Source organism: Lacticaseibacillus sharpeae JCM 1186 = DSM 20505, from assembly GCF_001436225.1.
GTDB classification, from domain to species: domain Bacteria; phylum Bacillota; class Bacilli; order Lactobacillales; family Lactobacillaceae; genus Lacticaseibacillus; species Lacticaseibacillus sharpeae.
The window spans coordinates 1-57,671 of record NZ_AYYO01000024.1 but is presented as its reverse complement, the minus strand read 5'-3'; the positions used below and the strand labels follow the sequence as shown (position 1 = coordinate 57,671).

Annotated in this window: 57 protein-coding genes and 1 riboswitch (1 of these 58 running past the window's edge); of the genes, 41 read left to right on the top strand and 16 right to left on the bottom strand. The window is 54.4% G+C overall.

Annotated features, from left to right (window positions below):
- From FC18_RS06325 to FC18_RS06295, 7 genes are all read left to right on the top strand, one after another.
- A protein-coding gene (locus FC18_RS06325; protein WP_054678442.1) for a type II toxin-antitoxin system RelE/ParE family toxin crosses the window boundary here: on the top strand, positions 1-345 show its 3' portion. Its footprint begins 18 nt before the window's first position; the window shows 345 of its 363 coding nt (coding positions 19-363); the start codon falls outside the window, past its left edge; the stop codon is at positions 343-345.
- A 3-nt stretch (positions 346-348) separates the two neighbouring features.
- On the top strand, positions 349-651 hold the full coding sequence (locus FC18_RS06320; protein ID WP_056975772.1) for a helix-turn-helix domain-containing protein: 303 nt from the start codon (positions 349-351) through the stop codon (positions 649-651).
- Between the two features lie 195 nt (positions 652-846).
- Positions 847-1,524 (top strand): deoxyribose-phosphate aldolase, encoded by a 678-nt coding sequence (gene deoC / locus FC18_RS06315; RefSeq protein WP_056975770.1) that lies wholly within the window; start codon positions 847-849, stop codon positions 1,522-1,524.
- Positions 1,525-1,545: 21 nt separating this feature from the next.
- Positions 1,546-2,745, top strand: coding sequence for a phosphopentomutase (locus FC18_RS06310; protein ID WP_056975767.1), 1,200 nt, complete (start codon positions 1,546-1,548; stop codon positions 2,743-2,745).
- A 28-nt stretch (positions 2,746-2,773) separates the two neighbouring features.
- Complete coding sequence (deoD, locus tag FC18_RS06305; protein ID WP_054678445.1) at positions 2,774-3,478, top strand: purine-nucleoside phosphorylase; 705 nt, start codon at positions 2,774-2,776, stop codon at positions 3,476-3,478.
- A gap of 199 nt (positions 3,479-3,677) precedes the next feature.
- Positions 3,678-4,154 (top strand): DUF6978 family protein, encoded by a 477-nt coding sequence (locus tag FC18_RS06300; RefSeq protein WP_056975765.1) that lies wholly within the window; start codon positions 3,678-3,680, stop codon positions 4,152-4,154.
- A complete protein-coding gene (locus FC18_RS06295) occupies positions 4,151-4,555 on the top strand; it encodes a DUF1828 domain-containing protein (protein WP_082404025.1) in 405 nt (134 codons plus the stop codon). Before FC18_RS06300 ends, FC18_RS06295 begins: the two co-directional genes overlap by 4 nt.
- A 13-nt stretch (positions 4,556-4,568) precedes the next feature.
- Here the strand turns inward: FC18_RS06295 and FC18_RS06290 are convergent, their stop codons facing one another.
- Positions 4,569-5,231, bottom strand: a complete 663-nt coding sequence (locus FC18_RS06290) for an MmcQ/YjbR family DNA-binding protein (protein WP_056975763.1) — start codon at positions 5,229-5,231, stop codon at positions 4,569-4,571.
- A gap of 247 nt (positions 5,232-5,478) precedes the next feature.
- Here FC18_RS06290 and FC18_RS06285 point away from each other — a divergent pair, with 247 nt between their 5' ends.
- Both FC18_RS06285 and FC18_RS06280 read left to right on the top strand, forming a co-directional pair.
- Positions 5,479-9,192 carry an MMPL family transporter gene (locus tag FC18_RS06285; protein WP_056975762.1) on the top strand — a complete coding sequence of 1,238 codons (3,714 nt, stop codon included), beginning with the start codon at positions 5,479-5,481 and terminating at the stop codon, positions 9,190-9,192.
- A 628-nt stretch (positions 9,193-9,820) separates the two neighbouring features.
- Positions 9,821-11,164, top strand: coding sequence for a cytosine permease (locus FC18_RS06280; protein WP_056975760.1), 1,344 nt, complete (start codon positions 9,821-9,823; stop codon positions 11,162-11,164).
- A 51-nt stretch (positions 11,165-11,215) separates the two neighbouring features.
- Here the strand turns inward: FC18_RS06280 and FC18_RS06275 are convergent, their stop codons facing one another.
- The 3 genes from FC18_RS06275 to FC18_RS06265 all read right to left on the bottom strand — a co-directional run bounded on the left by FC18_RS06275 (position 11,216) and on the right by FC18_RS06265 (position 13,336).
- Positions 11,216-12,178: a LacI family DNA-binding transcriptional regulator gene (locus tag FC18_RS06275; protein WP_054678463.1), complete on the bottom strand. Its 963-nt coding sequence runs from the start codon at positions 12,176-12,178 to the stop codon at positions 11,216-11,218.
- Entirely contained in the window at positions 12,179-13,009 is an 831-nt protein-coding gene (locus FC18_RS06270) for a Cof-type HAD-IIB family hydrolase (protein WP_054678466.1), read from the bottom strand. It abuts the gene before it with no gap.
- A 114-nt stretch (positions 13,010-13,123) separates the two neighbouring features.
- A complete protein-coding gene (locus tag FC18_RS06265; RefSeq protein WP_054678469.1) occupies positions 13,124-13,336 on the bottom strand; it encodes a zinc ribbon domain-containing protein in 213 nt (70 codons plus the stop codon).
- A 226-nt stretch (positions 13,337-13,562) separates the two neighbouring features.
- On the opposite strand from FC18_RS06265, the gene FC18_RS06260 reads away from it, so the two are divergent.
- From FC18_RS06260 to FC18_RS06250, 3 genes are all read left to right on the top strand, one after another.
- Complete coding sequence (locus FC18_RS06260; protein ID WP_054678472.1) at positions 13,563-15,635, top strand: lectin-like domain-containing protein; 2,073 nt, start codon at positions 13,563-13,565, stop codon at positions 15,633-15,635.
- Between the two features lie 84 nt (positions 15,636-15,719).
- The gene (locus tag FC18_RS06255) at positions 15,720-16,043 is read left to right on the top strand and encodes a type II toxin-antitoxin system RelE/ParE family toxin (RefSeq protein ID WP_054678474.1); all 324 of its coding nucleotides are present in this window, start codon (positions 15,720-15,722) and stop codon (positions 16,041-16,043) included.
- Positions 16,044-16,055: 12 nt separating this feature from the next.
- Positions 16,056-16,391 (top strand): helix-turn-helix transcriptional regulator, encoded by a 336-nt coding sequence (locus FC18_RS06250; RefSeq protein ID WP_156300888.1) that lies wholly within the window; start codon positions 16,056-16,058, stop codon positions 16,389-16,391.
- Between the two features lie 56 nt (positions 16,392-16,447).
- Here the strand turns inward: FC18_RS06250 and FC18_RS06245 are convergent, their stop codons facing one another.
- From FC18_RS06245 to FC18_RS06225, 5 genes are all read right to left on the bottom strand, one after another.
- Positions 16,448-17,686 (bottom strand): homoserine dehydrogenase, encoded by a 1,239-nt coding sequence (locus FC18_RS06245; protein WP_056975758.1) that lies wholly within the window; start codon positions 17,684-17,686, stop codon positions 16,448-16,450.
- 1 nt (position 17,687) lies between these two features.
- Entirely contained in the window at positions 17,688-18,836 is a 1,149-nt protein-coding gene (locus FC18_RS06240; protein ID WP_054678481.1) for a trans-sulfuration enzyme family protein, read from the bottom strand.
- Positions 18,837-18,854: 18 nt separating this feature from the next.
- Positions 18,855-19,967, bottom strand: a complete 1,113-nt coding sequence (locus FC18_RS06235; protein WP_054678484.1) for a trans-sulfuration enzyme family protein — start codon at positions 19,965-19,967, stop codon at positions 18,855-18,857.
- 50 nt (positions 19,968-20,017) lie between these two features.
- Entirely contained in the window at positions 20,018-20,815 is a 798-nt protein-coding gene (locus FC18_RS06230; protein WP_054678487.1) for a homoserine O-acetyltransferase/O-succinyltransferase family protein, read from the bottom strand.
- Between the two features lie 484 nt (positions 20,816-21,299).
- Positions 21,300-22,658: an aspartate kinase gene (locus tag FC18_RS06225; RefSeq protein ID WP_056975756.1), complete on the bottom strand. Its 1,359-nt coding sequence runs from the start codon at positions 22,656-22,658 to the stop codon at positions 21,300-21,302.
- A gap of 139 nt (positions 22,659-22,797) precedes the next feature.
- A riboswitch (Lysine riboswitch) is annotated at positions 22,798-22,972 on the top strand.
- A 398-nt stretch (positions 22,973-23,370) separates the two neighbouring features.
- On the opposite strand from FC18_RS06225, the gene alr reads away from it, so the two are divergent.
- The 13 genes from alr to FC18_RS06165 all read left to right on the top strand — a co-directional run bounded on the left by alr (position 23,371) and on the right by FC18_RS06165 (position 34,858).
- Positions 23,371-24,489 (top strand): alanine racemase, encoded by a 1,119-nt coding sequence (alr, locus tag FC18_RS06220; RefSeq protein WP_056975754.1) that lies wholly within the window; start codon positions 23,371-23,373, stop codon positions 24,487-24,489.
- A gap of 134 nt (positions 24,490-24,623) precedes the next feature.
- Positions 24,624-25,907, top strand: coding sequence for a diaminopimelate decarboxylase (lysA, locus tag FC18_RS06215; RefSeq protein ID WP_054678532.1), 1,284 nt, complete (start codon positions 24,624-24,626; stop codon positions 25,905-25,907).
- A 162-nt stretch (positions 25,908-26,069) separates the two neighbouring features.
- Positions 26,070-26,786, top strand: coding sequence for a 2,3,4,5-tetrahydropyridine-2,6-dicarboxylate N-acetyltransferase (dapD, locus tag FC18_RS06210; RefSeq protein WP_054678495.1), 717 nt, complete (start codon positions 26,070-26,072; stop codon positions 26,784-26,786).
- Between the two features lie 30 nt (positions 26,787-26,816).
- A complete protein-coding gene (locus tag FC18_RS06205; protein WP_054678498.1) occupies positions 26,817-27,971 on the top strand; it encodes an N-acetyldiaminopimelate deacetylase in 1,155 nt (384 codons plus the stop codon).
- Between the two features lie 41 nt (positions 27,972-28,012).
- Positions 28,013-28,879 (top strand): 4-hydroxy-tetrahydrodipicolinate synthase, encoded by an 867-nt coding sequence (gene dapA, locus FC18_RS06200; protein ID WP_056975752.1) that lies wholly within the window; start codon positions 28,013-28,015, stop codon positions 28,877-28,879.
- A gap of 2 nt (positions 28,880-28,881) precedes the next feature.
- The gene (dapB, locus tag FC18_RS06195; RefSeq protein ID WP_054678501.1) at positions 28,882-29,631 is read left to right on the top strand and encodes a 4-hydroxy-tetrahydrodipicolinate reductase; all 750 of its coding nucleotides are present in this window, start codon (positions 28,882-28,884) and stop codon (positions 29,629-29,631) included.
- A 60-nt stretch (positions 29,632-29,691) separates the two neighbouring features.
- On the top strand, positions 29,692-30,864 hold the full coding sequence (locus FC18_RS06190; protein WP_056975750.1) for an aminotransferase class I/II-fold pyridoxal phosphate-dependent enzyme: 1,173 nt from the start codon (positions 29,692-29,694) through the stop codon (positions 30,862-30,864).
- Positions 30,865-31,002: 138 nt separating this feature from the next.
- Positions 31,003-32,085: an aspartate-semialdehyde dehydrogenase gene (locus FC18_RS06185; RefSeq protein ID WP_054678504.1), complete on the top strand. Its 1,083-nt coding sequence runs from the start codon at positions 31,003-31,005 to the stop codon at positions 32,083-32,085.
- A gap of 508 nt (positions 32,086-32,593) precedes the next feature.
- Positions 32,594-33,064 carry a hypothetical protein gene (locus FC18_RS12195; protein WP_054678506.1) on the top strand — a complete coding sequence of 157 codons (471 nt, stop codon included), beginning with the start codon at positions 32,594-32,596 and terminating at the stop codon, positions 33,062-33,064.
- Between the two features lie 63 nt (positions 33,065-33,127).
- The gene (locus FC18_RS12050) at positions 33,128-33,298 is read left to right on the top strand and encodes a hypothetical protein (protein WP_156300890.1); all 171 of its coding nucleotides are present in this window, start codon (positions 33,128-33,130) and stop codon (positions 33,296-33,298) included.
- A gap of 368 nt (positions 33,299-33,666) precedes the next feature.
- Positions 33,667-34,104, top strand: a complete 438-nt coding sequence (locus FC18_RS06175) for a hypothetical protein (RefSeq protein WP_156300891.1) — start codon at positions 33,667-33,669, stop codon at positions 34,102-34,104.
- Positions 34,105-34,254: 150 nt separating this feature from the next.
- Positions 34,255-34,539, top strand: a complete 285-nt coding sequence (locus tag FC18_RS06170) for a type II toxin-antitoxin system RelB/DinJ family antitoxin (protein ID WP_054678511.1) — start codon at positions 34,255-34,257, stop codon at positions 34,537-34,539.
- The gene (locus tag FC18_RS06165; RefSeq protein WP_054678514.1) at positions 34,526-34,858 is read left to right on the top strand and encodes a hypothetical protein; all 333 of its coding nucleotides are present in this window, start codon (positions 34,526-34,528) and stop codon (positions 34,856-34,858) included. Before FC18_RS06170 ends, FC18_RS06165 begins: the two co-directional genes overlap by 14 nt.
- Before the next feature lie 155 nt (positions 34,859-35,013).
- On the opposite strand, the gene FC18_RS06160 is transcribed toward FC18_RS06165, so the two are convergent.
- Together FC18_RS06160 and FC18_RS06155 are read right to left on the bottom strand one after the other, a co-directional pair.
- On the bottom strand, positions 35,014-35,721 hold the full coding sequence (locus tag FC18_RS06160) for a glucosamine-6-phosphate deaminase (protein WP_054678517.1): 708 nt from the start codon (positions 35,719-35,721) through the stop codon (positions 35,014-35,016).
- Between the two features lie 797 nt (positions 35,722-36,518).
- On the bottom strand, positions 36,519-38,900 hold the full coding sequence (locus tag FC18_RS06155) for an ATP-dependent DNA helicase (RefSeq protein WP_054678520.1): 2,382 nt from the start codon (positions 38,898-38,900) through the stop codon (positions 36,519-36,521).
- A gap of 270 nt (positions 38,901-39,170) precedes the next feature.
- Here FC18_RS06155 and FC18_RS06150 point away from each other — a divergent pair, with 270 nt between their 5' ends.
- The 5 genes from FC18_RS06150 to FC18_RS12300 all read left to right on the top strand — a co-directional run bounded on the left by FC18_RS06150 (position 39,171) and on the right by FC18_RS12300 (position 42,471).
- On the top strand, positions 39,171-39,815 hold the full coding sequence (locus tag FC18_RS06150) for a hypothetical protein (RefSeq protein ID WP_056975748.1): 645 nt from the start codon (positions 39,171-39,173) through the stop codon (positions 39,813-39,815).
- Complete coding sequence (locus FC18_RS06145) at positions 39,815-40,657, top strand: sulfite exporter TauE/SafE family protein (RefSeq protein WP_056975746.1); 843 nt, start codon at positions 39,815-39,817, stop codon at positions 40,655-40,657. The genes FC18_RS06150 and FC18_RS06145 overlap by 1 nt, the downstream gene beginning before the upstream one ends.
- Complete coding sequence (locus tag FC18_RS06140) at positions 40,657-41,037, top strand: DUF1634 domain-containing protein (protein ID WP_054678522.1); 381 nt, start codon at positions 40,657-40,659, stop codon at positions 41,035-41,037. Before FC18_RS06145 ends, FC18_RS06140 begins: the two co-directional genes overlap by 1 nt.
- 442 nt (positions 41,038-41,479) lie before the next feature.
- Positions 41,480-42,082, top strand: coding sequence for a nitroreductase family protein (locus FC18_RS06135; protein ID WP_054678523.1), 603 nt, complete (start codon positions 41,480-41,482; stop codon positions 42,080-42,082).
- A gap of 293 nt (positions 42,083-42,375) precedes the next feature.
- Positions 42,376-42,471, top strand: a complete 96-nt coding sequence (locus tag FC18_RS12300; protein ID WP_225353715.1) for a putative holin-like toxin — start codon at positions 42,376-42,378, stop codon at positions 42,469-42,471.
- Between the two features lie 377 nt (positions 42,472-42,848).
- On the opposite strand, the gene FC18_RS06130 is transcribed toward FC18_RS12300, so the two are convergent.
- Complete coding sequence (locus FC18_RS06130; RefSeq protein ID WP_056975744.1) at positions 42,849-43,991, bottom strand: glycerate kinase family protein; 1,143 nt, start codon at positions 43,989-43,991, stop codon at positions 42,849-42,851.
- Positions 43,992-44,100: 109 nt separating this feature from the next.
- On the opposite strand from FC18_RS06130, the gene FC18_RS06125 reads away from it, so the two are divergent.
- From FC18_RS06125 to FC18_RS06110, 4 genes are all read left to right on the top strand, one after another.
- On the top strand, positions 44,101-44,784 hold the full coding sequence (locus tag FC18_RS06125; RefSeq protein WP_156300986.1) for a hypothetical protein: 684 nt from the start codon (positions 44,101-44,103) through the stop codon (positions 44,782-44,784).
- Between the two features lie 151 nt (positions 44,785-44,935).
- Positions 44,936-45,391, top strand: coding sequence for a DUF6978 family protein (locus FC18_RS06120; RefSeq protein ID WP_156300987.1), 456 nt, complete (start codon positions 44,936-44,938; stop codon positions 45,389-45,391).
- A complete protein-coding gene (locus FC18_RS06115; protein WP_054680429.1) occupies positions 45,391-45,786 on the top strand; it encodes a DUF1828 domain-containing protein in 396 nt (131 codons plus the stop codon). The genes FC18_RS06120 and FC18_RS06115 overlap by 1 nt, the downstream gene beginning before the upstream one ends.
- A 772-nt stretch (positions 45,787-46,558) precedes the next feature.
- Positions 46,559-48,220 carry a peptide ABC transporter substrate-binding protein gene (locus tag FC18_RS06110; protein WP_056975742.1) on the top strand — a complete coding sequence of 554 codons (1,662 nt, stop codon included), beginning with the start codon at positions 46,559-46,561 and terminating at the stop codon, positions 48,218-48,220.
- A 659-nt stretch (positions 48,221-48,879) separates the two neighbouring features.
- Here the strand turns inward: FC18_RS06110 and FC18_RS06105 are convergent.
- Complete coding sequence (locus FC18_RS06105; protein ID WP_054680432.1) at positions 48,880-49,089, bottom strand: hypothetical protein; 210 nt, start codon at positions 49,087-49,089, stop codon at positions 48,880-48,882.
- 473 nt (positions 49,090-49,562) lie between these two features.
- Positions 49,563-49,793, bottom strand: coding sequence for a hypothetical protein (locus FC18_RS06100; protein ID WP_056975740.1), 231 nt, complete (start codon positions 49,791-49,793; stop codon positions 49,563-49,565).
- Positions 49,794-50,611: 818 nt separating this feature from the next.
- On the opposite strand from FC18_RS06100, the gene FC18_RS06095 reads away from it, so the two are divergent.
- From FC18_RS06095 to FC18_RS06080, 4 genes are all read left to right on the top strand, one after another.
- Positions 50,612-52,465: a sensor domain-containing diguanylate cyclase gene (locus FC18_RS06095; RefSeq protein WP_162260709.1), complete on the top strand. Its 1,854-nt coding sequence runs from the start codon at positions 50,612-50,614 to the stop codon at positions 52,463-52,465.
- Between the two features lie 91 nt (positions 52,466-52,556).
- Complete coding sequence (locus tag FC18_RS06090) at positions 52,557-53,885, top strand: EAL domain-containing protein (RefSeq protein ID WP_054680441.1); 1,329 nt, start codon at positions 52,557-52,559, stop codon at positions 53,883-53,885.
- A 165-nt stretch (positions 53,886-54,050) separates the two neighbouring features.
- Positions 54,051-54,377, top strand: a complete 327-nt coding sequence (locus FC18_RS06085; RefSeq protein ID WP_054680442.1) for a type II toxin-antitoxin system Phd/YefM family antitoxin — start codon at positions 54,051-54,053, stop codon at positions 54,375-54,377.
- Entirely contained in the window at positions 54,377-54,736 is a 360-nt protein-coding gene (locus FC18_RS06080) for a type II toxin-antitoxin system RelE family toxin (protein ID WP_054680445.1), read from the top strand. Before FC18_RS06085 ends, FC18_RS06080 begins: the two co-directional genes overlap by 1 nt.
- A gap of 122 nt (positions 54,737-54,858) precedes the next feature.
- Here FC18_RS06080 and FC18_RS06075 read toward each other — a convergent pair whose 3' ends face one another.
- Positions 54,859-55,161, bottom strand: coding sequence for a helix-turn-helix transcriptional regulator (locus tag FC18_RS06075; RefSeq protein WP_056975738.1), 303 nt, complete (start codon positions 55,159-55,161; stop codon positions 54,859-54,861).
- Positions 55,162-55,185: 24 nt separating this feature from the next.
- Positions 55,186-55,560, bottom strand: coding sequence for a hypothetical protein (locus FC18_RS06070; protein WP_054680448.1), 375 nt, complete (start codon positions 55,558-55,560; stop codon positions 55,186-55,188).
- Positions 55,561-55,701: 141 nt separating this feature from the next.
- Here FC18_RS06070 and FC18_RS06065 point away from each other — a divergent pair, with 141 nt between their 5' ends.
- The 3 genes from FC18_RS06065 to FC18_RS06055 all read left to right on the top strand — a co-directional run bounded on the left by FC18_RS06065 (position 55,702) and on the right by FC18_RS06055 (position 57,668).
- Positions 55,702-56,073 (top strand): helix-turn-helix domain-containing protein, encoded by a 372-nt coding sequence (locus tag FC18_RS06065; RefSeq protein ID WP_054680451.1) that lies wholly within the window; start codon positions 55,702-55,704, stop codon positions 56,071-56,073.
- 37 nt (positions 56,074-56,110) lie between these two features.
- Positions 56,111-56,647, top strand: coding sequence for an SAV1803-related protein (locus tag FC18_RS06060; RefSeq protein WP_054680454.1), 537 nt, complete (start codon positions 56,111-56,113; stop codon positions 56,645-56,647).
- A 415-nt stretch (positions 56,648-57,062) separates the two neighbouring features.
- Positions 57,063-57,668, top strand: coding sequence for a hypothetical protein (locus FC18_RS06055; protein WP_056975736.1), 606 nt, complete (start codon positions 57,063-57,065; stop codon positions 57,666-57,668).
- Positions 57,669-57,671: the final 3 nt, after the last annotated feature.

Below are 57,671 nucleotides of genomic sequence, written 5' to 3'. Positions count from 1 at the left end.
AGAGCCTATACACGGCCGAATGGACACACTGAGTTTGCGGAGTTCATGCTTTCGTTGCCTGTTAAACAAAGACAAAAGATGCAGGCGGTGATTGAAATCACAGAGGAGAAAGGATTGCTTGTCGCAAGTCACATGCTCTTGGTTAAGAAGTTAGACAATAACCTCTATGAATTGCGTGCACGACAAGGCAAACAATATCAGCGTGGTCTATATTTTCATGTTGTCGGTAATGAATATTTAATTACTCACGGTTTCAGCAAAAAAACTAATCAAACGCCACAAAGAGAAATAGACCATGCGATTGAGCTTCGCGAAGAGTTCTACAATGGTTTGAAGGAGGAGTAACTCATGCAAGACTTAAAAAAATATACCGATGCGCACTCAGTGGACATGGATACCCTCTTTACCAAAATGAATCAGGATGCGGATTATCGTAAAGGTGTCGAGGCGGAAAAGGATAAATTAACCAGTGCAGCTGCGATATTTGAAGCGCGCAAAGCGGCAGGATTCAGCCAACGCGAATTGGCCGAAGCATCTGGAATTCCGAAGACGACAATTGCACGGATTGAGTTGGGCCAGAACACCAGCATTGCCACGCTGAGCAAAATTGCGCGGGCGCTGGGTAAGCGAGTTCGTGTGTCATTAATATAGAGCGATTACGAACGAACCACTTGCGTTTAGCAGGCGGTTCGTTTTTGTATACACATGATTGCCGCGTGCTTTTTCCCTCTGCCCCCACCTCTAGTACCCCGTCCCGCGACACCCGGCACATTTAGTTGTGTCATGCACCTTCCCGAGCATGGTATAATGGTAACGGTTACAATTTCAAACAACGGAGGAATCACCATGACAAAACCATTAGCTAAGTATATCGACCACACGTTACTGAAACCCGACGCAACCCAGGCGCAGATTGACGAGCTGCTTGCGGAGGCTCGCGAATACAACTTCGCCTCCGTCTGTGTGAACCCGTACTGGGTGGCGCGGTCCAAGGCCGGGCTTGAGGGCACGGACGTGAACGTCTGCACCGTCATTGGTTTCCCTCTGGGCGCCAACACAACGGCCATCAAGGTGGCGGAAGCAAAGGCGACTATCGCAGACGGCGCCGCAGAATGCGACATGGTGATTAACATTGGTGCGCTGAAGTCCGGCGACCGGGACGCGGTGCAGGCCGACATTCACGCGGTGGCCGAAGCGGTGCACGCGCAGGGCGCCATCCTCAAGGTGATCATCGAATGCGTGCTGCTCACGGACGACGAGAAGGTTGCGGCCTGCGAGCTCAGTGAAGCGGCGGGCGCTGACTTCGTGAAGACCAGCACCGGGTTTGCTGGCGGCGGGGCCACCGTGCACGACGTTGCCCTGATGCGCAAGACCGTGGGCAACCGCCTGCAGGTCAAGGCAGCCGGCGGGATTCACTCGTACGCTGAAGCTAAGGCGCTGATTGATGCCGGGGCCGACCGCCTCGGTGCCAGTGCCGGCGTGGCGATCATCAGTGAGGCCAAGGCTGCGGGCGCAATCGACTAGGAAGAAACGGGGGAGTATGTGATGACGAAAAAAACTTTCAAACGCATTATTGCAGTTGTGACGGATTCGGTTGGGATTGGTGCCGCACCAGACGCGGCCAAGTTCGGCGATTCCGGTGCGGACACGTACGGGCACATCAGCGCGCACATGGGGCCGGACTGGCAGTTGCCTAATATGTTGAGCCTGGGTCTGGGTAACATTCGTGCTGACAGCGAAATGCCATACCTCAAGCCGGTGGCCCACCCCAAGGCGGCGTACGGCAAGATGTACGAGATTTCCGCCGGCAAGGACTCGATGGATGGCCACTGGGAAATGATGGGTCTGCCCGTCACCGAACCACTCGGCTTCTTCCCGGACGGCTTCCCGCAAGAACTCCTCGACCAAATCACCGAATTCTCTGGGCGCAAGTGCATCGTCAACAAGCCATACTCCGGGACCGATGTCATCCACGACTACGGGGACGAGCAGCTGGCAACCGGCGACCTGATTGTCTACACATCCGGTGACTCGGTGCTCCAGATTGCGGCCAACACCGCGCTGATTTCCGTGCCTGAACTCTACAAGATTTGTGAATTCGCCCGCAGCATCACCCGCGACGCACCATACCGCATCGGGCGCATCATCGCGCGGCCGTACACGTACATCGACAAGGACCACTTCACCCGCACCAGCGACCGGCACGACTACGCGCTGATTCCGGACCAACCAACGGACCTCGATCGGCTGCAGAAGGCCGGTGTGCCAACTTACGGGATTGGCAAAATCAACGACATCTTCTCCGGCATTGGCCTCGACGACGGGATTCACACCGTCAGCAACGAAGACGGTATGAACCAGACCATCAAGGTGGTTAAATCCGATCGTGCAGGCTTTGTGTTTGCCAACCTCGTTGACTTCGATGCGATGTACGGCCACCGGCGCAATGCGGACGGCTATGCAGAAGCTCTGGCGCTCTTTGACAAACAGCTCGGGGAACTGCTCGCAGCCATGAACGATGACGACCTGCTGCTGATCACCTCCGACCACGGGAACGACCCAACGTACACGGGCACCGACCACACGCGCGAATACGTACCAATCATCGCGTACAGTCCGGCACTTGAAGGTGGCGCGAACCTCGGCATTCGCTCACCATTTAGCGACATGGGCGCCACGATTTGCGCCAACTTCGGCGTCCCAGCTGGCGAGTTCGGCAAGTCATTCCTGGACGAATTGAAGTAACGACGCAGTTAGAAGGGGGACTTTTTTCATGAGTACACACATTAATGCACCAGCCGGCAGCATTGCCGACACGGTTCTACTGCCGGGCGACCCATTGCGCGCACAGTACATGGCGGAGAACTTCCTGACTGACGTCGTGCGCTACAACGAGGTCCGCGCGGCTTACGGGTACACCGGCGTTTATCGCGGCCAAAAGGTGTCGATTCAGGCGACGGGGATGGGCATGCCGTCCATCGCCATCTACTCGACCGAACTGATGCGGGACTACGGCGTGCAGCGGCTGATTCGCACCGGCACGTGCGGCGGGCTGGCGGAAGAAGTGCACTTGCGCGACATCGTGCTCGCCCAGGCGGCGACGACCGACAGCAGCATGATTGTGAACACGTTCGGGCCCGGCGTATCCTTCGCGCCCACGGGGGATTTCAACCTGTTGCGCAAAGCGGCGACGATTGCTGAAACCAGCAAGCTGAGTTTCCACGTCGGCAACGTGCTTGGCGAGGACCAGTTCTACAACGACAACCTCGACCGCGGCAAGCTCACGGACTACGGCGTGCTCGCCACCGAGATGGAGGTGCCGGCGCTGTACCTGCTGGCGGCCAAGTATCGGCGTCAGGCGCTCGGCATCATGACGGTGTCCGACCACCTGGTGCGCGACGAACACTTGTCGGCCGAGGAACGCCAGCTGACCTTGAACCAGATGATTGAACTGGCACTGCAGACGGCGATTAGCTGAAGATGAACGAAGCCCCACGACCGGAATGGCCGTGGGGCTTTTTGTGTGGTTAAGGGCATGACTACAACTGTTGCGGCAGGTGCGGGGCGGATTTACCATTTGGGTAGGTTTAAAGATTAGTTAAGCCTGAGTGGTGCTGCGGGGAAATTACGCGCGTTTGCGAAATCTATTTGTATCAGGCAAATAGGAAGTGAGCGCGATGAAGTTGGTACATGATAATTTAACTAATTCGGAGGTGCAGTGGTTGTTAAAGACAACTAAGCATCCAATTTCAAACGCAGAGTTGCGCAAAATGGAGAAGAAAATTGCAGCACAAAGGAAAGGTGTGTTACGGGTTGATATTGACGTTGTTGGCGCAGGTGATGAACTAGTTCTTCAGTACTATCGACGAATGAAGAAACAAATTAAGTATTCTATCAGCTTGCGGTTTAAGAATGATGGAACTCAACTTATTCGTCTTGATATCGGGGGCAAACATAAGAATCACGGGGACCTTGTTACGCAAACATATAACCACATGCACGTATACTCTGCACATACCCACAATCACACTGAGAATGCGCAGGCAATCTCGGCGGATGATTTTCAAACCGTTGAAGAACCTTTACAGACGTTCATCGATTTTCTCAAATTTGTCAATATTCAAATGAATCAGAAAGGCGTTGAAGAAAAATGATGCTAGAGGAACAACTCAACGAGCCCAATGGCTGGATTGCAGCTGGAGAACAAATTGAGATGGTTGGAACGGATTCACAACCAGAATATGAAATTACAACCGTGTTCACTAAGCAAAACGGGGATCCTGTGGAAATTTCAGTTTATAAATTGGCTGATGGTCGTTTTGAATTAAGTGATGATGGTATGACGGCATTTGAACTCCAATTCAAAAATAAAATAGTTGGCGAAAATTCCGATTTGAATCGGCAAATTGACCAAATTTTAACTGGGACTAAAGTTGCGCTTAACTCGGATTATGAACTCTACTGTTATGCTGGTGACAAAATTAATGAAATCATTATGGCCAAGAGTGAGTTACTTCGAGTAATGTTGGCAGTGGGCAGCCTAGGCCCAATTTAACCACCCACCCGCGTCATTTCGCCAGCGCGTAACTCGCCGCAAGCCGCGTCAGCAGTTCGGCGGTTGCCACCTGTCCGTCCAGCACGATGGTGTACCAGTGCTTCTTGTTCATATGGTAGCCGGGGAAATACAGCTTGTTGTCCACGAGCTGGGTTAATTCTTCCGGATCCGCACGCAGGTCGAGGACTTCCACCTCCGCGTCGCCGGTCAAGCCGAGCTTAACGGGTTGTACTTTCAAAATCGCCGCGTACCACTTGTGCGTGTCTGGCCGGCGCAATACGGCGTTACCGGGGAACTTCTGCCAGAGAAACTCGGGGTCATCGCCATACTGTTTTGCGACGGCTGCCAGTACTGCGGTGGTCTGTTCCTGTGTGAACACGGACTGCGTGGCGGGCGTGAAGCATGCGTCCGCGATTTTCTGCAAGCAGTCGGTGTACGCCGCCCGCACCTGCGCCACGAACGCACCGGTGTTGCCAGCATTCCGGTACAGCGTGTAGGGGTCGCCGGTTTCGGGATCAAGCACGGTAGCGTTAACTTGCGTGCCGACCACCATGACCGTAATGTTTAGGCCACTGACCAGTGGGGCGGTGTATGTAAAAGTGCTTTGGTGCTGGGTGAAGCCGAACGCCAGCAGCTTGTCCGCGACGGGCTGACGGTTCTCGAAAATGTTTGTCATGATGTGTGCCTCCAATAACTATTATAGCGATATCGTTTTATCAGTAGTACCTGCAATTTTTGGTCCTTCCTTTTCAGAAACTCCCTGCGACAATTTGTCATATATGCCGCTAATCGTCGAAAATTGATTTACGTCAGTTACCTGCATAATTACAATTGTTATTGTTATCTTCGCGACGTGACGCGTTTTCACATTTTTTTGCACACGCGCACGGTAACGGAGAAGAAGAGGAAAGGCGTTTGTAGATATGCAGAAACTAGTCAAAAACCACGTTGGGGCACTGGTTGCTTGGGTCATTGCGATTATCGTTGCGGTTGTCGCATTGCCCAACATGCCCCAACTGATTCGGGAATATGGGCAGACCAAGATTCCGGATTCGGCCCAGAGCCAGGTGGCGACGGCCATTCAAAAAGATTGGGGTCGCGGCCTGAATAATGTCCGGCAGGTGGTCGTTGTGTTCAACAACGGCGACAAGCCACTGACCAGCAGCCAGAAGCACGCAATCAATAAGACTGTCGGGCGGCTGCACCGGAACGCGGACAAATACAAGATTAAACAAATTATGGCCCCAACGGACAACGCTGAGACCAAGAAGCAATTGGTGTCCAAGGACAAGACGACCCAGCTCGTGCAGCTGCAAGTCTCGAAAAAAATCCAAGCGGGCCAGACTGCGACGAACATCGAGAAGCTGGCTAAGACCAGCGGCGTGAAGACGTACGTCACCGGTGGGGATATCCTGACCGACGACTTCAGTACCTCGACGCAGGAGGGGATTAAGAAGACCGAAGTAATCGCGGCCGTCTTCATCTTCATCGTGCTCATTCTGGTCTTCAAGTCGCCAGTGGTGCCGGTAATCTCCCTGACCACCGTCGGGATTTCCGTGATTACCTCACTGTCACTGGTCATGAACCTGGTCAAGTACTTTGGGTTCCCCCTGTCTGACTTCACGCAGGTCTTCATGGTCGTCGTGCTGTTCGGGATTGGGACCGACTACAATATCCTGCTGTATGATCAATACAAAGCGGAACTGTCGGCGGGCCTGGAAGCACACGAAGCCACGACCAAGGCGCGCAAGATTGCCGGGCGGACCATCCTGTACTCCGGGTTGTCCTTGCTCATCGGGTTCTCCGCGCTGGGTCTGGCGAAGTTCTCCATTTACCGCTCCGCATTCGGCGTTGCGGTTGGGGTTGCCGTCCTGTTGCTGGAACTGCTGACCCTGAACCCATTCTTCATGGCGGTTCTCGGCAAGCGGATGTTCTGGCCCGAGAAGAAGTTCGCGGGCGGCACGTCCAGCAAGCTCTGGCACCGGCTGTCCCACAGCGCGGTTTTGCACCCCCTGATTTCGCTCGGGATTGTGCTCGCCGTGACCGTGCCGTTCATGTTGATGTACAACAACAACTTGAACTACGACACGACGGCTGAACTGAGCGACACGCTGCCGGCCAAGGTCGGATTCCGGGTCGTCCAGAAGCATTTCTCCAAGGGGACCGCGGAACCTGCGACCCTCTACATTCAGAGCGACAAGAAGTTAAATAAAGAAAAGTACCTCGACGTCATCGATCGCGTGACCAAGAAGCTGCAGCAGGAAGACGGCGTGAAGACCGTCGCTTCCGTTACCCAGCCTGGTGGGACCAAGATTAAGGCCCTGTACGTGAAGGACCAACTCGGGACCGTCACGACGGGGATGAATGCTGCAGGTGCCGGGCTCGCGAAGATCAACAAGGGTCTGCGCGAAGCCACCAGCAAGCTCGGCAGCTCCGATATGCAAAGCGGCCTGGACGGCGTCAAAACGATGATTGCCGGCTCCAAGCAGCTCGAAACCGGGAGCGCGCAGGTCACCTCCGCCACGCAGCAACTGGCAAGTGGCGCCACCAAGCTTCAAAGCGGCGCGAGCGTGCTGGATTCCGGGCTCGGGACGTTGAATTCCGGTCTGCAGACTCTGTCCAGGAAGTCGAATGCCGTGAACGGCGGGGTCAACCAGCTGATGAGCCAGAGTGCCCAGATGCCACTGGCTATCGCCGGCTTGGCAGCCTACAACCAGCAGATCAATGCCGGCACGCAGCAGTTAGCTGCCGCCGTGGCCCAGAGTCAAAGCGAGCTTAGCCAACTTTCCAGCAAGCAAGCCGCATTGACCTCCAAGATGGCCCAGCTCCAGAACATGAAGCAGCAGCTGGCGAAGGCGAAGACCATGCTCGCTTCTGCCGACCAGATGATGGACATGCTCTCTGCAGCTAGTGCGAACAAGGATAACCTGACGGCGCTCGCGGCCATGTCCGGGTCCTTGGGCACACTCAAGACCACGTTGACCGACACGCTGAAGGGCAACTCGGAAAATGATCTGCGGATTGCTTCGGCAGCCCTCAAGATTAAGAACGAAACCGACGACGAAACGGTCAAGGCCGATGCCGACCGCATCATGACCTACGCCAACACCAACGTGAAGAACACGATGGACATGACGCAAAAGCTCAGTCCGGCCATGAAGGCAATGGACAAGCTGGACACGAGTTCGCTCAGTCAGCTGAGTGCGATGGCCAAGGCTATTCCAAGCACCACCGAAGTTGACAGCATGAAGTCCCAGTTATCCGACATGGAGAAGCTGATTGACTCAGCCTCCACGCAGCTGGACTCCCTGAGCAGCGTCAAGGATGACTTGAAGCAACTCAGTGCTTTGCCAGGCAAGATGGCGGAACTGAACGCCGGCCTGCAGCAGTTGCAGAGTGCCACGAACACGGCCTCCAGCATTGCGACCCAGCTCAACAACGGGGTTAACGGCTCCGGCGTTGACCTGACCAACCAGAGTACCATCCAGAGCACCATCGGCAACTCCACGCTGATCAACTCCCTGCAGCAGCTCGCTACCGGGATTACCGCTTACACTGGTGGGGTGCAGTCCGCTGCCTCTGGTTCCAGTCAGCTGGCTAACGGTGCCGGCCAGATTTCTACTGGCCTGAACACTTTGGCCAATGGTGAAAATGAACTGGCAAGCAAGACGCCAGCCATCACCAAGGGCCTCAAGCAAGAAGTTGCGGGTCAGGAAACCATGTACAGCACGCTTCAAGGGCTCGTTGGTCAGATGAAGACCTTGCAGACCGGGCTCAAGAGCGCGGCTAACGGGGTTGGCACCGTGAACGACGGGGTCAAGAGTGCCAACAGTTACCTCACTGGCCTGCAGAAGTCCAGCGTGGGCAACAACTACTACGTGCCAAAGTCCGTATTGAAGGGCAAGACGTACAAGCAGGCGCTCAAGCAGTACATGTCCTCTGACCACAAGACTACCAGCATGACCATCGTGCTGAAGGCTGACCCTAGCTCCGCCAAGGCAATGGCCAAGGTCGACAAGATGCAGACGATTGTCCAGCATGAACTGCAGGGCACCAGTCTCAAGGGCGCGAAGGTTGCCATTGGTGGCCAGACTGCCGCAACGAGTGACACCCAGCACATTGCTAGTGGCGACTTCATTCGCACCGCGGCCATCATGATTGTCGGGATTCTCCTGGCCCTCATGTTTGTCACCCGGTCCATCTTGCAGCCGTTCTACATCATGGGCACCCTGCTGATTGCCTACATCACGAGTCTGAGTTTGACGCGCTTCGTCAGCACCGCCTTCCTGGGTCAGAACGAATTGACCTGGAACACGCCGTTCTTCACGTTCGTCATGCTCATCGCGCTTGGGGTGGACTACAGTATCTTCCTGATGATGAAGTACCGTGAATTCGGGCAAAACGGCGGTGATCCGGACGAACGGATTATCTCCGCGAGTGCCATCATCGGTGCGGTTGTCCTCTCCGCCGCGATTATCCTCGGCGGGACGTTTGCCGCCCTCATGCCATCTGGCGTGCTGACACTGATTCAGGTTGCACTGGGCGTTATTATCGGACTGATTATCCTCGTGATTATCTTGCCGGTTGTCCAGTCGGCGCTGATTAGGTTGACGTACGGGCACAAGGAAGACAAATAAGTGTGATATTGACAAAGTGCCAGCATGAGAAATTATGCTGGTACTTTTTTGTCCGTCGCATATAAAAATGCTAAAAGAACTAAAGTGGCTTACCGAAAGACTTCATATCAAACCATGTTTTAACTTTGAACATGCAGCAGAATATTTACGAATTGACAAGTTCGTTACGTAATTTTAGCAATTTAGTGGCAAAATAACTGACAGTCAATCGTCATCCAGTATTGATAACAACCCTAAGTGTTTGAGCGAGGGGTTGTTTTTGTTTCGCACGTGAAAAGAGGGCACTCGCTTCGTCAAATTTACACAACGTACACATTGTGTTTACGTTTGCACAACGCCCCGGCAACATTCGCCCCGTATGCTGTAGTTGAGGTGGAGGTGAACGGGATGAGTATCTTGGTTACTTGGCTCGCGTTTATGAGCCTGATGCTATTGCTGCTGGTGGTCATTGATGGGATTGTGTGGCTGGTAATGGAACACCGTCATTTGTGAAACAGCGGGCGGCAGTTGATCGCCGTGGAACATAATTTTTTTAATCTCCGTACATGCGTAAGTCCTGTGCTACAATTTTGCCAATGTGCAAATTGGCGGGCGTATTTCTTGCGGCCGCACGAACGGAGGAATTGCAGTGCGTAAGGGCAAAGTAACGGCGGTGCCAGAATCTGACCGCGCGATGGGCAATTGGGATCTGTTCGCCACCTGGATTGGGGCGAACGCGAATAACGGGACGTGGTATATCGGGGGCGTGATTGCCGCGGCGGGGATGTTGACGGCATCCACGGCCCTGATTGTGTGCGGAATTCTGTCGTACGTCCTGCTGGGGCTGGCCAGCTACATGGGCTACCGCACCGGCCTGCCCGCGATGGCGCTGACCCGGCCGGCATTCGGCCTGCGCGGCTCGTTTCTGCCGTCCATCATCAACGTGGTGCAGTTCATCGGCTGGGCGGCGGCTAACACGTTCATCGCCGCGATTTCGATTTCGGTGATTCTCAAAGACTTGCTGGGGTGGCCCGCATACGGCACGCCAGGCGGTAACAAGGGCCTCATCGTCGGGATCATTATCATGTCATTGCTGCACCTGGCCTCGATTTCGCTGGGTGAACGTTCCGTGCGCATGATTGAGCGCGTCGGCATCGTGCTGGTCATGGCGCTGGTCGCGTGGGAAACCGTGGTGGTATTCCAGCACGCATCACTGGCTGAAATCATGGCGTGGCGGCCGGCGGGGCACTTCAAGATGACATCGGGTGCGGCGATTGATGTGCTCGCGGCGTTCAACCTGGCGTGGGTCACGGCCGCGGCGGACTTCTCGCGCTTTGGCACCAAACGCAGCGCGGCGACGACCTGGTCGTTCCTCGGCGCCAATGTGGGCCTGTTCGTCTTCGCGTTCATCGGGTTGACGGCGACCATCACGGCGGCCATCACGAGCGGTGTGTACGACCCGAATTCATCTGATCCGTCGACGATTGCCACCAAGCTTGGCCTCGGGATTCTCGCGCTTTTGGTCATCGTCATCACCAGCACCACGGCCAACGCGGTCAACCTGATGGCGGCCGGCTCGGCGGTCACGAACATGTTCCACCGGCTGCGGCTCCAACCCGCGCTGTGGCTTGTGACCCTGGTGGCCACGGCCGTCTCGTTCGTGCCGCTATTCTTCACCACGTTCCTCGCGGCGTTCACCGCCTTCCTTGACATGATTGGCATGTTCCTGGGCCCTGAGATTGCGGTGTTCCTGGTTGACTTCTATATCCTGCGCCGGCGCGAGTACGTGGTCGACGACATGACGTTAGTGGATGGCCAGTACTGGTACCGCGGCGGCTTCAACTGGCGTGCGATTGCCAGCTGGGCGTTCGGGGTGGCGATGTACTTCGCACTGCGCCACGTCGGCTTCATCGCGCACACGGTTGGTGCGACGTTCGTGGCCATGGCGCTGGCTGCACTCCTGTATTACCTGCTGATGCGGCGGAAGCATTAACGCAAATACCGCCCCGTTTTGTCTGTGTTCGGCAAAACGGGGCGGTATTTTTTACGCGTAAATACGATTTGCGGGCAAAACGAATTCGGACGGCACACTGATAACTGTTCCGGGATTAGGCTTGTTCGTAATGAGGGTGAAGGCCCGTTGTCCAATTTCATTAAAGTGGTGGTTAATGGTGGGCAGTCCCAGTAAGTAACCGGACAGTTGATCTTCTTGACCAATGAGCGTTGGTACCGGCAAATGGTGGTTCAAGTAGAACTGTCGGGCACCTGCAGCGACGTCATCACCGTTCGTAAAGATGTACTTGACCTGCATTTTTTGGTTGTGCATTTTTTCCGCGCCTGCATATCCGTCACGGAAGGTTGTGATATTGTCCAGAATCCAGTTGGAGCTGGGCATGGTCGTGAACACTTTGTTGAAGGCTGTAAGTGTCGCGGTGCTGGTCGCACTTTCTGGTGCTGGTCGACTGAACATGAAGGCAATGTTAGTGGCGTTTTGCTTCTTTAACCAACTGAAGGCTTCATGGTAACCAGTCTCGCGGTTAGAAAAGACGGCTGGCAGCGGGAGTGATCCCGGGTCTTCGCACACGACAATTGGGCCGTATTGGAGGTAGTTGACCAACGTAGTTAGGGGCACACCGTGCGAGGTGAAGATGAGACCGTCAAAGAGACCCCGGCGCAGTTGTTCCAAGTAGCGGTGCTCAAGCTCTTCGCTATAGGCAGACGGCAGAATCGTGACACGAAAATGGCTGGGAACAGCCGCCGCCAGAATCCCGTGAATTAGCTGTGTGAAGTATGGGTGGTCCGCGTGGGGAATGACAACGCCGATGTTGTGAGTTTGGCCAATACTCAGGTCGCGCGCAATGTCGTTAGGAACGTAATTGGCCTCCGCAATCACCTGCTCAACCTTGGCGCGAACCGCCTTAGACACGTAGCCGCTGTGGTTCATTACGCGCGAGACGGTTGAGATGGAGTGCCCGCTCATCTTGGCGATATCACGAATGGTAACCATTTAAATCACTTCCTTATTGGGTGCGTTAAATTCGGGCAAATTCTTCAGAGCGAACGCGACGCCATTTTCGAGGTTGCTCTTGGTGACGTGTTTAGCCACCGCCTTAATCGCAGGCAACGCATTAGCCATGACGACCGGCAGCCCCACCATGTTCAGCATTGGCAGATCGTTGTGACCATCCCCGAAGCCGGCCGTTTCGGCAGCTGTCAGGTGTTCGCGCTGCAAAATGTAGTTGATGCCGTGGGACTTCTTGGCCCGGTCACTGGTGATTTCGAGGTAGGCGGCACCGGATTGCTGAATGGCAACGCCCTTGAGCTGCAGTCCATTGAGCAGTTGGTGGAGCCGTTCCATCAGCTGCGAATCGAACGTGATGAACATAATTTTGAACGGCTTGAACCCGGGTTGAGCAAAAGTCTGCTCCCGACTGGCGATAGTGGCGGTCTGCCCCGTTAATTTCTGCTCGAATTCAATCCCTGCATCCAGCTTGCCCGCGAACCAATCCGTGTGGTTGTAGTAGCTGACGGAAACGTCCGGCAGGTTCGCGGTTACCTGGTCGATGATGGCCGCAGCCGTTGCGGTAGCGATGGGGTTCTCATCGATGTAGTGCACGCCGTCTGCCTGGGGCTGGAAAATCAGGCCGCCGTTGAACGCAATCTGGGGTTCGTGCAGGTTGAGCGCGTCAATTGTCGCCGCCATTTCGAGGGGAGCACGCGCCGAGACCAGTGTGAGTGGAATCGTGCTTTGCTTAACGGCAGTGACCGTTTCGGCGGTGATATTGCCATCAGGATTCAGGATGGTGCCGTCCATGTCGGAGAAGATGTGTTTAATCATGCTATTATTTGCTCCCTAGTTTCATTGATGTCCTAATTGTAAAACATGGAACGCGTTCCATGGCAAATCCGGGCAAAATAAAACCGGCGCGCGTATTTGCGCACCGGCCACTTACTAGCTGTTCATCAAGAAGTCGAGAATGTTCATGCCCTTGTCGGTTTCGGCCTTGTACAGTTCCGTGTAGCCGCAGCGCGTGCAGCTGATGGTGATGAACCGCTTGTTCTGCACGTTCATCAGCTTGGAAAAAGTGCCGCCGGTTGCCTGAAACTGATCCTGGTCGTAGCTTTCGTTGCCACACTTGGGGCAGACATATTGACGTTGTTCCATAATTATTCCTCCAGTGTCGATATCAATACCAACTATTTCTCCATCATTATAAGCTGGTGGGCGGCGTTTGAACCAGTCTTAAGGCGGATTTTGACGATGTGCAAGAATTCATAAATTAGTTTGTGCAATATGCACGTCTTAGCTCGCGCTCGGGGTTGATAATCAAACTTGGGGAAAGATTAATGCGAGCATTCAGCGGTAATCGGCGCGGACGAGAGGTGTAATTATGAAGCACAGTAAACTCAAAACTTTAATCATGACAGTGGTGGCCGGCATGCTGGTGGCGCCGGGATTTAGCACGCAGGCGGTCAATGAAGAAATTGTAAAACAATCACCAGAACAGTTTTTTGGCTATACGTGGGACGGGAACAGTTACCCAATGCCGACCAGTATTGGGGTTGCGCCCGGGTTTGTGCCGTTCAACGATATTTTTGCTAAACTTGAAGGATCAAGTTCAACCGTGCTGACTAACTCCAAGGGTGCGGACATTGGGGTTGAACTCACCAATTCTACGCCCGAAAAAAATTCTGATGGAACAACCAAATCCGAGTCAGGTTCTATTTGGAATACAGCTGGGAATGAACTCGATTTAACAAAGAACTTTAACGCCACCATGCAGTTCTATCTTGGTAAAGAGGACAGTAAAACGGAGTCCGGGGATGGGATTGCCTTTGTTATGACAAAGGCAAAGCCAAGCATAATCTATCCGGGTGGTGGTGCGCTGGGCATTTGGGGCAATTTGACTACCAAGACCGCAGATGGGATGCCGAACTCGTTTGCTGTTGCCATTGATACTAACGCCAACGCCGACTACAAGTGGGATACGGCGGTTTACAATCAGGTGAAATATAGCTCAACGGCGGAAACGGACTATATTTTAAGTAATGGTACTAGCATAAATCAAAATTACATTGCTTGGGGTTATCCCGGCATGAAGAACCAATACAGAATAGTGAAGCATACTAGTTATGACGCTCTAAATAATAAGACGATTGAATACAACAAGATGCTTGCTTTTGCAAACGGTGGCAGCAAGTACGAAGACGTCGACGGCTCAACAACCGGTGTCGGTGAATTCGACCTGGTATCCCAGGGCGCGCTGAACAACGGCGCTTGGCACCAGATGGACATTAAGTATGTGCGTGAAGGTGACGGCGGGACGTTCACGTACACCATTAAGTTGAAGAACCCTAATGGGACGCCAAGTGGCACGGAAGTTACTCGGTCAATTCATTGGAGCGACGCCCAGATTCAGAGCATTTTCGGGAGCACGAAGCTCAACTGGGGGTTCACGGCGGCCACGGGGGTTAAGTTTGAGAACGGGGTAGTGGCCTTCCAGAACATTCCGGGTTTGCTGGATAATAGTTTTGAATCCAGCTTGGTGGATACGGCTGGTAATGAATTAAAGCATGATGCCTACATTGAAGAAAAGTACAATCAGGCATTCTCAATCAAATATAACGGCGCGACAAGTCGTCAGTCCTGGCCCGCAGCCGCAGACGGTACGCTGTCTGCAATCCTAAAAGCGGGTAGTAACTACGGTTTTATCATTGACTCAGTACAAGACATGACGGCAGAAGTTAAAGTACACAATGTTAACGGCGATTACACCTTGCGCGGAGTAGCGATTGATCCAACCGTGCTTCAGTTAAAGAATGGCGAGACGGTTTTTTATGTGAAACAGTTGCGGGTCCAAGGAATCCACCGACAGGACATGGCCAATACGGATGACAAAGGCCAGACATTAACTGCTAAAACCATCGCCACCAAACTCGGCCCGGCCGAAACCATCGACGCCGGTACGGTCGGCGGGGACAACGGTGTGCTCTCAACTACTGCCGACATGCCGGCGGTTAAGGAACGGCCGTTATCCCTCGATGCAGTACCGAGTTTCGAATTCCCAAAACTGACTGTGGCCCAGGTGGTTGGCGGCTTCACCGGTCTCAGCAACACCGCAGCGAACGCGGATGCGCTGAAGCAAAGCGGAATCGTCATGCAGCTACCGCAAGATGCGCAGTTTACATTGACCGCCAATCTGCCATCCTTTGACCTCGGCAGTGACTATGTTGCTGGCAGTTCCAGTATCAAGTTCGACTTTGCTAAGGGTGACAGCACCGGCAAGCAGACGGTGACGCTCCCGGACAACGGGGAGGACACACCGATTTACACGGGGACGCAGACACCAAACAGCACGGCGGTGACGAACGTGACGTTGAACATGGCGCCGTACCCTAAGGTGAAGGTCGGCAACTACGGCAAAGAGGGTAACATTACGTGGACGTTGACGGCAGCACCGTAAGCCTTGAGCAATTAATGCATTTTTCAGACTATGAGGTTGAGAAGCCTCGAAAAATATGATAATCTTTACGTGTGAGGTAAAGAAATGGAGTATTTTGGCGAAACCACCAAACTTACAAAAATTCTTAGCGATTCCAGATTACGAGTGAAAGCCTATGGGCGCGACCGTGCTAATCGAATTGGTCAACGACTTTCTGATTTTGAGGCTGCAAGGACATTAGACGATATCTCCCGCCTTCCTCCTGCTCGATTACACCCACTTCATGGTGACCGCCAGAATCAGTTTGCAGTTGATGTTGGCCCGAACTGGCGGCTGATTTTCGAAGGCTATGACCGCAATGATCAGCTCTCGATAAAAACGGCGGAAATAGTCACAATTGTCATTTTGGAAATTGAAGATTACCACTAAGGAGGCATGTCTATGCTGAATCGTAAAAATAAAATTGTGCCGTCGGATTTAGCTGAGTACTCTGCAGCAGATACAATAGCAGAAACGCTTCAATTCCGGCACATCTCGCAAGTTGATTTTGCCAAGCGTATTGGTGTGTCGGAGAAACATCTTTCGCAGGTGTTGCATCGGAAGGCATTTATCTCGCCGACCGTGGCGCTATCGATTGAAGAAGTTACGGGCATTCCGGCGCACATGCTTTTGGAGAAAGATATGCGTTATCAGCTAGCACACACAGAAAGACCAACGCGTGGTAATAATCCAGAGAACTCAGAATACCTCAAGCAGTATGATTGGGTATTAGCGTAATATTTGCAGCCAAAAAGGCGGCCAGAATTATCTGGTCGCCTTTTCGCTACTCAAATTTACCCGAATATCGGTAGAATGTGCACCAGCTGCAAGTCTTTGGTGCGCTCAATCTTGCCAATCAGTTCGTTGGTCTGCGTATCGCTAATCGCCGGCGTGTGGATGAAGATGGAGCCTTCACCCGAAATCATCTTGCCGCCGATGTCGAGGTTGGCCGCGGCCTGATCAGCCTGCAGGGTCTCGCTGTGCAGCACCACGAACCGTTCACTGACCCGCTGATCAGCGGTGGCAATCGTGTTCGGGGTGGCCGCATCGACGAATGGGGCGGGCTCAATGCCGGCGCGGATGGCCGAGGCGATGGTGATGAGGTCGGCGATGACGGAACTAGCGGTGGGCAGTGAACCCGCGCCGGGGCCGGTCATCGTGATCTGCTTGGTGTTGACCGAGTCAATCATAACCGCATTGTTCTCGTCGAATACGGCGGATAGCGGGTGGGCCGCTGGCACCAGGTGCGGGCTGACGGTCAGGTTCAATTGCCCATTAGTCATCGCCGCTACGGCCAGCGGCTTGATGGTGTACCCCCAGACGGAGGCGGCGGCAAAATCGGCGCGGGTGAGGGTGGTGATGCCCTGGCGCGTCACGTCGCCGAGTGCGGGGGTCATGCCGAACGCAAAGCGGCTCAAGATGAGCAACTTGTACGCGGCGTCGAAGCCTTCCACGTCGTTAGTCGGGTCGCTCTCCGCGAAGCCCTTCTCCTGCGCCAGACGCAGAGCTTCGGCGTACGAACTACCAGCGCGTACCATCTGGGTGAGGATGAAGTTGCTCGTGCCGTTCGCGATGCCGGCCACGCGGGTGATGGTGTCGCCGGCGTAGGCATTGGCCAGGGTGTGCAGGATGGGGATGGAGCCCATGACCGCGGCTTCGTAGTAGAGGCCGACGTGGTGCTCCTTGGCCAGTTGCGCCAGCTGCACGCCGTGGACGGACAGCAGGTCCTTGTTGGCGGAAATCACGTGCTTGCCGTTCTTGATGGCCCGCTCCAGCAGCGGGTAGGTGGTCGCGACCCCGCCCATGACTTCGACCACGATGTCGATGTTGGGGTCATCCACGACGGCCAGCGTGTCGGTGGTTAGTTCGATGCCGGGGTACTTGGCCTGGCGTGCCGGCGTAATGGTGCGCACTGCCGCCTTCACCACGTGGGCGTCGAGCACCGCCAGCCGCGGCTGATTTTTTTGCAAAATGGCGACGACCCCGGAACCAACCGTGCCCAGGCCGAGTAAGCCGATGTTAATTTGCGTCATATTATGCCTCCGGAATCAGGGCCAGTGCTTGCTTGAGGTCGGCGATGAGGTCGTCTGGGTCTTCAATCCCGCAGCTAAAGCGTAGCAAACCTGGGGTAATCCCCGACTTCGCCTGTTCAGCGGCGTCGAGTTCCGCGTGGCTCATCTTTGGCGGGTAGGACAGGATGGATTCAACGCCGCCGAGGGAAACGGAGAATTCAGGAATCTTGGTGTTTTCGGCCACGATGCGCGCGTTATCCTCGCTGCCAACGTCGAAGCTGAGGACGGCACCGCCATTGACGGCTTGGCGCTTTTGGATTTCGTAGCCCGGATTACTCTTCAGGCCGGGGAAGCAGACACGTGTGACTTGCGGCTGCTGCTCGAGCCAGGTGGCAATCTTGAGTGCGGCACTGCTGCTTTGCTGCATGCGGATGCCGAGGGTCTTGATGCCCCGCAGCAGGAGCCAGGCGTCGGTCACGCCGAGGGTTGCGCCCACCGCATTTTGGATGAAGTAGATGCGGTCGGCCAGCTCTTTGTTATCCGTGATTGCAGCCCCGGCAACAATGTCGGAGTGCCCAGCCAGGAACTTGGTGGCGGAGTGCACCACGATGTCCACGCCCAGGCTGATTGGCTTCTGCAGGACGGGGGACATGAAGGTGTTGTCGGCAATCGTCAGCAGGCCTTTTTCCTTAGCAATCGCGACAATCGCGGGGATGTCGGTCACGGACAGGACGGGGTTGCTGGGGGTTTCGATGTAGATGGCCTTGGTGTTCGGCTGAATGGCGGCGCGCACAGCGTCCAGGTCAGTCAAGTCCACGAAGGTGTGGTCGATGCCGAAGCGGTTGAGCACCTGTTCCAAGATGCGGAAGGTGCCCCCGTAGACGAACTTCGACACAATCAGGTGGTCGCCCTGGCTGAAGGTGAGGAGCACGCTACTGATGGCGGCCATCCCGGTACTGTACAGGAAGCCGTACTTGGCGCCTTCGAGCGTGGCGACGGCTTCTTCAGCGACTTTGCGCGTCGGGTTACCAGAACGCGAGTAGTCGAATTCGCCGAAGTGGTCGAAGTCAGACTGGTTGAACGTGGATGAAAGTTGAATCGGCGTGTTCACCGCACCGGTTTCCTTGTCCGCGACGGTGGTTGCTTTGATGATTTTGGTCCAATCGTGCATGGGTGTTACCTCCTGTGGTTATTCTTTAGCGGCTGCGACAGCGCGTGTAATGTCGCTTAGCAAATCGTCTTGGTCTTCTAGGCCCACCGAGAAGCGGATGAGCTGGGGCGTGATGCCCAGGTGCAGCCGGTCTTCAACGGACATGTCGTGGTGGGTCTGAATGTACGGCACGGTGATGAGGCTCTCCACGCCGCCGAGACTTTCGGCGAAGCTACAGACTTGCAGGTGGCGCAGGAACGTGTCGACGTTGTAGTTGTCTGCTAGGTAGAAGCTGATCATGCCGCCAACGCCGGCATAGAGCACCTTGTCGATGCCGGGCAAAGTTGGCAGCTTGCCGGCGAGATACTGGGCGTTCTTCGTGTGGCCCGCCATGCGTACGGCGAGGGTCTTCAGTGAGCGAATCAGCAGCCAGGCGGGGAACGGGTCGAGTGTCTGGCCGGTGGTCGTCAGCTGGTTGGTCAGGGTGGTAAATAGCGCGTCGTCTTTGACAATCACCGCGCCGGCGAGGATGTCGTTGTGGCCACCCAGGTACTTGGTTGCGGAGTGGACCACGATGTCGGCGCCGAGGTCCAGGGGATTCTGGTAAATCGGGGTGAGGAACGTGTTGTCCACGGCAATCAGGATGTCAGGCCGAATGGCGTGCACCGCCTTGGCGACCCCCTCGATGTCGATGACCTTCATCGTCGGGTTCGACGGACTTTCAATCCACACCAGCTTGGTTTCGGGGCGAATCTGCAGCAGCAGGTCGTCGACGTTAATGCCGTTCCACTTGTCATAATTAATCTTGTAATTCGCTTGGCGTTCGTCGAAGTAGCGGAAGGAGCCGCCGTACAGGTCATCGGTTGACAGGAAGTGGTCGCCGGTCTTAGTCAGCGCGGAGAACACGAGGTCGATGGCCGCCATGCCGGAGCTAACGGCTAAGGCGTGGGTGCCGTGTTCGATGGCGGCGAGCTGTTTTTCGAGCAGTTCCCGCGTTGGAGTCTCGAGCCGCGAGTAGTCGTAGCCGGTACTCTGACCGAGGCCGGGGTGCCGGAACGCCGTGGAGAAATAGAGCGGAGCCACGACGGCGCCAGTCTTGTCGTCGTCCGTGCCGTTAGTGCCTTGCGCTAGTTGTGTTGCGATTTTGACCATGATAGAACTCCTTCTTGGACGCAAGCGTCCGGTTGTGTGTGGGTATTAATTTAATCAGCGAGCTGCTGCAACCAGTCCGTGTAGAACTTAGTGGCGCTGGTCTGCCATGTCGCTTGGGGCCGCATGTCGGGGGCAAAATAATGCTGCGGCTTGGGGGCCGCGTCCCCGTTCTTGCGCTGGTCGCGGTGGTACTCGTCGGCCAGCGTTCCGGCGAAGTACTCGAAGTGACCGGAAACGTAGGTGGAATTGGTGCGGTCATCGGCGACGATGAGGGCGCCGAGCGCATCGGTACCGGCAACGACCTGGCCGCGCGTGAGTGAATCTTGCGGAATCGTGAAGTAGCGCGACTGCGGCATCGTGACGCCGTCCGCCGTGTAGACCCCGGTGATTTTGTGGTCCAGGGTCAACGGGGTGAACACGCCATCCGCGTACCCCGCAGCTTCGGCGCCCCAGCAAAGAAAGAGGCTCTGCTGCACGTGCGTGTGCCGCCAAGCGAGGATTTCCTGGAACTCGGGCCAGTAGTCCACGTCGGTAAAGGCGATGCGGTCCAGCGGCGCACCGGTGACAATCAGCGCCGCGAAGTGTTGGTCCTTGATGCGGGCGAAATCGGTGTAGGCGGCGTGGATGGCAGCAGCGTGCTTGCGCATCAAGTGCGTGGTCGGCAGACAGAACGTGACGGCGAGGTCTTGGTGCGGCTTGGCGGACCGGCTTAAGATGCTGATGAACTGCTGCTCGGTCACAGCGCGGTTGGGCATCAGGTTGAGGATGAGAATTTTTGCTGCGGCTGCGGGTGCCGCGTTCGTGCTGGGCGGTTTTGTGAGGCCATTTTGCTGGTAGATATTTGTCATTGGGTTAACTCCTGGAATTACGTGTGTGGTCAGGGGCGGGGATAAAAAAAGTCCCGCAATCCAAAATTAGGATTGCGGGACGAATTATCGTGGTACCACCCGGGTTTTGCTGGCGGTCTTGCGGCGCGCCAACACTCATGCATTACGGCACGCGGCAAGCACGTGCGATAAGCGACGCTGTAACGGGCGTACCCGTAGTCGACTTACACTTGCTCGCCGGCTACCTGCGCGAAGACCATTTTCACTTGCGCTGACGTACCGGTTTGCACCAGACCCGGCTCTCTGCATCGTTGCCACAAGTTACTTATCTTCGGGATGAACGTCAAAAAGTGGGACGTTCAAACACGTTAATTATTAATGATTGAACTCATATTAAGACTAAATGAGTGGTTCGTCAACTGCCTGATAAACAAATTGGGACAAAATTAGCACCGCCACGCAAATTTTGCGGCGATATTAATTTTGTCCCAATCACAGTGCTGATTTATTTTTCCGAACTCAACTTGTAGATGACGCGGACCGCAGTCTCGGCGCTTTCGCTGGCGACCCCGATCATCGTGCTGATGCGGGAGGCCCCCTGGTTGATCATAGTTGGCGCAATGCCGGCGTCGGCCAGGCGGGTGAGCACCTTGCTGATGAGGTCGTGCTTGGTGTACAGGCCTTCGCCGACAATCATCAGGATGGCAAAATCATCGAACCATTCGAGCTGGTCGGGGTTGATGGCTTCCTGGATTTCGCTGGTCATCGCGTCGACTTGGCTGTTATTGATCTGGTCCTTGGCGAAGATGATGGTGAGGTCGTCAATCCCAGAAGGCATGTGTTCGTAGCTAACGTTGTATTTGTACAGAATCTGCAGAATCTTGAGGGTCAGCCCCACTTCCTTGTTCAGCAGGTAGCGGTGCAGGTACAGGGCCTTGAAGCCGTTGTTGACCGCAATCCCGGTGATGGAGTGGTGGTGCCGCACGTCCTTGGTTGGCGCGATGAACGTCCCACGAGCTTCGGGGTCGTTGGTGTTCTTCACGTTGACGCGGATGCCGCCCTGGATGACGGGGATGATGGCCTCGTCGTTGAAGACGGAGAAGCCGGAGTAGGACAGCTCCCGCATTTCCCGGTACGTCAGCGTGTTGATGGCACGTGGGTGGTCGATGATGTGGGGGTCAACGGCGTAGATGGCGGACACGTCGGTGAAGTTCTCGTACAAATCGACGTGGAAGCCGCGGGCGAGGATTGAGCCGGTGATGTCACTGCCGCCGCGGGCGAAGGTGGCCAAGTTGCCGTCCTTGTCGTAAGCGAAGAACCCGGGAACGACAATGCGCTTGCCGTCCGGAATCTGGAACTTCGCGATGCTGGCGTAACTGGATTCAACCAGCTCGGACGCGCGGGGCGCACCGGCCACGACCATACCCAGTTCCTTGGGGTCAACGAACTGGGTGGGTGCGAACTGTTCGTTCATGATGTGGCTGATGAGCTGGGAGTTCATGTTCTCCCCCTGCGCCATGAATGCGGCGTACAGGTGCTCAGTGGTGGGGTAGCTCGCCGTTTCGAGGTCAATCAAGTGCTGGTTGAGGTGCGCGACGGTGTCGTCAGTGATGTGGAAGTAGTCAGCAATCTCCTGGTACCGCGCGATGATCTCATTGCGAATCGGTGCCGTGTCCTGCTCCGACTGAACGGTGGCCGCGAGCTTAACGAGCAGGTCAGTAACCTTCGTGTCGCCCTTGAACCGTTTGCCGGGGGCGGAAAGAACCGCAATCCGGCGCTCCGGGTCTGCGATGATAATGTTGATTGCTTTAGCGACTTGCTCGCCGGTAGCTAGAGAAGAGCCGCCGAACTTGATAACTTTCATTTTTACACTGCCCACTTTCGAAGTATTTCCATGTTAAGTTAAATGGTTCGCCGATTTATTGTCAAGGCTTGACAGGAATAATTTGTCGTCGTACTCTAATAAAGTATTAATGTGACACGGAATGCGTCACATAATTAAATAATCTGATAGAGGTTGCGGTCGACAAGACTAGCACGGTGGAGTTCCAGTCAGGGACATTGATGCCGCGCGAAAGGGGACACCGCCGAAGTTGTGCACTTGACGCGTGCATAGCTGGGACGCTGGTTAATAGCCGGCGGACTGTCGTCGACTTTCGACGGAGCGCTATCGCAACTCCTAATGACTATTAACTGACGGTCCCAGTGGATGTGCGTACGCGCAGACACTGGGGCCGTTTTTAGTTACCGTTATTGCTTTAGCAATTACGGTAACTTAACTCGTAGCGAGCTTGCGAGCGAAGATACTTCCGCTTCCGTTTCACCGTGCGGTGCCTGCATTCATTGTATCAAGTCCGCCCAGTTAAAGCGAACACATGTCAGTAATCCATAAACAATGCATATAGCTTGTTATGAATTCCCACATTGCGTTTAAATCGCTCATAATTTGGGCGCAAACCCCGTGCTGCATGGGGGTCTGCGGTACAATTAGGGGGTAAATGCTCGGGCGGAGTGCTTAGAGCAAGTAAGGGGCGCCGCCTGGCAGCGACCCACTAATCATTTGGAGGCACATATTTATGGTTGTAGCGCAGAACAGACCAACCCGGCTACTGATTTCGAAGGCCGCGGTTGCACATAACTTGGCAGAAACACGCAAGGCCGCGCACGCCAAGACCGTTTTCCTCGCGGTGAAGGCGAACGCGTACGGCTTCGGTTTGCTCGAAGTCAGCAAGGCTGCGATTGACGGCGGGGCGGATGGTCTCGCCGTGGCGGTGATCGACGAAGCACTCGCCCTGCGCGAGGCCGGCTTCACTTGCCCAATCCTCATCATGTCGCTGATTCAGCCGGAATACGCCGGCATTGCGGCGGCCAACAACTTCATCACCACCGTCGCCAGCATCGACTGGCTCGGCCAGGCCGCTAAGTACATTAACGGCGATGTGCCACTGCGGGTGTCCGTCGCAGTGGACACGGGGATGGGCCGCATCGGTTACCGCGACCGGGCGGAAATCGATGCGAGCCTGAACTACATGGAAGACAACGCCAGCTTGTTCACCTACTACGGCCTGATGACGCACTTCTCCCAGGCCGACTCCGAAAAGGTTGACTACTTCCACAAGCAGCTGGCCCGCTGGCACGAACTGACCGATACGCTGCCGAAGCCACCGATGATTCACGTGGCCAACTCTGGGGCGGCGATGTACCACGCGGACGAAATCCCGCATGACGTCATTCGCGCCGGGACCGTCGTGTACGGCATCGAACCCTCCCTCGGCGAGTTGCGCAAGGATGACTACCTGCAGCAGATTGAACGGCTCGAAACCGAACTGGTCTTCGTTAAGCAAATGCACGAAGGCGACGGTATCTCGTACGGCCACATCTACCACGCCCACGAAGGCGAATGGATTGGCACCGTGGCCCTGGGCTATGGTGACGGGTTGATGCGGAAGCTCACCGGCTTCCACGTCCTGGTTAACGGCCAGGAATGCCCGATTGTGGGGAAACTCGCCATGGACGCCATGATGATCAAGCTGCCGGGCAACTTGCCGGTCGGCACCAAGGTGACCGTGCTCGGGACCGATGGCGATAAGACCATTCGCCTCGATGACTGGGCGGATTACATTGGCATCGCGCCGTGGGAACTCTCGATTATTTTCCAGGACCGCCTCAAGCGGGAACTGGTCGAACGCTTCTAGCTAAGGGCGGGCGCAGTTCGCGGACGGAATTGTGGTGCCATATTAGCTAATTAATAATTGCAAAAAACATATGTTGTTGCGGTGGGGATTATCCGACACTCAGACACGATAATTAAGGAGAAATTAGCATGACAATTCCATTTACGACGAACGACGCAGGTGCTTTGACCATTGGCGGCGTGCCCGCGACCGACCTGGCGCAGCAGTATGGCACACCACTGTATGTGTACGACGTGGAACGTATCCGCGGCGCCATCCGGGCGTACCGGACGGCCTTTGACCAGCACAACGTGGACTACGCCGTGAGCTATGCGGCCAAGGCGTTCGCCAGCGTGGCGATGTTCCAGGTGGCCGCTGAAGAACAGGCGCACCTCGACGTGGTGTCTGGCGGTGAAATCGCAACGGCGCAAAAAGCGGGCTTCAACATGGCCAACGTGTCCTTCAATGGTAACAACAAGTCCGATGACGAACTGAATTACGCGCTGGAAGTGGGTCTGGGCACCATCATCGTCGACAACGACTTCGAACTGGTGCGGCTGGCTAAGCTCGCGGCGGCCAAGGGCATCAAGCAGAAGATTCTGCTGCGGATTGCGCCGGCCGTGTCCGCGCACACGCACGAATACATCATGACCGGCCAGGCTGACAGCAAGTTCGGCTTCGACGTGGCGTCCGGCCAGGTTGCTGACGCCATCAAGAAGGCCGAGGCGGAAACAAGCCTCGACTTGCTCGGCCTGCACGCCCACATCGGCTCCCAGATTTTTGAAATCGAGGGCTTTGTGGCCGAAGCCGAGAAGCTGGTCGAGCTGGCGGCAGCGAACCACTTCACTCCCCGTGTGTTCGACGTCGGCGGCGGTTTCGGCATTCAGTACACGGATGACGACAAGCCACTGGCATCCAATAAGTTCATCGACGCGCTGGTGGCGGTGATTGAGAAGGGCGCGCACGCCAATGGCTGGGACACACCAGCTATCTGGATTGAACCAGGGCGCTCCATCGTCGGCGCGGCCGGCACCACGCTGTATACGGCGGGCTCCAGCAAGACCATCCCCGGCGTGCGGACGTACCAGACTGTCGACGGGGGCATGGGCGACAACATTCGCCCCGCACTCTACCAGGCAGACTACCAGGCCGTCGTGGCGGATCAGGCCACGGCGCCAGCAACCACGACCGTGACCTTGGCCGGCAAGTACTGCGAATCCGGCGACATCCTGATTAAAGACGCCAAGCTGCCTGCCATCAAGCCGGGTGACATCATCGCGTTATTGAGCACCGGGGCGTACGGCTACTCCATGGCGTCCCTCTACAACCGCAACCCGCGGCCGGCCGTGGTCTTCGCCGAAAACGGCAAGAGCCAGGAAGTTATCCGCCGCGAAACTTGGGAGGACTTAACGGATCACGACCTGGATTACCAGGGCTAGGCGTCCGCGTTAAATGAGAATTTGCCCCGCTTGACCAAAAATTAATAAGTAACACCCAATTTTTCACTACGCCCTGCACCAAACTTGTTAAAATGGGAATGACGTAATGCATTTTAGGTAAGTTGAAAGCACGCAGATACTACCCACAATAAGGAGATAGACATGGCTAAACAATTTGACGCAGAAAAGGTTATCGAATACATCGCGACCGCACCCAAGAAGACGCCCGTACAGGTCACAATCGCGGGGGACATGGACCAGTTGACGGACGTGCCCGCTGGCGTTGAAGCATTCCTCGACGTGAAGACTGGCCGACTCTTCGGGGACAACGAAGTGATTGCGCCATGGTTGGCAGCGAACGCGGCGCACATCAGCGCCCAGCACGTTGAAGTTGCTGCGCGCAACTCAGGTGTGCCAATGCTCGACATTACCCACACCAACGCCCGGATTGAACCAGGTGCAATCATCCGTGAACACGTGGCAATCGGGGACAACGCCGTCATCATGATGGGGGCTGTCATCAACATTGGTTCCTTCATCGGTGATGCCTCCATGATCGACATGGGCGCCGTGCTCGGTGGCCGCGCAACGGTCGGCAAGCACTGCCACATCGGTGCGGGGGCCGTCCTCGCCGGCGTTGTTGAACCAGCATCCGCAACCCCAGTTATCGTTGAAGACAACGTGCTGGTTGGGGCCAACGCGGTTGTGCTCGAAGGTGTGCGGATTGGTGAAGGCGCAGTCGTTGCGGCCGGCGCCATCGTCACCAAGGACGTCCCTGCCCACACCGTTGTTGCTGGTGTACCCGCTAAGGTCATCAAGGAAATCGACGCGAAGACTGAAGGCAAGACCGCGCTGATCGACGCGCTGCGTAACCTGTAATATTTGCCGAACTGCATAAAGGAGACCGCCATGCCAGATTTAACCGCCGCTGAACTCAGTACCATTCGTGAAGACTTGCACCGTATTCCGGAACTCGCGCTACACGAAACACGCACCCATGAATACCTGCGTAAACTGATTGGTAGCTGGCAGGTACCCTTTATGGAAGTAACTGGAATTCCCGCGGTGCCCACAGCCATCCTCGTGCACCTGGCCGGGACCAATCCCCAGCGGACGATTGGCTACCGGACGGACATCGACGCGCTGCCGGTGACGGAAGAGACCGGGCTGGACTTCGCCTCCACGATTCCGGGGCAGATGCATGCGTGCGGCCACGACGTCCACATGACCGTGGCCCTGGGCGTTTTGCGACACTTCACCTTGAACCAGCCCCGCGATAACATGGTGTTCTTCTTCCAGCCGGCGGAAGAAAACGACTTTGGCGGCAAGCGGGCCTATGATGCCGGTGCTTTTGCGGGTAAGTGGCGGCCAGATGAATTTTACGGCCTGCACGACAACCCAGACCTGCCGGCGGGCCAAATCGCCACGCGGCTCGGCACGCTTTTTGCCGGCACCACCGAGATTCACCTGACCTTCACCGGGGTGAGCGGCCACGCGGCGTTCCCGCACCAGGCCAACGATGCCTTAGTTGCAGCGGCAGCTTTTGTCATGCAGGTGCAGACCGTGGTTTCGCGCAACGTTGACCCAGTCCGGGGCGGCGTGGTCACGATTGGCGACCTGCACGCGGGCACCATCGGCAACGTCATCGCCGGGTCCGCACACCTGGACGGCACTATCCGGGCGTTCCGCCAGGTGGACATCGAGATGATGCAGAAGCGGGTACGGGCGATTGCGGACGGGGTCGGCGCGACGTACGGCGTGCAGGTTGACCTGAACCTGATCCAGGGCGGCTACATGCCCGTGGAGAACGACCCGCAACTGACGGCAGACCTCATCGCCTTCATGCGCCAGGACGCAACGATTGATTTTGCCGACATTGCACCCGCGATGACCGGTGAAGACTTCGGGTTCCTGCTGCAGAAGTTCCCCGGCACCATGGTGTGGCTGGGCGTCGGTGATCCCGGCCACCCGCTGCACAGCAGTAAGATGAGTCCGGACGAGGCGGCACTGCTGCCCGGAGTGTCTGGCTTCGTCAAGTTTTTGACCCACCGGATGGCCGAATAGTACCACTGCCACTGGCTTGCACTTACGAAAGGAAGAGTAAGATGTTTAAGAATGTTCCGATTATCACGGCCCTCGTCACCCCCTTTACCACTGAGGATGAGGTTGACTACCCCGCACTCGACGCGCTGATTGAACGCATGCTGGGTGAGGGGGTCACCGGGTTCCTCGTTGCGGGGACTACTGGTGAATCACCTAACCTGACGCACGCCGAGAAGATTGCGCTGTTCACGCACGTAGGTGAATTGCTTAAGGGCAAAAACGCGGTGCAGGTAGCCAACGTGGGAACGAACAGCACGGCGGCCTCAGCGGCACTGGCCAAGGAGGCTAGTGCCATCGCCGGCGTCGACGCCTTGCTTGCGGTCGCACCTTACTACAACAAGCCAAGCCAGGCGGGGATGATTGCCCACTTCACCAAGATTGCGGACGCCAGTAGCGTGCCCGTCATTCTGTACAACATTCCGGGCCGCGTGGTGGTCACCATCGACAACGACACGATTGTGGAACTGGCTAAGCACCCGCGGATTAAGGGCGTTAAGCAGTGCACGACGATCGACGATATTGCCTACCTGGTCAAGAACACGCCGGATGACTTTGCCGTATACACCGGTGAAGACGGCCAGATGCTGGATGCCATTCGCGTTGGCGGTGCCGGCGTGATTTCTGTTGCCAGCCACGTGCTGGCGCCAGAGATGCTCGAGTGCCTGACTGCCGAAAGCGCAGAGGACATTGCCAGTGCCGACGAGCTGATGGATGACCTGACGCCGAAGATGAACGCCTTGTTCCGCTTCCCGTCTCCTGAGCCCATCAAGATGCTCCTGGCCCACCGCGGTGAAATCAACGAAGACATGCGGCTGCCAATGATTAAGCTCACGGCTGATGAAGCTGCGCAAGTTTTGGAAAGGATCTAACTATGACAACAGTTATTTTGGCTGGGGCGTTCGGCAAAATGGGCCAGCGCATTCAGGAAATGATTAAGGGCACCGACGACCTCGAAGTAGTTGCTGCCTTCAGCCCACTGGGCGCAGAACCGGCGGACTTCCCCGTCTTCACCAAGTATGAGGACATCAACGTGCCCGCAGACGTGTGGATGGACATGACGACACCGGCTGGCGCGAAGGCCAACGGTGAATTTGCCCTGACCCACGGCTACGACATTGTGATTGGGACGAGCGGCTTGCAGCCGGAAGACACCAAGAAGCTGGGGGCACTGGCTGCAGCCAACAAGCGCCACTTGCTGATTGTGCCTAACTTCGGTATTTCCGCCGTATTGCTGATGCAGTTCGCACAGAAGGCAGCCAAGTACTTCCCCGATGCGGAAGTGCTCGAATACCACCACGAAGACAAGCTGGACGCACCATCCGGGACGGCCCGCGCCACGGCGCAGGCGATTGCGGCGGCCCGCACCGGCAAGCCACGCGCACCGAAGTCCGACGCGCCTGCACGCGGTGAGGACATCGACGGCATCCAGGTCCACGCAGTCCGGCTGCCCGGGTTTAACGCCTCCGAAGAAGTTATCTTCGGCGGCCCCGGTGAAGCCTTGACCATTCGCCAGGACTCTTTCGACCGCTCCTCCTTCATGGCGGGCATTGCCCTGTCCATCCGCAGCGTGAATGGCCTGCCTGACGCCCTGACTGTTGGCCTCGATTCACTGCTTAAGTAAAATTTTTCGTACCCATGCACAAAGGCAGATGCCCCGCATTTGCCCAGGAAAGAAGTAACCATGACAGAACTCAAACCTGCGCTCGCGCAACTTGGCAACAAGGCGCTGGCGACCATCGAACCATCCGCAATTCGCGCGGTTGACCAGAACATCAGTAACATTCCCGGAATCATCAAGTTGACGCTCGGCGAACCCGACTTTGCGGTGCCCGAACACATCAAACGCGTCACCGAAGCGGCCATCCGCGATGATTGGTCCCACTACGCGCCGTCCATGGGCTACATGGACCTGCGTGAGAACGTGGCCAAGTACCTGAACGAACGCTTCGGCGGCCAGTATGTGGCTGAAGAAGTTATCGTGACGGTCGGCGCGACGGAATCCATCGCGGCGGCCCTCGGCGGTCTGTTCAACCCTGGCGACACGCTGATTGTGCCGACCCCTGAATTTCCGCTCTATTCCGCGATTGGCCGGATGAACGGGATGAACGTGGTCGAGGTCAACACCGCTCCTGAGTTCATCATGACGCCGGAACGCCTGCAGACCGTGCTGGCGGCGCACCCAGACGCCAAGGCAATCGTGCTGAATTACCCGGGCAACCCAACTGGGGTCACCTACACACACGCGCAGATCAAGGCCTTGGCGGCGGCGATTGCGCAGACGGACATGCTGGTGCTGTCTGACGAAATTTATGCGGAACTGTCCTACGACGAAGACCACCTGAGCCTGGCCAAGTTGCTGCCAGAACAGACGCTGCTCATCAGCGGCTTCAGTAAGTCCCACGCGATGACTGGCTACCGGGTCGGCTACGTGGCGGGACCCAAGGAACTGACGGCGCAGGTCGGCAAGATGCACCAGTACATGGTGACAACGGTGGCCAGCCCCATGCAGCGGGCCGCGGTCGAAGCGCTGGTTAATGGGCGCGATGATGCGGCCAAGATGCGCGATGTCTACCATAAGCGCCGTGACCTGGTGCTGGCGGGGCTGAAGGAAGTCGGCTTCGACGCACCAACACCGGGCGGGGCCTTCTACATTTTCGCCAAGATGCCGGCGCAGTTCGGCACCGACGACGTGCAGTTCGTCTACACGCTCGCCAAGGAGGCCAAAGTCGGGCTGGTTCCTGGTTCCGTCTTCGGTCCCGGGGGTGAGGGTTACGTGCGCCTGTCCTACGCCGCATCAACGGCGAACCTGGAAGAATGCATCCGGCGAATTCAGAATTTTGTCCGCACGCACTAGTTCCGCGTGGTGGTATATTAGGGTTTCAAGTTCCAAATCGTTAGCGGCTGCGCAGTTGCGGACCGCAAAAATACACACCGCGAATATTTTGCAGTGAATAAGCCGGCGCGTGTGCCGGTGATATGGGGGAAATATTTTATGGCAAAGCAGTACACAGTAGCAATTCTGGGGGCCACCGGTGCGGTGGGTACCCGCATGATCGAGCAGCTCGAACAGTCCACGATTCCGGTGGGCGAGATTCACCTGCTCGCATCGTCCCGGTCCGCGGGCAAGACCCTCTACTTCAAGGGTGAACCCGTCACGATTGAAGAGGCCGTGCCGGATTCATTCAACGGTGTCGACCTGGTTCTGGCTTCCGCTGGTGGTTCCGTCTCCGGACGCCTGCTGCCCGAAGCGGTGAAGCGCGGCGCTGTCTGTGTCGACAACACCTCCTTCTTCCGCATGAACGACAACGTGCCTTTGGTTGTGCCTGAAGTTAACCCAGACGCACTGGCGAACCACAACGGGATCATCGCGAACCCGAACTGCTCCACCATCCAGATGGTCGTTGCGCTTGAACCAGTGCGCCAGAAGTTCGGCTTGAACCAGATTATTGTTTCCACCTACCAGGCAGCTGGTGGGGCTGGCCAGTCTGCCATCAACGAACTGTACCGTGAAGCACAGGAGAAGATTGACGGCAAGGAGATGCAGGCAGAAATCCTGCCAGTGAAGGGTGACAAGAAGCACTACCCACTGGCATTCAACCTGTTGCCACAGATTGACGTGTTCGAGGATGCCGATTACACGCATGAAGAGTGGAAGATGATCCACGAAACCAAGAAGATCATGTACGGCGACAAGAACAGTACGGACATCAAGGTCACAGCTACCTGTGTCCGTGTGCCCGTGCCAATCGGTCATGGTGAGACGGTCTACTTCACAACCGAGAAGCAGCCAACCCCTGACGAAATCCGCCAGAGCTTGACGGGTGCTGCCGGCGTGGTGGTTCAGGATGACCCTGCCCACCAGATTTACCCCCAGCCAATCACCGCTGAAGGCAGCCGCGACACCTTCGTCGGCCGCATCCGTGCCGATGTCGAGAACCCCGGTGCTTACCACATGTGGGTTGTGTCCGATAACCTGCTGAAGGGTGCTGCATGGAACACCGTGCAGATTGCCGAGGAGCTGGTTGCCCGCGACCTGGTACACGTACCAGCTGGTAGTGCGGAGCTGTTTAACTAGTCACGTTATGGTTCGGTTATCCATTAATTGGGTAAAACAGAACAACGAGTAACGAACGGATTATCAAAATATATCTGCTGAATCCCTTGTTTGACGCCGGTTTGCGCGTTAAGCAGGGGATTTTTTGTTGGCTACACAAAATTTTTGAATGTAATTTTATGAATATTTTCTGCATGCTCACGACCGACTTTCAGCAAAATTGTCGGTCTAAATGTTACCAATGAAATAAAAAACGCCGGTTCTACAACGTGAAACGGCTAAATTCGTAAAACTTATAGTACCATCAAGCTTTTTCTTTATACATTTGGACGGGAAAATTTGCAGATAAACGTTGATATATCAACGTTTGCAAATTCTTTACTTACTTTTTTACGCAATTTAGGTTGCTTTTAAATTTAATAACAGGCATAATGTATCTTGTAAACAAAACGTAACTTAAAAACAAAAACGAAGAGTGCTACTGCGAGCGACAACCAATCTACGTAGCCCGACCATGGAGGAAATTATTATGTTCAAGACTTTTGCAAAACTCGGCCTGGGTGCTAAAATCGCTTCTGTTGCTACTGCAGCAGTGCTCGTAGGTTTCGCCGGTGTCGGTGTGAAGACGTTCGCTGACACCTACTGGGCTGGCCACAACGACGTGACCGCCATCAACCAGGACCTCGACAAGCTCGACCAGATGATCACGACCAAGGAAGACAAGCTCAAGCAGACCGAAAGCGACTTGAAGGATGCTAAGAGCCAGCTCGCAAGCGTGCAGTCCGCACTGACCACCGCGCAGAGCGACCTGACCAACGCGAAGAACCAGGTTAGCCAGCTGCAGGACAGCTACAACCAGCTCAAGCAGCAGAAGGATTCCGAAGAAGCAAACCTGCAGGCACAGATCCAGCAGAAGATTACGGAAACGCAGCAGGCAATTGCGGACGGTAACGCTAAGGTTGCTGACAAGCAGAAGGAAGTTGACGCTAAGCAGCAGTAAGTCAACACCGCTAACAGCACCATTTCTACTCTGAACAGCAAGATTGACACCCTGAACAACAGCGTGAACGACCTGAACAACCAGCTCACCGCTGCCAAGAAGGAAGCTGCGGACAACAAGGCCAACGCAGACGCGAAGGACAAGCAGCTCCAGCAGGCACAAGACGAAGTAAGCAGCACCCGCTCCAAGGCTGACTCCATCGTCTCCAAGCACCAGAACAACGACAACCAGTAAGATTAATTAACGCAGATGACGGCGCAAACTCGCAGGGGTTCGCGCCGTTTTTGTGCGGAGTGGAAAACTTTTTTTGCGCCGAGTTTGGCGAAAAGCGGTTCGGAAAGGTATAAGTAAAAACTACTCGTATGATAGTCCGTGAATGAATATTTAAGGCAAGACCCACTCTACGGCGTTTCACAGGGCCAAATGTGGTCTAGATGGCCAGAAAAGTTGCCGCCATGGTTTGCTGATTCATGTTATTTACTTATGGTCGGCATTCGCCAAAATGCAGAAAATTTAACCTTAGTATTATCATATCCTTTGTGTAATAATAAGTTCGTAAGCAATTGCGATGGGGATCGCAGTAAGTTTAGGATGTGAATACCATGTACAGCAACAACCGTTCACGTTATATCTGGGGAGGTATGGCGCTGATGATTTCCGTTTTGCTCATCGGCATTGGTTTCACGATGAATCGCAATAAAGCAGAGGCGGCCAGTAGTGTCCGCGCTGCTTTACGTGCGCGGATTACCGCAGCGCACGGACAGATTCAGCGGCAACGCAAAGAGATTGCTCGGACCGACGCACTACTGGCCGGGGCCAACAATCCGCAGCGACGCCAAGCTCTTAGCACCAAGCTCCGTCAACAAACCGTGCGGCTCATTAAGCTAGATGTGCGTGCGCTCGATGCTGACCGTGACTTGGCGCAGGAAGAGTATCGTGTGAAACCAACCGCAGTGAACAAGCGCCACTTGCACACAGCACGCCTCGCCGTCAATCAGATTAGTCAGCGAATGACTGCGCTCATGGCAGCAGCAGAGTAGTATTCAGTGCGTCGTGGAAACAGGGGAACAGAAAATAGGAGCCAGACACCGGGTAATTGTGGGGTCTGGCTCCTTTTTCGTCATCCACTTCAATGTGATTGAATACGGATTGATAATGGAGTAATATTGGAGTGAAAGAGGGTGCTTATTGTGGATGCAACGAAGAAAAAGCTTCAGGCTAATGTGGATAAGGATGCCGATGAACAAGCACGATTGGTTTTAGATCGGCTGGGCTTCAGCGTTTCGTCAGTGGTTAATGCATTGCTGAAAAGAATTGCGGCAGAAGGCAAGATACCATTTTCACTTGAGCTTACTGAGGATGAAGTTTTGGATATCCGTTTATCTCAGGCAGTTTCTAAAGCTAAGATTCCTGTAATCAGCGGTAAGCAAGCAGTTGCTGATTATTTGCTTGAGGATGAAGATGATGACTACTAATGAAGTGGCAGTTGTTTTCGTCAAGTTCACCGATGCAAATGGCGGTAAGAGAAGACCGGTTCTGATTATTGACGGTATTGGTGAGGACGAAAAAGATCACGTTTTCAAAATAACCAGTAAGTATGCAACGAAGTCTGAACGTATCCGAGCAAAGTACTTTGAAATACATGATTGGCAACTTGCCGGGTTACGTAAACCGTCCTGGATTGATGTAAATACGGAACTAGATATTGATGATTTACCAGAATATCGAATAATTGGTAAGCTGAGCAAGAATGACCGACGATTGTTCACTTCATTTATCAATAGCTTGATTTAGTAAAGGAAGACCTTCCGCAGATTAATGCGAGAGGTCTTTTTCTGCCAAAAAAATCCGTTCACACGGGGTGAACGGATTTTGGTAATGCTAGGTTTAAAAATGCTACTTGCTCAGCTACTACTACGTGCGTAAGTGAGCAAGTACGCATTAAAATGCTACTTGCTCAGCTTGCTTGCTGCTGCTTCGTCGACGAGGAGAATTACGTCGTCGTGGTTCTGCAGTGCGGATGCAGGGCAGTCGGTGGTTACGGGGCCTTCAACGGTGGCCTTGATTGCGTCGGCCTTGTCTTCGCCGAATGCGAGGAGCAGGATCTTCTTGCCCTTCAGGATGGAGCCAATCCCCATGGAGTATGCGTAGGTAGGTACGTCCTTTTCATCTGCGAAGAAGCGGGCGTTAGCGTCGATCGTGGACTGGGTCAGGTGCACCTTCTGCGTGCCGCCATCAAGTGGTGAACCTGGTTCGTTGAAGCCGATGTGGCCGTTGCGACCGATACCCAGAAGCTGGATGTCGATTGGGTGGTTAGCAATTACCTGGTCGTAGCGTGCAGGTTCGTTGTCCGCGTCGGTTGCGAGACCGTTGGGCACGAAGGTTTCCTTGAATGGCTTCTTGTTGAACAGGTGGCTGTTCATGAAGTAACGGTAGCTCTGGTCGTTGTCGCCAGAAAGACCAACGTATTCGTCCAGGTTAACACTGGTCATGTTGCTGAAGTCCAGGTCGCTGGCGGTCATCTTGTCGTACAGAGCAACTGGTGAGCTACCAGTTGCGAGGCCCAGCGTCTTGGCGCCGTTAGCCATGCCGTCCTTGATGATTTCGAATGCTGCCTGACTAGCTTCATCCTTGTTGTTAAATACGCGTACTTGCATTGTTAGTACCCCTCTTTATGGTTTTTGTTCCGCTTCATCATTGGTATAGTCCAATTATAACACGTGGCCTAGACCTGTCAACATCTGTGACGAAAATCCTGCGAATCAGTGGCAGGAACGATAGTAGTGCGGAAATTAAACGAAATGTTTATGGTGGCATAAGTAAATCAATAAAACACCCCGATAATTGCCCAATTACGATCCAGTTACCGGTTACAACCTGTTTGACTTGGTGAAATTATTAGGTAAGCTTTTTGCGTAAAAGGATGGCCAGCTAGCCAACTAAAGGCTACCATATTAGTTAACGAATATTAATGATAAGCTCAAATCAAGAAACTTATTCATTGATAATTTAACAATAACCGTCGACGGCCACGCAATGCCGTGATGGCGGCGCTGCACGAACGCTCTGCATGAATAAATAACGGCTGTTAGCGGTTGCCACCATTAACGTTTTGGGCGTAATTATTTTGCCGGAAATGCAATCTTTCGTTACAACTTATCAAACCATAATCATACACTTTTACAAAATCACAAACCGGTGAACATTTCTTGTCTAAATTGATTCGATTTAGCCGGAATTAGCGGTAATATAATATACGTAAGGGCGACAAGCCCAAAACAAACCTAAACTTACACTCCCCAAAAAAGTTCCCCCAAACTTTCCACCGACTTCGGTGGTTTTTTTATGCCCGAAAACGCGGGCCGAACACTTATGCTTAATCACAAATTAACTTATACATAGTAAATGCCCCGGCCCGCATGCCAATTCAGCAATGCGGATCCGGGGCATTTTTTTATTTATCCGTGTCGGCAGCGTGTGCCTGCCAGAACGTATCCAGTGCGTTGGCCAGGTCACGGGTTGACCGGCCCGTCTGCCAGTGCTGCCAGTGGCGGGGGAACAGGTCGACGTAACGGCGTTCAGCGAAGCGGCGGTCCAGCAGAAGCACCACGCCGACGTCCTTGGCGCCGCGGATGACGCGGCCGGCTGCCTGGAGAACGTTGTTGAAGCCCGGCAGCTGGTAGGCGTACGCGAAGCCTTGGCCGTTGCGGTGCTGGTAGTATTCCTTCAGCCGGTCGGTTTCTCCAGACAAGCCGGGCAGGCCGACCGAAACCACCGCCACACCTTCGAGGGCCTTGCCGCGCAGGTCGATGCCCTCGGCGAAGCTCCCGCCGAGCACCGCGAAGCCCGTGACGTTGTTGCCGGGCGTGAAGGCGGCCAGGAAGCTGTCCCGATCCGTGCTGGACATGCCCGATTTTTGCGTGACCACCTCCGCGTTCGGATTGGCGAGCTGGAAGGCGCCACGGACTTTTTCCAGATAGGAGTACGAAGGCGCGAAGACCAGATAGTTGCCGGCGTGCGCCATCGTCATGGCGGTGAGCGCCGCCGTGATGGCCGGCAGACTCGCGTCGCGTTCGCGGTAGGTAGTCTGGATGTTCTGGGCGACGAAGACCAGCTGGTTTGCGGGCGGGAAGGGTGATGGCATGCCCGTGGCCAGGCTGTTGTCCAGGCCGCCGAGCACGTCGCGGTAGTAATCCATCGGCGTGAGGGTGGCGGAGAACAGGACGGCGCCGCAGCCCTTGTTCATGCTGGCGTCGAGGAAGTCGCTGGCGTTCAGGCACACCAAACGTACGCACAGGTCGCCGTTGTCGCGGAAGGTGCGGGTGACGTAGACCTCGTTGTACAGCTCGCTGATTTTCAGGTACGCATTGGCCAGGAAGAACGTGTCCAGGCAGGTGTCGACCACGTGCTTGACTTCGCCATTTTGCTCCATTTCCAGCCAGTCGTGGAACTGGGTGGTGAAGGCGTCCAGCACCTCGTGAACTTGCTCGATGGCTTCGTCTTGGAAGTGCTCGTCCTTGTCCAGGTTGCTGTCGAGGACGTTCAGGCACTCGATGACGGCGCGGATGACCTTGCGCAGCTTGGTGAGCTTGCTGTCGGCGTGCCCTTTTTTCTGCTTCAACTCCGGCAATAAATCCGTGAAGGCGGCGCGGTTGATCTGGGCCGAGTACATGCTGCGGGAACGGTCGACGAGGTTGTGGGCTTCGTCGATGAGGAAGAAGTTGCCGGCGTCGTCATCGGCGAAGAAGCGCTGCAGGAACACGCGCGGGTCGAATAGGTAGTTGTAATCACAAATGATGACGTCGCAAAAGAGACTGGCGTCGAGCGAGAACTCGAACGGATCCAGCGTGTGCTTGTGGGCATAGTCCTCGATGACGCTGCGGGTGATGCAGTCGTTGTGGCTGAGCAAATCGACCAGGGCCGGCAGCAGGCGGTCGTAGTAGCCGAGCATGTAGGGGTTTTGCGTGGCGTCTTCGGGCTCGTCTGCGAAAGTAATGGTGTCGCGGGCGGTCAGCGTGATGCTCTTGGCGTGCAGGCCCTTAGCCGTCATGCGGGCCATCGCGTCCTCGGCCACGCCGCGGGTGGCGGCCTTGGCGGTGAGGTAGAAGGCGCGGTTGATGAGACCGGCGCCCATGGCCTTCACGGTTGGGAAGAGCGTCGACATGGTTTTACCCGTGCCGGTGGGTGCCTCCACGAACAGGCGGCTGCCAGTATAGATGGTTTTGTAGACGTTCGCGGAGAACTGGCGCTGGCCGGCGCGAAATTCGGGGAACGGAAATTGCAATTTGTTGGCCGATTCGTTACGCGTTTTGACAATATCCGCGCGCATCTGCATCCAGATGGCGAACTGGGCGAGCAGCTCGCGGTAAAAATCAGCCAGTTCGGCCGCCGTCTTGTGCTGCTGGTGGTGGCTGGTTTCCTTGTGCCGCGTGTCGTAGTAGATCAGGTCGATGTCGACCCCGTCCAGGTCGCGTTCTTGGCACAGGTAGTGGCCGTACACGAAGACCTGGGCCCAGTAGCGGTCAGTGGTGTTCTTGTCGAGCTTAACGAAGCTGCGCGCTGACGTCTTGATTTCTTCCACCAGCACGCCGGTGTCGGTGGTCAAAACGCCGTCTGCACGCCCGTCGATGATGTATTCCTGACCGGCGACCGTGGCGGTTTGCTTCATATAGACTTCGCTTTCGTAGCCGTCCTCGTCGTGGGCGTCTTGCAGCTGGCGGTGAATGCGACTGCCGAGCTGGGCGGTGTTGTTGCTGGCCTGGGTGACGGGATTGAGGTCGCCGGTGCGCACCGTGAATTCAACTAGCTGCCTGATGCCCATGCGTGTCGCGGTCATTGCGTTCTCCTTTCGCGTCGTGATTATGTAGTGTCCCTTGCGATGTTACCACAGCTGCCAATTGAAGTGCTAAGAGTTGGTAAAATGGCGTGAAAAAGTACGAAGATTCCGCGGATAATTTGCCATTGGCCGGTGCGATAGGCTATGATTATTCCCGTGTATTAGAAGCAGCGGCGAATTGGCCGCGGACGACGCGGGTTGAACCGCGCAGATAGGAGCCTTGGCGACGCAGCGCACCGTGGCTGTGGCTGGGAGCAAGGAGAAGCAGATATGGACATTAACGTACAGAAATACCTGGATATGGCGGCAAATGACGAGGTGCAGCACTTCGAGCAGAGCGTGTCGCCCGAGATGGTGCCGGACGCAACGGGGATGGGCCTGGCCCTGCAGCCAGTGGTGGCCGCAGTCGTGCAGGCGGTGCAGGCAAACCAGCTGATGCGGGCCACGCTGACCGTGCAGACGGCGGTGCCAACGACGGTTAGCTTCGAGACCGGCATCATCAACATGCCGTTGGCCAACGCGAAGAAGGCGGGCAACTTCTTTGAAATCGAAGAAATCGTGCCGGTCAAGATTTACCTCGTCACCGAGAACCCGTTCTTGAACGCATCCGGGCTGCGGATTGACGAACTTGCCACCAGCGATGAGTTTGTCCGCAACACCGATGCACTGCTGGCCAATGTGGCGCCACACGCCGTCGAACAGCTGCAGCACATCGCGGAGGAAGCGGCTAAGCCCGCACCAGAACCTGCTGCTAAGCCGGCCGCCAAGAAGACGACCCGCAAGACAACGAAGAAGACGACCACGAAGCGCGTAACCAACAAGAAGTCGACCGCGAAGAAACCAGCGACGAAGAAGACCACCGCGAAGAAGGCCCCAGCCAAGAAGACCACGCGGACCAAGAAGGTGGCTGACTAATGGATCAGCTGCTACTCCTCATGCTGACGGGGCTCGGCGCGGGCATCCTCGGTGCCATCATGGGTATCGGCGGGGGGATGATTATCACCCCCGTGCTGACCATCGTGATGGGGCTGCCGATTCAGTACGCGATTGCCGCGTCGGTGATTGCCGTCATCGCGACCAGTTCCGGTGCCACGATTGCCTACTTGCGGGACGAAATGCTGAACCTGCGGGTGGCGATGTTCCTCGAAATCGCAACGACGGTCGGAGCGGTAGTCGGGGCCATCGTGTCCGGCCTCGTCGACACCAAGTTCCTCTACTGGCTGTTCGGTGCGCTATTGCTGTTTTCCAGCTACAACATGGTGCGGAAGCTGATTGGCAAAAAAGACGCGGCGCCGGCGGAAACCAATGACCGGATTGCCACCAAGCTGCGGCTGAACGGCTCGTACTACGACAAGGCTGCCTTGCAGCAGGTCGACTATTCAGTGACCAACGTGCCTGGCGGTTTTGCCATGATGTTCGGCGCCGGGATTGCGTCCGGGCTGCTCGGCATCGGGAGCGGGGCGTTCAAGGTGATTGCCATGGACACCATCATGCACATGCCACTCAAGCCAAGTAGCGCGACGTCCAACCTGATGATGGGGGTCACCGCCGCGGCGAGCGCGACCGTGTACTTCTTCAACGGTTCGCTGCAGCCGCAGATTGCCGGTCCCCTGGCCATCGGCATTATCGTCGGTGCGCTGATTGGGTCGCGTATCATGCAGGTGCTGCCAACGCGCGTGCTGCGGATGATTTTCATCCCGATTGTGGCCTACATGGGGCTGCAAATGCTGCTTAAAGGATTCGGGGTGAGCCTCTAATGCCAGAAAAAAATTCACCAAGTTTGACGGAAGAAAACAAGGAAGTTGAGCTGGTCATCGGCAAGATTCTGCGCGTCGGGGTCATCGTGGCCGCCGCCGTGATTATCTTCGGCCTCATCCTGAACTTCGCGACCGGCACGACGGGTTATCCTGCCGGCGTGCACCCGCACCGCATCATGAGCATCCTGCGCGGCACGGTTCAGCTGCGGCCGTACGCCGTCCTCATGACCGGGATCTTCCTGCTCATCCTGACGCCCGTTTTGCGCGTGGTCGTATCGATTTACGCGTTCATCAAGGAACACGACACGCTGTATGCGGTGATCACGACCGTGGTGCTCTTCATTTTGGGCGCGGCGATGATCATCGGGTATTTCCACTAATTTTGTCATTTAATTTTGTATCTTGTGTGCGCGTTTTGGGCGGAAATCTGCTCAGAACGCGCATTTTTTTGGGCGCAAATTGAAGGGAAATGAAATTTTTTTGCCGGACTTTGGCGGTAGTCCACACAAAGACGGGCTGCATGCTAGATTGGCAATGAGCGAACGTGGATAAATCGCGTATTGGCGGGGCTTAACGGCATTTATTAGTCAGACATAATTGCCTCTGTGGTACCGCTTGCATTCACCTAATCCACCTTGCTAAAATTAAGGTATGGATAACCGAAACCGGGGCGAAAATACGTTTGTGGGTTTACTTATTTTTAGTAAGGGTCTATGATAATCCAGTAAGCAAAACGCAGGTAATTAATTGCCACCGCGTTCGCTAATATCACGTGCCGTCCGCAGCCGTCATCGGCCCGGACACAGCAAAGGAGAGTATCTTATGAATAGTGAAGTATTGAACCTGATTAAGAAGCGTCGGAGTATCTACAACCTCGGCAAGAACGTCAAGCAGAGCGACGACGAGATTGTTGACCTGGTGGAGAACGTCATTCAGGAAACCCCAACTGCGTTCAACTCCCAGACCACCCGCGCCGTGTTCCTGTTCGGCGAGAACCACGACAAGCTTTGGGACATCGTTGTGAATCGTCTCAAGAGTGAAGTGCCAACTGAAGCCGCATACGAGAAGACCAAGGCCAAGATTGCCAGCTTCAAGGCGGCATACGGGACCATCATGTACTTCACCGACACCGACGTTGTGGCGAAGCTCGAGAAGGACTTCCCCCTGTACGCCGACAACTTTTACGACTGGTCCGAGCAGGGTCAGGGTTCCGCACAGCTGAACACCTGGGTCACCCTCGCCGAGAACGGGATTGGCGCTAACTTGCAGCACTACAACCCAATCATCGACGACATGGTTCGCGAAGCCTTCGATATTCCTGCTAACTGGCGCCTGCGTGCCGAGATGCCATTCGGCTCCATCGAAGCTCAGGCCGGCGACAAGGACTACATGGACAAGGCAGATCGGTTCCGCGTCCTGAAGTAAAAAATAGTGTAAACGAACGGCCGCTCACGTGATGTGGGCGGCCGTTTTTGGTGCAATAAGTTGGAAGTAATTAGCTATAAATTGCAACAAGACGGCGAATTTACCGCCTAGCTGAATTAAGGAATGCCGTTAACTAGGCGTTTCAAAATCTCAGCAAAAGTTTTTCTTAGTAGATTTTGCCGTTTTACGCTAGAGTTAAAGTTAGCAAAAGTGCTATTTGGTGGTGCCTTCGAAGAGCTGATGCCTATGCGAGTAATTGTGTATGTTAAATCCATTCGAAGGAGGCGAATTCGATGTCCATCAAGGATGCAATCGACCTTGCGTTGAAGTTTGCGAGTCTCATTGTCGCGATCATCGCGCTGGTCGTAGCCATTCTTGCGTTGGATTAAGACGCAAAAAGACCGCCATAGCTGCTGCAAAGCTAAGGCGGTCTGATGTTTAGACTAGCTAGTTTGGCACCACTAAAATTAGTGGTTTTGCGAGAGGAGCGTACCTGCTACCCGCCTACATAAATTATAACACCATTGCGTCGAATTGAAGCAGATAAGCAGCTCCATCATCGCGCTGGTTGTTGCCATTCTTGCGTTGGATTAGGACGCAAAAAGACCGCCATAGCTCCTGCTGAGTGAAGGCGGTCGGTTGATCGTTACTAATCTACTTGGCACCACTAAAATTATTGGTTTTGCGAGAGGAGCGCGCCTGCTCCTCGCCTACATAAATTATAACACCATGGCACAGATTGGTGCACAGTTCAGTACGGCGCGCGTTACCTGCGCGCCCGCAGCAGCCGACCCACATTCTCCGCCAATGCGGACACGTCGCTGTCCGTATCCGCAATGGCCTGGGCGAGCGATTTGGCACCGCTGGGGGTGGCGAAAATGGCGTCGATTTTGTCCGGCCCGTACAGCACGTCGACGCCGCGGCCAATGTTGCCGGCCAGGACAATCACTGGGGCGTTCGGGGCAACCGCCTTGGTGGCGCGTGCGACCCCGAATGGCGTTTTGCCGTATTGTGTCTGGAAATCAATGCCGCCCTCACCGGTGAAGACGTAATCGGCTCCGCGCGCCCGCTCCTTGAGGTGGGTGTAGCGCGTCACAATCTCGATGCCGTGCTCCAGCCGCGCGTGCGTGAACGCCAGCAGACCGGCGCCGAGACCGCCGGCGGCCCCAGCACCGGGCACCTGCGCGACGTCCTTGCCGGTGGCCTGCTGGATAACGGCAGCGAAGTGGGCGAGGCTGGTATCCAGCTCCTGCACCATTGCGGGCGTGGCGCCTTTTTGCGGGCCGAAAACCGCTGAGGCACCATTTGGTCCGGTGAGGGGGTTCGTGACGTCGGCGGCGAGGATGAACTCGGTCTGCGCTAACCGCGGGTCTGCGCCGGTCAGGTCAATGCGGGCCAAGTGGGCGAGGGCGGCCCCGCCGCGTTCCAGGTCGCGCCCCTGCGCATCCAGCAGCCGAATCCCGAGTGCCTGCGCCATGCCGGCCCCGCCATCGTTGGTAGCACTGCCGCCCAGGCCGAGGATGATGTGCCGGACGCCCTGGTCGAGGGCCGCACGAATCAGTTCGCCGGTGCCGTACGTGGTGGCCGTCAGCGGGTTGCGCGTGGCGGCTGTCGTGTAGTCGAGACCACTCGCCGCCGCCATTTCGATTACCGCGGTGACGCCGTCGCCCAGGATGCCGAACTCCGCGGTGACGGGGGTGCCCAGCGGTCCAGTGACCACCGCACTGATTTTCCGCCCGGCCGTGGCGTCGACCAGCGACTGGACGGTGCCCTCGCCGCCGTCCGCCATGGGGATGAGCACGTATTCGGCGTCGGGGAACACGCGGGTGAGCCCGGACTTGATGGCCGCGGCGATTTGCGCGGCGGTGCGACTGCCTTTGAATGAATCTGGTGCGATGACGAATTTCATAACTTGCCTCCACGTGTACACTTGCTGTTATCCTAATCTTAGCACGGGCACCGGGGGGATTTGTATGCTAAAATTCTGGTAGACCAATATCAGAAAGCGTAAACAATTCATGCATAAAAAGATTCGGACAATGATGATGGCGGCAGCTACGGGCTTCATGCTGCTGCCGAGTGTATTCACCTCCGCCAGCGTCGGCGGACATCTCGGGGCGCGGGCCTTCCATGGCGGCGGCAACAAGTTCTACACCGGCCGGCGCGTGCTGTTCTTCTTCCTGCCGGGGCACCAGGTCGGCGGCTCGATTATTATGGTATTGCTGCTGGCACTGGCAGTACACCTCTTCGTTAACTGGCGCAAACGCAAGCGTTACGAGCGGGCGCACCCCGAGTCGGTGGTCAAAATCACGCCGGAGCTGGATGCCGAGTTCAGCGCGCTCTATTACCGCGTGCAAAATGACCTGTCGGAGAACAACCAGGATGATCTGGCCCAAGTCTTCGGGTCCGGTTTGCTGCGGCAACAGACGGCGGCGCTGAATAAGTACGCGCACAAAAATATCTATAACCGCATTACCGACGTGGCGATTGTCGAGCTAGAAGAGGAGCCGACCCTGCGCGACGACCTCGCCCACGTGATGGTGACGGCCCAGAAGCGGCAGTACTTGGAGTACACCGATAAGGACGAGGCGTTCAACAAGCAGATGCGCGACGTGGCCCAGCTGAAGCGGTCCGTTGAGGTCTGGGAGATGCACCGCGAACGCAGTGGGCAGCTGATTGTGGATAAGATTCGGCAGGTGTAATTAGTTAGGGTCATGCGGTGAAATGTTGCTGGGTGTAGATTAATTGCTTAAAATTTAGGTAGACGAAGAATTTTTCGGGGCATTTAACCCTTTTTTGCGAAATCTATATATAGACGCATAAAGGGGTGACGAAATGCTGGATGAATATTCGTTGACTAAAGCACAGATTGCTTGGTTAATCCAGGTTAAAAAATATGCTGTGAATCCAAACGACTTGGTAAGTTTTACTGCAAAATTGCGAGAACCACTGTCAGAAGACATCATGACCGCTGACTTTATCATCACTTCAGGTTCAACTAAACTGCCTAATTATGTTCTACACTTCTATCTTCGAAGTTTACGACATAAAGAGGTTTGCTACACAATGTTTTTACGATTTAAAAAATCTAATTTGCCGTTAATCCGACTGGACGTGGATGGTTTTCATAAAAACCCAAGTGGTGAGATTATTCGTGGTCGAGGACATATACATTTGTATAATCCTGGGCAACGAAAACCAGATGCGATTGCATATGCTACTGATAAATGTGAATTTCCGAATGTAGATGATGTTGCTGATACTTGGGTTCGATTTTTGAAACACATTAACCTTAAGGAGGAGTCGTAATGCCAAACAACAAATGGTTTACCCAGTATCAACGGATGACCCCAGCTGAAAAGATTACGCCCGCGGCTGATTCAAATAGCGGTGTGTACACCATCTCGACCGAGTTTTTCCGTGCGAACGGGGACAACATTGAACTCTACATGTTTCCGACCACTGATGGGTTAATTCGCATGGAGGAGGGCGGCTTCACCACTGACCTGATTAGTACTAGTGGTGTGGATGTGCACGCACCAAAAACGGCACAAAAAATCACCAAAATTGCGTGGAATGAGGCGGTTAAACTAGACCGGGGCATCTTATACGTCAACGTCACCGATAATCTGGATGCGGTGATTCAAGGAAAACAACAACTCCTGCGTGCAATCATCGCGCTCAGTAATCGATTTGGCGTGTAGTGGGCAAAAAATATTTATGTCACACCGTCCCGCCGACTTTTCCCCATCTACCAGCCACCACACCACCTAAAACCATACAAATTGCCGCCAAATTGTCCACCTGTGACGTAATGTCGCCGCATTTGCCCCTTGACGTACGCCGAAATCATGGCATAATAAGCAGCAATTAAGCAATGCACTGACGAGAAGAGATTGTCGGTACGCGTCGACAGAGAAGGGGAATTGGTGGAAGCCCCGGCGCAGGCCCGCATGAAAATGAGCTCCGAGCAGGTTGGGGTATGAGCCACCAACCCGGATGCAGCCGTTATCCTGCAACGTATCGGGCGCAGTGCGTCCTGTACGGTTGAGGCTAGGCACGAGTCTAGCGAATTAGGGTGGTAACGCGCAATGACGCCCCTACAGATTCAGCGGAATCTGTGGGGCGTCTTTTTTTCGGCAAAATTAGCATTGCGAGAGCAGGTGATCGGGTCATGACCAGTATTATGTGGACTGCAGGTTGCGGTCGGTGTCAGCAAAGTGAACAAAGCACTTTTACAAAACCATACAATGTTGCGGTTGATTAGCTTGTTTTCATATGGCATTATGAAAAATGTGAGCGGACGAAAAGTAAGTGAGTCCGCATGGTGATCGGCTGGCCGCCTTGTGCACGTGCGGCCAGGCCGCAAGTTTTGGGGGTGATGCGTATGTGTTGCTGTTGTTGCACGGACCGCGTCGGTAGTTTGAGGAAGCAAGAACGCTAGTCGATAAGCGATTAGCATCAAGGAGAATTTTCATGGCGAAGAAAAATTGGTTGAAGGTCGTTAGTCTGGGCACCGTTACGTTGTTGAGTGCTGTAGTGCTGGCGGCTTGCGGTAGCAGTAAGAGCAGCGACGCCGACAAGAAGCAGGTACTTAACCTGCCCGCGTCTGCGCAGCTCGACACCATCGACATTTCAAAATCAACTGGTTACGGCCAGACCGGGAACGTGTTCGAAAGCCTGTTCCGGCTGGGTAAGAACGGGAAGGCAGAAGCCGGGCTCGCGTCCAAGACCAAGGTCAGCGCGGACGGCAAGACTTACACCTTCACGATTCGGAAGAACGCGAAGTGGAGTAACGGCGACCCAATCACGGCGCAGGATTTCGTTTATTCCTGGCAGCGGACGGTGACGCCGAAGACCGCGTCCCCATACGCATACCTGTTCGAAGGCATCAAGAACGCCAGCGACATCGTTAACGGGAAGAAAGACCCAAGCACGCTGGGCATCAAGGCGACCGACAAGCACACCGTGGTCGTTAGCCTCGATCAGCCAATTGCCTACTTCAAGGTCCTGATGGCCTACCCACTCTTTGGCCCCCAGAATCAGAAGGTGGTTGAAAAGTACGGTAGCAAGTACGGCACCAACGCCAAGTACACCGTCTACTCCGGGCCCTTCAAGATTAGCAAGTGGAACGGGACGGCCAACAACTGGACGTTCGTGAAGAACAACGACTACTGGGACAAGAAGGCCGTCAAGCTCGACAAGATTACCTACAACGTTGTGTCTGACAGCACCTCCAGCCTGGACCTGTACCAGACCGGCAAGCTCGACATGACGCAGCTGGATGCCACCCAGGTTGCCAACTACGCCAGCGAGAGTGACTACAAGACGTACGCATACTCTTACGTCAGCTACCTGGCATACAACTACCAGGACAAGAACACTAACCTCGCCAAGCTCTTCAACAACAAGGACTTCCGGCAGGGTGTCTCCGCCGCACTTGACCGCAAGCAGCTGGCCAAGAAGGTGGTCGGTGTGAACACGATTATCCCAACCGGGTTCGTTTCCACCTCCCTGGCCTCCAACCCTACGACGGGGAAGGACTTCTCTAAGGATCAGAAGGTTGCGGGTGCCAACACCTTCAACAAGGCCCTCGTGACCAAGAAGTGGGCAGCAGCACAGAAGGCAACCGGCGTGAAGTCCGCGAAGATTACCTTGCTCGCAGGTTCCGACAACAACTCCGACCCTGCAACTAAGGAAGTTGTGCAGTACATCAAGGCGCAGCTCGAGAAGCTCATGCCTGGTCTGTCCATCACCATCAAGACCATGCCTACGCAGTCAGCTAAGCAGCTTCAGGACAGCGGCGACTTCGACCTGACCCTCTCTGGTTGGGGTGCGGACTTCAACGACCCAATCTCCTTCCTGCAGGTTCTGACCAACTCCAGTTCCTACAACAAGGGTAAGTACAACTCCGCCAAGTACAACGCGCTGGTTCAGAAGGCCAGCACGACCGATGCTAACGACCCAGCCAAGCGTTGGGACGACATGGTTCAGGCTAGCCAGCTGCTGACCACCGACCAGGCCGTTACGCCACTGTACCAGAGTGTCTACTCCTGGCTGCAGAAGAGTGACGTGAAGGGCCTCGTGCACAACACGGCTGGTACGCAGTGGAGCTACAAGAACGCGTACATCAAGTAACTTATATAGAAGAAACACAAAACGGAGGTCGCCCAGGCGGCTTTCCGGCAACCAAAGGACATCCCTTAACAGCATGCTGAGGGGTGTTTTTTTTGCGGCACACAGAAAAATGGAATTTCAATTTGTTGGAAACCTGGTTGCAATTAATGACATAGCAGGTGTTATTTTTGCGTGTGGCGTTAAGCTGACCGGGGCAAACTCAATGGATGGGGGCGTTAGAATGTCAAAATCTAGTTGCAACTGCCTGATTGCGCTATAATTTAGGTATAAAGAAGGACACCACGTGCCAGCGTGATGTCCTAGTGCAGTCGGCTGATTAGACGATGGCAGATATTACAAGCGAAGGGCCGTAACTCCTACAAAGTCGTTAGCGGCCTTTTCGTTTGCACAAATTTATAAGCTCCCTGATTGCTTTGATGAGTGAGCAAGCTGCCACGATAATTTCCGTGAATCCGTTTAGAATTCCGGTCGTTGTGTTGGTTGAGCTCATGCGGGTGTTTGATTGATGCCAAAATCTAGTTGCGACTGACGGAACGTGTTATAATTTAGGTATAAAGAAGGACACCACGTGCCCGCGTGATGTCCTAGTGCAGTCGGCTGATTAGACGATGGCATTAACGCAAACCAAGAAGGTCGCTATTAAACCAAAGTCGATGTGGTTAGCGGCCTTTTCGTTTGCACAAATTTATAAGCTCCCTGATTGCTTTGATGAGTGCGCATGCTGCCACGATAATTTCCGTGAATCCGTTTAGAATTCCGGCAATTTCGTGGAGCATGTCCTTACCAGCTTTGCCCACCTTTTTCGTGGCGAGCAGAACCAGCAGGATTGCACCCACTGCAATCAGGTACGACAGCGCGAACGCCGTCATTGCACATTAGCACCTCCTTTAACTGGACTCTGAATGGTGCGCGCTGGCTTTGAACCATACGCACCACCTCCTTTCCAAAAAGGGATGCCACCGCTATTCAACTTTCTGCCTCTTAATTCTACCTGATGGCAACCAGCGATGCGTATACGGATGTTATGCTAAATGATGATTTTGTGTAAAAAATTATGCAAATGTTGAGACGGCGGGCTTAGTCAAATTAACACCTCAAAAAAGAAGTTTATGCCTTTCTAAAACCTGGTTGAACCAACGTTTTCGTTGCATTTTGTGTATACGTGAGTCACTACTTTTTGCAACAAACCAGTTCGTTATTTTGCTACGATAGGTCATGGTGGCATAAGCTCTATAACGTGTTATAATACAGATACAAAGAAGGACACCACGTGCCCGCGTGATGTCCGACTGCAGTCCATCGATTAGTCGATGACGTCAAATGAAGCGCAAACTAAAAGCCGCTACTTCTTCTCCGAAGTTTTACCAGCGGCTTTTTGCCTGCCCATTTTTCTGAGCGCCTTGAAGAACGCCTTGAAAAAGTAAACGGCGTAGACCACACGCATCACCGTAAATAGCAATACGATTAGTTGGTTTAGCCACTTGATCAAGTGTTTGGTCAACCCGGTCAGGCTCGCCAAAACAGCTGACATAATCAGCACGTTCATCAGGACTGACAGCATGAATGCTGTCATCGCAAATTAACACCTCCCTCAGTTGGGAATGTCCATGGTGCAGTCTGGCAAATCGCCATATTGCGCCACCTCCTTCCAGTACCTACCCAAAAGAGACGTCACCGCTATTCAACTTCCTGCCCTTTAATTTTACCTGATGGCAAGTCGCTATGCTTATACGGATGTTATTCAAAAGGACGAATTTATGTAATATATAGTGTAAAGGTTGGTGTACCGGGCACATCACTTTTAGTAAGCTAGAAAACATATTGTTTACAGTTAAAAACGCAGGCAGTATCTGGATTTCTATTGCATTTTACGTATGCTTGATTCACTAGTTTTTGCAACAATTACGGCCGCCATTTCGGCACTGACGGGAATGGTGCTGTGAGTTTGGTGACGTGTTATAATACAGGCATAAAGAAGGACACCACGTGCCAGCGTGATGTCCGACTGCAGTCCATCGATTAGTCGATGACGTCAAATGAAGCGCAAACTAAAAGCCGCTACTTCTTCTCCGAAGTTTTACCAGCGACTTTTTGTTTGCTCTTTTTTCGCTTCAAAACATAACCCTCCGCCACCATGTCCATCCAGTGCGCCAGCCACAAGCCCCTGCACAATCGCGCCGCGTTCCCGCCACTTCTTAGACGAAACCTGCAAATTAGTAACATTTTCCGTCCACAATTATGTCCGGACATATTTATTAAAATTACAAACTAAATTATAATAGGCGCAATGGATATTAACGGTCGCGGGGCAACCCGCATTAATGAAAGGATGACTGGCGTGCGTCAGTCTCGTGCATAATGGTAATCAACTTCTTTGGCCTCAAAATTAATATGATGATGCATCTGCAGGTGATGCAAGTGCCGATGCTCGTTGTCGACCTGATCATCGCGACGTGCTTCACCGCGGGCTTCATCAGCTACTATTCGCGGCTGTCGCGGCTCGCGTTTCACGATGATGAACGCAACGTGCCGCAGAGCTGGCGGGTTGTCGCGCGCTGGGCGCTGCCGGTGATGTCGATTGGCACCGGGACGATTCTGCACTTCATGGGCTACCTGACCCACAAGGACGCGATGATGTTCCACAACATCGGCCTGTTCATGCTCGTGTTCACGCTACTGGACGAGCACATCAACATCGTCGAGTACGCCGCCCGCGTGCTCGGGGCCGTGTGGGTTTGGCAGATGCACCACAACATGCACTATGACCGGCCGCAGTTCTGGCTGTCACTGGCGCTGCTCTTCGTGGCGGTGGTGCTGATGCGCAAATATCACGAGCAGATTCGCTACAATATTTGGCTCAACATCGCGACGTTCACGTACATCGCCATCATCTTCTGGACGCTGATACCGCCGTTCGCGGATTCGGCGCACGAGATCCACGTCATCACGCTTGAGGCCATCATCATGTTCATCGCGATGGCTAGCGTCACGGCGCTGTTCTGGATTGGCCAGCACCGCGCCGAGGAGCACAACGACGAGATGGCTAAGCTGGCGAACTTCGACCAGCTGACCAACGCGCGTACGTACGCCCTCTACCGGCAGGACATCACCAAGATGTTCGATGCCGCCCGCAGTAACAACCAGCCGCTGACGATGGCGGCCATCGACGTTGACCATTTCAAACAGATCAACGACCATTACGGCCACCTCGCGGGCAACGCGATTCTGGTCGGCGTCGCTACGACCCTCGAGACCGTCCTGCGGCAGCACCAAGCCGGTCTGCAGGTGTACCGCACTGGGGGCGAGGAGTTCAACATCCTCTTCCCGAACATGACCAGCAGTGCCGTACTGCCCATCATGAAGGACGCTTGGCACCAGGTGCAAAAGAGTCACTTCACATATGAGGAATACGACGTCCAGGTCACCATGTCCTGCGGGATCACCGCGCTCAAGCCGACCGACGCCAAGGTGGATGACCTCTACAAGCGCGCCGACGACAACTTGTACCAGAGCAAGCGCAACGGTCGCGACACGATTACGATTGAAGGCGAAACGCAGAGCAAAGGCGGCGGCAAGCGGATGCTCGCGACCTACACGTTCTTCACCCAGTCGATGGTCGATACTGACGCGCAAACGGACCAGCCCGTCGGCAACGAACTGCTGCTGCGCGTGTACGACTATGACCACGAGAAGTGGATCGTGCCACCGACGTTCAACGTCACCGTGGACACCCAGATTGCCCTGATGGATGCGGCGCTGAAGAATTCCGCCAGCAAGCAGGTGGCGCTCAACCTGACGCACCACCAGTTCACCTCCATGCACGTGGCCGACAAGCTGGTCGAGTACAAGGAGAACACGCCGGAACTCACCGGTCTCATCATCGAGCTTACCCAGGTGCCGTCGGTGGAAACAATGCAGAAAATGGCGCCGATTTACCACCACGCCGGCATCCGGATCGCCATCGATGACGTGGGCAGCGACAACCACTTCGAAGCCTTGAAGAGCCTGCTGCCGTACATCGACGGCGTCAAGTTCGCCATGCAGAACCTGCGCAGTGCCCACGACACGGCTAACCTCGAGGAACGCATGAGTTTCTGGTCGAAGTTAGCGTCGAAGTACGAGATTGACTTCATTATTGAAGGCATCGAAAATGAGCAGGATGCCGAGTACGCCAAGACCAAGCTCCACGCGCGCTACCTGCAGGGCTTCTACTACGACCGCCCGGAGCTGCCGCGGCTGGACTAAAAGCTGCAGCAATTGCTGCGCACTGCTTGCCAGCCGCCCCGAAGCTGGTATTCTATAGGTGGCATTGTCATGTATGCTTAGGGGGATTGTTATGCAAGTATTAACTACACCAGTATTGATACTCACCATCGTGGCTGCGGCCTTGGCAGCAGTCGGAATTGCGGCGTTGAGTCAAAATCTGTGGCGGCTGTCGCAGTCGGCTAGGACCACGGCAAACACGGCTCACGGGATTACGCTTGGCCGGAATGTGCTCATCGTTGCGGTGGGGTTCGCCCTGCTGCTGACCAGCCGGCTTGCTGGCCTGCACGCGTACACCCAGTTCACAGTCAGCGTGGGCCTGGTTGCCCTCACCGCGGACCTGCTGAACTTCGATGTGCACGTGGCTGGGCGCGGGTTCCGCCTCCTTGCGCTTGCTTGCGGCCTCGCACTCAGTCAGCCGTCCACACCGGCAGTGCTGCTGGCCGCGGGGGGAGCCACGGTTTTCGCCGTGCTGTTCAGCCTGCTGACGCTGTGCCCGCGCTATGTCAGTCCGCTAACCAGCTTCCTGACGACCGTTATCACCGCAGCCGCTTACTGGTTGCTGGTGGGGCAAAATGGCGCAACGTACCAGGGCCTCGCGATTACGGCCGGCGCCAGTCTGTTAGTCACCATCGCCATTACGACGCCGCAGTTGCGGGCCACGCGGGCGCTTGCGGCGGAGGTCAAAGTGGCACCGGGGCAACTGGCCGTGCAAGCGGCGACGCAGGGTGCGGCGGCAGACGGCACCTACGCCTTCTTCGTACAGCCCATGGTTGACGCCAGCTCCGATCAGCGCCGCTTGATGGCGTACGAGCTCCTGCTGCGGGAATACGACTACGCGAACCAGCGCTGGATCTTCCCCAAGCAGTTCGACCTCGACATCGATAAGCGCCTCGAGATGATGGACAAAGTTCTGGCGCACGTCAACACGCCGCGCCTGGCCCTGAACATGACGGCGGAAGAGTTCGCCGACGACCACATCGCCCAACAACTCATCGATTACGTGCAGACGAACGACAAACTTGCCGGGCTCATCCTGGAGCTCACCCACGCCCCGACGCTGGCGCAGATGCAGCAGATGGCGCCGCGCTACCACGAAGCGGACATCCGCATCGCCATTGACGACGTCGGCAACGGGAACCACTTCGAGGGTCTGCAGTCGGTCATGCCATACATCGACGGCATGAAGTTCGGCCTGCAGAACCTGCGTCGCGAACACGACACAGCCAACCTCGACGACCGGATGCACTTCTGGTACAACCTGGCCGCTGATTACGATATTGACTTCATTATGGAAGGCATCGAGAATCAGGACGACGAGGATTACGCCAAGCACCTGCTCGGCGTGCAGTATCTGGAAGGCTACTACTATGGGAAACCAGAGCTGCCACATGATATGTAGATGAAAACGACCACCCGGAATTTGCGGGTGGTCATTTTTGATTAGCGTAGCAGCCGTTATCTGAATCGAGCAGTAATGTTAGAAAATACCTGGTACTTTTTTGAGTACTATAAATAGTGCCAAACACTGATTATCGTGTTACCATTAGTCTATGGAGGTGAGCCTATGGACATGCCAATTCTGAATGTCAGGTTGCATAGCATTAGTGATTTAAAAAAGTCACCGCGCAAAATTGTTGATCAGGTGCAAGATGGTAAACCAACGTACATCTTGACCAATTCAACACCGCAAGCAGTGATTATCGCCGCCGCCACCTTTGATAAGATGGTTCGCAAACTGCGCGCCTACGAAACAATGGCGGACAACCAAAAGGTAGCGGAGCGGGTAGAGCGTTACGAGACCGGCAAAACCAAACTGGTGAATTACGAAGAACTGACGGGGCACAAGCTGGATGAATCTCTGTATGACCCAAGCGATGATGGGTGGGAATAATGACTTCCGTAGAGCTATTTCCCTTTAGCTTGCAGTTTTTCCCAGAGGTTGCTGAAGATTTAGCAGCTCTCGACCACTCACAGATTATCCTGATTGATAAGGGGTTTCTGAAGCTTAAACACCAAGGCTGGAATATAGGTAAGCCGTTAGTTGGCGACTTGGTTGGGTTTAATGAGCTCAAGTACCGCAAAGCGGGTTTACGGATTATTTTCCGTCGGCAACGAAATTCGCTGCAAGTTGTGGAAGTGGTTGTTGCTGGGCGGAGGAAGGACAGTGAGGTGTTTCGGTTGGCTAATTACCGAATTCACAACACAAATGAAGATAATCTGGTTGATGAACGCGATTTAGACATGAAATGAGTTGTGTCGGTTATGGTGCGCGGAAGAAAATGATTTTTAGATGATTGCCAGAACAAAACGACCACCCGTATTTTTTCGGGTGGTCGTTTTGGTTATATCAGCCATTTACCTAACAGCACTATTCAGTCGTCCATGGAAATGCCTGGACTCTGCGCTGCCTCACCGTACTGGTAATTCAAATCGAGTTGGAGCAGCCACTGGGCGTTCATCCCGGTGGCCGCCTCGATTTGGCGCGCAACGGGGATGCTCATGAATGCCTTACGATTCAAGATGAACGACAGTTGCTTCTGGGAAATCGCCGCGTGCTGTGCGAACTCTGCTTGGGTGATGTGGTGGAACGTCATCAGCTCCCGAATCGCATCCGCGGCAGAAGTTGTGGGGGCGACGTGCATGGCTTGACCTTCATTGTAGTTCGCATTGAACATGATTCTCTCCTTCTGCAGACGGAGTTACGCTTCCGCCGCGCCCTTCTCACTATCCACATGGCTATCATCCTTGTCCAGCAGCTCAATCGCGGCCTGAATCGCCGGCGAATCCTGAGGCAAAGTGATGTGGTTCCAGTCGGCGACGCGCTGGAGGAACTCGGCCCAGGTGGGGACGAACGCGAATTGCTCGAAGTAGGGGTCGTAGGCGCGAACGGCGTCAGTGCTGCGTTCATCTAGGCGGAATATATGGTCGCTGACACCAATTCTATCTATTGAAGTCAATGAAGCAGCCATTGTGTCACTAACTTGGTCTTGGTTAGTAGTGATTGGGGATGCAAAATCATAAGCGAAGAGCGATGAATGGTCACCGCCGAGCATTACTATGTGTAGATATTCCATGTCAATCTTCTCCTCTCTTTATCTTTTCGTGCAGATTGTGCGCAGTTATGTTTTCGCAATCGTCATTGGTGAAAATGACCACCCGGCATTAGTATGAGCCCCCAAGCTTGGACAACTAAGTTCAAACTTGGGGGTTTTCTTATGGTCAAATTTGACCTGGATTTCAAAATAAACGTGCTCCATCAATATTTTGATGGGGTTGGCTCAACCACTTTAGCAAATCGGTATGGTATTTCTCGACCCACTACGATACTTCTGTGTGTTCACCGCTTTGGACAATTCGGTCTGGATGGTCTGAAGGCTCGTATTTTTCATCCTAAATACAGTAGTGAATTCAAGATTTCCGTATTAAACTGGATGAAACAACAAGGTGCCCCTTATCCAGAAACCGCGCTACACTTTGATACTTCAGCCCCTACCCTTGATCTACAGAAATACGTAGCTGTGTATGTACATAGTTTCAAAATGGAGTACGTTATGTATAAGTTGATGTTTTTTGGGACCTTGTATTAATAGCTGTGTTAGACACCGTGAAGGGAGATTCAACATTATGAGTGAAGATCGCGTGACAGGGTATTTGCAGATGATTGATATGAGTTATGAAGAGGCAGTTGCACACTTAAAAGACAAGTATGGTGAAGTCCTCGACGATTATTTTAAAGAGTCATCATATAATCGTTTTCTAGAAGGCAAGATTAAAGCGCCGGGAAAGGGGAAGTTTTCACGCGCAAAAGAAGGATTGTACACTCATCATGTAGCGGAGAATCGTGCACTTAAGTTAGCAGATGCAGGAGTGATTATGAATTTTAGATATCCGTATGAACTTCAGCGCAGAAATAATTTGGTGTATGCAGATGCGGTCGAACACCTGATTTTACATGCAATAATTGCTAAGGAGACAGATGGTCGTTACGGTTTACCTGGTTATAGCGCATATTTACAGCCGCAAATAGTTGAATGGTACTATAGCGGAAATGTACCGGGGGTGGCGTGGGTGAAAGCATGTTACGATCGAGCGTTTTTGACTATGGATGAATTTTTAGAAGTTAACTCACGCATTGAGACTTCTCTATTGAGCAAACTTTAAAGCTCAAATCGGATTACATGTCCATATAGCTGTAGTTGGAGATTTATGTTATGTTTCTTATGCAGACGGGTCCCAGCCCGCCGGCAAACTTTTTCTCACTAATCATCTCCCGATTAATGATGAATGGCCGCAGTAGAGATGCTGCGGCTTTTTTGTGCAGAATTTAAGAGAATGGCTTTCCAAACTTGCGCTACTCTCTTGGATTAAGCATTTATTTCCAGATCCGATTAGATAGTTGCCGAGGATGTAGGCAAACTAGTACATTTGGGCTTTGGAAATTACATATGTGCAAGAACGGAACACTTTTTGAGGCGAACAGGCGGTGAGTAGTTGTTGAGGATGTTTGTAGAGGTCATATTTAAAGTGGTGAGTTACCGAGAATAAATGCTAAGTGAGTTAAAGGAGTTTAATCGATATGAAGAAGACGTTGGCAATTGCAGTAGGTATTTTAGCAGTTCTTTCGTTAAGTGCATGTGGGCAGAAGTCAGATAGCGGTAGTAGTACCCCAGCAGCGCCGGTGGTTTCAGATAAGCCATTAAAACTCTTTAGTCAGGTAATGCAGTCTAAGAGAACAACGGTGTGGTTTCCCATAGACTTTACAGATGCATTTCATACTCAGGGCGAGAGTTTGAATACGGAGACTAAAGTTCCGGACATTGTCGTTGTTAAGAAGGGTAAGGCGACTCGCTATACATCCGTTTCTCAAAACAAGATTAACAACAGATATTCTGATGAAGGAGAGCAGATTGATGTTGAGCCTTTAGACAATGCTCCAAGTCTTGGCGAGCTTAGCAAAATGTCTACAGAGCAGATTATTGCAAAGTATAAAAAACTAGACAAAGAGGCATTTGCTAACTATAAGGGAACGATATTAAAGCAGGAGATTCAGTACGTTAACAAGGTGGCCAGGTTAAGTCGAAATGACGTGTATTACTACAAATATAAGAAAATACCATATGCAAAAACTGAGGCAGATTTTATAATCAAGTTAGCCACTCGTGACCAAGTTCTTCTGAAATAAAAA

Coding starts and splice junctions, on each gene's coding strand:
- deoD (WP_054678445.1), top strand. CDS start 2,774: ATGAGTACACACATTAATGCACCAGCCGGCAGCATTGCCGACACGGTT.
- FC18_RS06135 (WP_054678523.1), top strand. CDS start 41,480: ATGAATAGTGAAGTATTGAACCTGATTAAGAAGCGTCGGAGTATCTAC.
- FC18_RS06260 (WP_054678472.1), top strand. CDS start 13,563: ATGAAGCACAGTAAACTCAAAACTTTAATCATGACAGTGGTGGCCGGC.
- FC18_RS06290 (WP_056975763.1), bottom strand. CDS start 5,231: ATGACAAACATTTTCGAGAACCGTCAGCCCGTCGCGGACAAGCTGCTG.
- FC18_RS06160 (WP_054678517.1), bottom strand. CDS start 35,721: ATGCAAGTACGCGTATTTAACAACAAGGATGAAGCTAGTCAGGCAGCA.
- dapD (WP_054678495.1), top strand. CDS start 26,070: ATGGCTAAACAATTTGACGCAGAAAAGGTTATCGAATACATCGCGACC.
- FC18_RS06285 (WP_056975762.1), top strand. CDS start 5,479: ATGCAGAAACTAGTCAAAAACCACGTTGGGGCACTGGTTGCTTGGGTC.
- FC18_RS06150 (WP_056975748.1), top strand. CDS start 39,171: ATGGACATTAACGTACAGAAATACCTGGATATGGCGGCAAATGACGAG.
- FC18_RS06250 (WP_156300888.1), top strand. CDS start 16,056: ATGCTGAATCGTAAAAATAAAATTGTGCCGTCGGATTTAGCTGAGTAC.
- FC18_RS06240 (WP_054678481.1), bottom strand. CDS start 18,836: ATGCACGATTGGACCAAAATCATCAAAGCAACCACCGTCGCGGACAAG.
- FC18_RS06185 (WP_054678504.1), top strand. CDS start 31,003: ATGGCAAAGCAGTACACAGTAGCAATTCTGGGGGCCACCGGTGCGGTG.
- FC18_RS06145 (WP_056975746.1), top strand. CDS start 39,815: ATGGATCAGCTGCTACTCCTCATGCTGACGGGGCTCGGCGCGGGCATC.
- FC18_RS06115 (WP_054680429.1), top strand. CDS start 45,391: ATGCCAAACAACAAATGGTTTACCCAGTATCAACGGATGACCCCAGCT.
- FC18_RS06085 (WP_054680442.1), top strand. CDS start 54,051: ATGGACATGCCAATTCTGAATGTCAGGTTGCATAGCATTAGTGATTTA.
- dapA (WP_056975752.1), top strand. CDS start 28,013: ATGTTTAAGAATGTTCCGATTATCACGGCCCTCGTCACCCCCTTTACC.
- FC18_RS12300 (WP_225353715.1), top strand. CDS start 42,376: ATGTCCATCAAGGATGCAATCGACCTTGCGTTGAAGTTTGCGAGTCTC.
- FC18_RS06245 (WP_056975758.1), bottom strand. CDS start 17,686: ATGACGCAAATTAACATCGGCTTACTCGGCCTGGGCACGGTTGGTTCC.
- deoC (WP_056975770.1), top strand. CDS start 847: ATGACAAAACCATTAGCTAAGTATATCGACCACACGTTACTGAAACCC.
- FC18_RS06155 (WP_054678520.1), bottom strand. CDS start 38,900: ATGACCGCGACACGCATGGGCATCAGGCAGCTAGTTGAATTCACGGTG.
- FC18_RS06070 (WP_054680448.1), bottom strand. CDS start 55,560: ATGGAATATCTACACATAGTAATGCTCGGCGGTGACCATTCATCGCTC.
- dapB (WP_054678501.1), top strand. CDS start 28,882: ATGACAACAGTTATTTTGGCTGGGGCGTTCGGCAAAATGGGCCAGCGC.
- FC18_RS06295 (WP_082404025.1), top strand. CDS start 4,151: ATGATGCTAGAGGAACAACTCAACGAGCCCAATGGCTGGATTGCAGCT.
- FC18_RS06320 (WP_056975772.1), top strand. CDS start 349: ATGCAAGACTTAAAAAAATATACCGATGCGCACTCAGTGGACATGGAT.
- FC18_RS06100 (WP_056975740.1), bottom strand. CDS start 49,793: ATGACAGCATTCATGCTGTCAGTCCTGATGAACGTGCTGATTATGTCA.
- FC18_RS12195 (WP_054678506.1), top strand. CDS start 32,594: ATGTTCAAGACTTTTGCAAAACTCGGCCTGGGTGCTAAAATCGCTTCT.
- FC18_RS06205 (WP_054678498.1), top strand. CDS start 26,817: ATGCCAGATTTAACCGCCGCTGAACTCAGTACCATTCGTGAAGACTTG.
- FC18_RS06095 (WP_162260709.1), top strand. CDS start 50,612: ATGATGATGCATCTGCAGGTGATGCAAGTGCCGATGCTCGTTGTCGAC.
- FC18_RS06130 (WP_056975744.1), bottom strand. CDS start 43,991: ATGAAATTCGTCATCGCACCAGATTCATTCAAAGGCAGTCGCACCGCC.
- FC18_RS06125 (WP_156300986.1), top strand. CDS start 44,101: ATGCATAAAAAGATTCGGACAATGATGATGGCGGCAGCTACGGGCTTC.
- FC18_RS06105 (WP_054680432.1), bottom strand. CDS start 49,089: ATGACGGCGTTCGCGCTGTCGTACCTGATTGCAGTGGGTGCAATCCTG.
- FC18_RS06065 (WP_054680451.1), top strand. CDS start 55,702: ATGGTCAAATTTGACCTGGATTTCAAAATAAACGTGCTCCATCAATAT.
- FC18_RS06055 (WP_056975736.1), top strand. CDS start 57,063: ATGAAGAAGACGTTGGCAATTGCAGTAGGTATTTTAGCAGTTCTTTCG.
- FC18_RS06225 (WP_056975756.1), bottom strand. CDS start 22,658: ATGAAAGTTATCAAGTTCGGCGGCTCTTCTCTAGCTACCGGCGAGCAA.
- FC18_RS06175 (WP_156300891.1), top strand. CDS start 33,667: ATGTACAGCAACAACCGTTCACGTTATATCTGGGGAGGTATGGCGCTG.
- FC18_RS06190 (WP_056975750.1), top strand. CDS start 29,692: ATGACAGAACTCAAACCTGCGCTCGCGCAACTTGGCAACAAGGCGCTG.
- FC18_RS06140 (WP_054678522.1), top strand. CDS start 40,657: ATGCCAGAAAAAAATTCACCAAGTTTGACGGAAGAAAACAAGGAAGTT.
- FC18_RS06235 (WP_054678484.1), bottom strand. CDS start 19,967: ATGGTCAAAATCGCAACACAACTAGCGCAAGGCACTAACGGCACGGAC.
- FC18_RS06265 (WP_054678469.1), bottom strand. CDS start 13,336: ATGGAACAACGTCAATATGTCTGCCCCAAGTGTGGCAACGAAAGCTAC.
- FC18_RS06080 (WP_054680445.1), top strand. CDS start 54,377: ATGACTTCCGTAGAGCTATTTCCCTTTAGCTTGCAGTTTTTCCCAGAG.
- FC18_RS06060 (WP_054680454.1), top strand. CDS start 56,111: ATGAGTGAAGATCGCGTGACAGGGTATTTGCAGATGATTGATATGAGT.
- FC18_RS06270 (WP_054678466.1), bottom strand. CDS start 13,009: ATGATTAAACACATCTTCTCCGACATGGACGGCACCATCCTGAATCCT.
- FC18_RS06075 (WP_056975738.1), bottom strand. CDS start 55,161: ATGTTCAATGCGAACTACAATGAAGGTCAAGCCATGCACGTCGCCCCC.
- FC18_RS06300 (WP_056975765.1), top strand. CDS start 3,678: ATGAAGTTGGTACATGATAATTTAACTAATTCGGAGGTGCAGTGGTTG.
- FC18_RS06110 (WP_056975742.1), top strand. CDS start 46,559: ATGGCGAAGAAAAATTGGTTGAAGGTCGTTAGTCTGGGCACCGTTACG.
- FC18_RS06090 (WP_054680441.1), top strand. CDS start 52,557: ATGCAAGTATTAACTACACCAGTATTGATACTCACCATCGTGGCTGCG.
- FC18_RS06310 (WP_056975767.1), top strand. CDS start 1,546: ATGACGAAAAAAACTTTCAAACGCATTATTGCAGTTGTGACGGATTCG.
- FC18_RS06230 (WP_054678487.1), bottom strand. CDS start 20,815: ATGACAAATATCTACCAGCAAAATGGCCTCACAAAACCGCCCAGCACG.
- FC18_RS06165 (WP_054678514.1), top strand. CDS start 34,526: ATGATGACTACTAATGAAGTGGCAGTTGTTTTCGTCAAGTTCACCGAT.
- alr (WP_056975754.1), top strand. CDS start 23,371: ATGGTTGTAGCGCAGAACAGACCAACCCGGCTACTGATTTCGAAGGCC.
- FC18_RS06255 (WP_054678474.1), top strand. CDS start 15,720: ATGGAGTATTTTGGCGAAACCACCAAACTTACAAAAATTCTTAGCGAT.
- FC18_RS06275 (WP_054678463.1), bottom strand. CDS start 12,178: ATGGTTACCATTCGTGATATCGCCAAGATGAGCGGGCACTCCATCTCA.